Consider the following 56,093-nt stretch of genomic DNA (forward strand, 5'->3'; position numbering starts at 1 on the left):
TGGGTGTTCGCGCACGTCTTCTTCCTGACGCTGCCCTGACAGGGAGAACCCAATGGAACTGTTCGGTTTCGTCACGCCTCTGTTTGTGCTGCTGATCGCCGGCGGAACGGCTATCGGTATCGTCTTCGGCGTCATTCCCGGCCTGACGGCGACGATGGCGGTGGCCGTCTGCCTGCCGATGACCTACTCGCTTGGGCTCGAGAACGGCCTCGCCCTGCTAATCGGTCTCTATGTCGGCGGCATCTCAGGCGGGGTGGTGCCGGCGATCCTCATCGGCATACCCGGCACGCCGTCGTCGGTCGCGACCACGTTCGACGGCTTCCAGATGGCCCGTCAGGGCAAAGGCGAGCAGGCGATGCGCATCGCCATCATCGGTTCACTGATCGGCGGCCTGATCTCGCTGGCGGCGCTCTATCTGTTCACGCCGTGGCTGGCCGATTTCGCGATCCGCTTCTCCTACGTCGAAAAATTCCTGATCATCCTGTTCGCGCTGACGGTGATGGGCGCGCTGTCGAGCGACATGCTGCTGGGCATCTTCTCGGGCTTCCTGGGCATCTTTGTCAGCCTCGTCGGGGTCTATGACGTGACCGATGGCGGCAACGGCCATTTCCGGTTGATCCCGCCCGGCATGGAGGACATCCTCTACGGCGGCTTCGCGCTGCTGCCGGTGCTGATCGCGCTGTTCGGGCTGACGACGGTGCTGGAGGAGGCCGAGATCGGCATGCCGAAGGGGCCTTCGGTCAAGGAACTGGAGTCGGGCGGCAGGTCGAAGTTCTCGTGGTCGATATTTCGGGGCCAGACGATCAATCTCATCCGCTCGTCGGGCATCGGCACCTTCGTCGGCATCCTGCCGGGGATCGGCGGGTCGGCGGCGTCGATCCTCGCCTATACGGCGGCGAAGACGAGTTCGTCGCATCCCGAGACGTTCGGCAAGGGCGAACCGGCGGGCGTCATCGCTTCGGAGACGAGCAACAACGCGTTGACCGGCGGAGCGCTGGTGCCGCTGCTGTCGCTCGGGATACCGGGAGATTCGACCACTGCCCTTCTGATCGGCGCCTTCGCGCTTCAGGGCATCCAGGTCGGGCCCCTGTTCATAGGCCAGCATCCGGAAACGTGGAACTCGATGATCATCGCGATGCTGCTCGCCAACCTGGTCACGTTCGCGATGATGTACTACGCGATCCGCTGGTTCTCGCTGGCGGTGGCGATTCCGAAGGCGATCCTCTATCCGGTGATCCTGATGATGTGCGTCATCGGCGCCTATACAATCAACTACGGCATCATGTTCGACGTCTGGACGCTGCTCTTCTTCGGCGTCGCGGGCTGGATCGGCGTCAAGCTGGGGCTCGAAACCGCTCCGTTCATCATCGGTTTCATCCTCGGGCCTTCGGCCGAAATCTACTTCGTCAAGAGCCTGGAGTCGTTTGGCGACCTGACGATCTTCTTCACCAAGAGCTGGATCGCAGCCTTCCTGTGGGTCCTGATCGTGGCGTCGATTGCGGTTTCGGTCGTCATCGGCCGCCGCCAGCGCGCGGAGAAGCTCGCCGCCGGTTGAAACTTGCCTTTCGGGCCGTCCGAAGAAATAAGTCGTACATGGTTGTGGAGGAGACTTCGACTCGCGCCAGGCGCAGACGCTCGTCAGGGGCGGTGACCATGCAGACGGTCGGCCGTATGGCCGGCGTCTCGCAGGTCACGGTCTCGCGCGCGCTTTCCGAACCCTCAAAGGTCTCTGCTGAGACGCTTCGGCGCATCCACGAGGCGATCCGCGTCACCGGCTTCGTTCCGAATGCGCTCGCCGGCGCGCTCGCCTCCCAGAGGAGCATGCTGGTTTCGGCGCTGGTTCCGTCGATCTCGAACATCGTCTACGCCTCGATGATCACCTCGTTCAACGAACGCATGCGCGCGCGCGGCTACCAGATTCTGCTGTCGGAGACGGGTTTCGACCCCGGCGACGAGGAGGCGTTCATCGCCACCCACCTTTCGCGCCGGCCCGACGCGATGCTGCTCACGGGCATTCACCACTCCGCGCAGGCGCGGCGCATGCTGCTGGCGGCGGGCATTCCGGTCGTCGAGGTCTGGGACATCAGCACCACGCCGATCGACATCTGCGTCGGCTTCTCGCATGTCGAGGCGGGCCGCGCGGCGGCCGACTTCGCGATCGACGCAGGCTACCCGCGCGCGGCCTGCGTGTCGGCCGGCGACGAGCGGGCGCGCAGGCGCCAGCAGGCGTTCTCGGACCGCTTCGAGCGGAGTAGCGGCCATGCCGTCCTGAAAGCGGCTTTCGACGCGCCGGCGACTCTGGCCAACGGCCGGGCCGGGCTTTCGCGCCTGCTGCGGGAAGGCTTTTCGGACGGCGTCGTGTTCTGCAGTTCCGATCTGCTCGCGCACGGCGTCCTAATCGAGGCGCTTGCGCGAGGACTTTCCGTACCGGGCGACGTGGCGGTGATCGGCTTCGGAGACCAGGACTATGCCGCCGCGGTGGAACCTGCGCTGACCACCGTACGCGTCGACCGCGAAGCGCTCGGCGCTGCCGCCGCCGAGGCCATCCTGTCGCGCTTCCGCGGCGAGGAGCAGGCGGAGAACGTCATCGACATCGGGTTCAGGATCATTCGGCGAGCATCAGCCTGAGCACGTTTCGACGGCAACCCCGTGGACCCTGTGAAGCGATGTCAGGTTCCACAAACCAGTTGTAACGACGACTTCTCGCGCGACCACGACCTCTAGCTGGTCACGGACAATATCTGCTTCCAAGGGCCGGCAAGGTGATTCTTACGACCGACATTAGGCGCTAACCTGCCGCTCCGCTCCCCCACGGGCCATGGAACGCGCCCGGCCCGTCGATCCGTTCGAAGCCGTGCGCGCCGAAGAAATCGCGTTGCGCCTGGATCAGGTTCGAGGTGCCGCGGCCCTGGCGATAGCTGTCGAAATAGGCAAGCGCCGACGACAGCGCCGGCACCGGCGAGCCGGCTTCCGACGCCCTTGCCACGATGCGCCGGAGCGATGGATGCGCCTCCTGCATCATCGCGATGAAGGCCGGTGCCATCAAAAGATTGGTGGCCGCCCCGCCGGTGCCGAAGGCTTCCGCCATCGTGTCCAGCAATTGCGAGCGGATGATGCAGCCTGCCCGCCAGATCTTGGCGATGGTCGGCATCGGCAGGTTCCAGTTGAACTCCTTCGACGCGCCGCTCATCACCGCGAAGCCTTGCGCATAGGCTGATATCTTGCCGGCGAACAGCGCCAGTTCGAGATCGCCAAGAAGCGCGTCCCTGTCTGCGGAAATGCTGGTCACGCCGCCATTGCCATAGGCGTTTTCGGCGGCCAGGCGCTCGTCCTTGATCGACGACAGCACGCGCGCCGCCACCGCGGCCTCGATCGCGGTGGCCGGAATGCCGAGTTGCTGCGCCTCGATGACTGACCATTTGCCGGTGCCCTTCTGGCCGGCGCGGTCGAGGATGATATCGACCACCGGCTTGCCTGTCTTCGGATCGTCGGCGTCCAGCACCTTGGCGGTGATCTCGATCAGGTAGGAGTTGAGCCGACCCTTGTTCCAGCCGGCAAACACCTGTGCGATCTCCTTCGGCCCCATGCCTAACCCGTCGCGCAAGATGCCGTAGATCTCGGCGATCATCTGCATGTCGGCATATTCGATGCCGTTGTGGATGGTCTTGACGAAATGCCCGGCGCCATCGGTGCCAAGCCATGCCGCACAGGGCTCGTGCCTGAACTTGGCCGAAATGGCGGTCAGCACCTTTTCGACGCGTTTCCAGGACTGTTCCGTGCCGCCGACCATGATCGACGGTCCATGGCGCGCGCCCTCCTCGCCGCCGGACACGCCCATGCCGATGAAGGTGAGACCCGAATCGGAAAGCTCGGAGAAGCGCCGCATCGTGTCGCGAAAATTGGCGTTGCCGGCATCGATGACGATGTCGTTGGCCGATAGTACGCCGCGCAGTGCCGCGATCTGCTCGTCGACCGGCTTGCCGGCCAGCACCATGATGATGATCGGTCGCGGCGGCCGGATGGCGGCGGCGAGTTCCTCCAGGCTGTAGCAGGGCACGACCATATCCCTGAGCGTCCCGGCATTCTCGACGAAGGCGTCGGTGCGTGCCGCGGTGCGGTTGAAAACGGCTATGCGGTGCCCCTTCTCGGCGATGTTGAGCGCCAGGTTGGAGCCCATCGTGCCAAGGCCGATCAGACCGATTTCGGCTTTTTCCATCGTTTCTTCCCTGCTTTCGGATCTTTTGTTGAGGCGCGATTTGTAGCGGTGCCCATTCTTCTTGGGATGCCATTCTTGTCGAGATGCCAATCTTGTCGAAATGCCAATCTTGCCGAAATGCCAATCTTGCCGAAATGCCAATCTTGCCGAAATGCCAATCTTGCCGAAATGCCAATCTTGCCGAAATGAATGACGGGCCTTCAAGGCCGCGTCAACCGCCTCGCCGAAATGTGTTGCGCAGACTGCCGGCTGGTCCTCATCACCTGATATAGATCGGCGCCTCTATCTTCACGATCTCGAAATCCGAGACGAGAATATCGAGCCGCGCCGTCCATCGGCCCGGGACCGGGACGACGAGATCGTCGACACGCCAAGTACCATCGGCGCGCTTTGTCGCCGCGCGCTTGATCGGCTCGATCCCGGCATCGGGTTTTGACAGCACCAGCGTCACTTGCTCGGCGTCGAGCGGGCCGAAATCTCCGGTCATGATGACGATTGAGGCGGCAACTGGCCCGACATGGCCGGGTGTGATGCTGAGGTCGGCCATCGCCTTCGGCGTGTGGATATGCACCGAAGCCGGCTGCGCCGCTGCGATCGCCAGGGCACGTGGCGGCGGCGTGAAGCGCCAGCCGGCGGCAACGCCTGATATCGCCAAAACGATCAGCATCTCAATGCCGATCGAGCGAACCAGCCTCCTCTGTGCTTCCGTCTTCCCCGCTTCCGCCGGACTGGTCAGCCTCCAGCGGTTTATGGCGGCCAGAGTGAACAGAAACAATAGCAGCGCCAGCTTGACCAACAGCAGCCGACCATAGGCGGTCTCGAGCAAAGCTGCGGGCGCCTGCACCTGGATGACAGCCAGCGCGATGCCGGTGGCCGCAAGCACGGCCACGACAGGCAGGATCGCCTGGGAAAACCGACGCAGGAAAGCCGCGGCCTCGGCCGGCTTCCGCCTGATAGTGAGACCGAGCGGCGCCAGCGCCCCGGCCCAGAATGCGATGGCGGCGCCGTGCAGAAACACCATCGGTCTTGTCAGCCATTGCGGTTCGGCCGCACTTGCATGCCCGCTGGCGGCGAGGGCGGCGCCGACACCGGCCAAGCCGGCAGCGGCAAACAGTTTTGCGCCGCCGCGCGGCCCGACCAGCGACAGCAGGCCAAGCCCGAGCGCCACCAGCGCGATCAGCACCGTCCAGCCGAAGCTGGTGGCGAGCCCGGCCCGCCAGATGTCCGGCTGCGCCAGCCGAACGAACGGTGCGCCGAGCGCGTCCAGTCCCTGCAAGCCGAGCGACAACGGCGCCGCGACGAGGCCGCACAGGATCGCGGCGATGACGAAGCGCCGGCCGGAATGCCCGCCTTTTGCCCACCAGGCGATGGCAAAGGCGCCGCCGACGCCGAGAAACAGGCCGATATAGAGCAAGACCTTGCCGATCCAGATTGCCGATCTCAGGCCCCGGTCGACAGCTTCGGAGACGGCCGGCGCAGCACTCGGCGCGCCGATGGAAAACAGCACTGAGCCGCCGACCGGATGGCCATCGGCGGAAATCACCCGCCAGCTCAGCACATGGGTGCCGGATCCGAGCCCTTGCGGACTGTCGATGTTGAGGGTCTGGCCATTGAGCCGAAACGACCTCAGCCGAATCGGCGTTCCATCAGGCCGCACCAAGGTCAGCACCAGCGGTGACACCGGCTCGCTGAAGGTCAGCGACAGCTGCGCCGGGCTCTGCGCCAGCACGGCGCCGTCCGTCGGCTCGGTTGTGACCAGCGCCGCGTGGGCGAAGGCCTGATTTGGCGCGGCAATGGCGGCAAGCAGCACGATCGCAGCCAGCAGGCAGATCGCAAATCGGCCGGCTGTGCAGACCGTTCGCAGCAGGGATGCAGCACTCATGTCACGGTCACAAAAACAGCGGCGCGCTCTTTCGAACAAAGCGCGCCGCCAAAAAAAATCACTTCTTCGGCAGCAGCTTGAGGCCGGGCGCCGGATATTCCAGAGAATCCTCATCCTGGCCGGCCGCTGGAATCTCGATCCAGCGTTCGGCGGCGCCCTCGCATTCCTGCACCACCGGGAAATAGAGCATCTGGCCGGCCGGCAGATCCGCCGCCAGTGTGCCGCGGAAGACGAATTCGTCGTAGAACTCGTCCGGCAGGCTGCCGCCGCTCCAGTCGATTTGCTTGGCGCCTGATGTCACCGCCTGGCCGTGGAGCTGGTAGGATTTTTCGTATCTGCCTTGCTTGGCCTGCAACGTCCAGCCCGGCTTCGGCATCGGCTTTACCGAAATCACCCCTTCCGGGATCTGCACGCGCACGGCGGTCGTCGCCTTGCCCTCGCAGCCATGCGGCACGCGCAGGATCGCCTTGTAAGTCGAGCCGACAGGCGCCTCCTGGGTTTCGAGCGTGACATGGGCGAAAGCTGCACCCGTCCCGAAGACGAGAAACGCGCAGGCCGACAAAAGATGCTTGTTCATGATGGTCTCTCTGAGTTGCTTCTGGTTACGAATTTAAGCTTTTTGCCGGATCAATTGGCATGGTCGTGCATGCCGCCCGTCTCGCCCATGCCCTCGACAGCGAACTCGACGGTCACCGTGCCGGCCTTCTCGAAGGTCAGCGTGGCGGGAAACGTCTCGCCCTGCTTGGGCTGACGCTTGAGGCCGATAAACATCAGATGATAGCCGCCGGGCGCCAGCGCGACCTTGCCGCCGGCCGGGATTTCGAGGCCGCCGCTTACCGGCCGCATGGTCATGACGCCGTCCTTGACGCCCATTTCGTGCAGTTCGGCCTTGGCCGAAACATCCGAGGAGATCGACAACAGCCGGTCCGGCGAACTGCCGGTGTTGGTGACGGTGAAATAGCCGCCGGCCACTTTGGCGCCGGGCGGCGTGGCGCGCGACCAGGGATGCACGATCTCGAGGTCGCCAACCCTGAACTCATGCGCGAACACGGCTTGGGCGCTGATGGACAGGAGGGCAAGGAGGAACACGGTGATGCTGAGTCGCCGCAAGAACGAGTTGTTGCGGCCGAACCGCGCGCGAAAAGTGTGAGACATGATAGCTCCAGGAACTGAGAGACCCGCGCCGTCGGCCGGTCGCGAACAGTTTTGATATTGAACGAATTCGCCCGCGAAAAATTCCGCTAGGCGAACTGGGACGGATCAGGCCGTCACCGGAGGCGCGCGCGGATTCGACGGAGAGCGGTCGCGCGCAAAGTCGAGATGCCTGAACGCCGGCAGCACAAAGGCCACGGTTTCGACGGAAAAATTGCCGGACAGCGTGGCGGCGGCGGGCGGCGGCGCGTAGACAGCCGAGGCCATGCCGCAGCCGAGCATGCAGCAGGTCGGCGTGTGCTGCTGGTGCGGATCGCCGCCGGGACGCTGGGCGGCGCCCTCCTGGGTGCAGATGATGTTGCCGAAAGCGTCGCGTTGCAAAGCATCCGGTCCGATGCCGAAGGCGAATGCGCCAAGCACCGACTGGAGCACAAGCAAATAGGCCGCGGCGAATGCCGCCGGCATGCTCCATCGTCTCCGCCGGATGTTCAAACGCCTGCCTCCTCACGCAGCAACGGCAAGATATCTAGCACGCGGCCGGCAGGTGGAAAATCGCCAAAATCACCACTGCGGCAACGCGGCGCTTTAATGCAACAACCTAAAGCTCGCTACGCTTGCTGGCCTTCTGGAATCGACGTCAGCAGCGTGTGCCGCGCGGACTTCAGATGCTTGCGGCAGGCGGCGTCTACCTTGCCGAGATCGCGCGATTTGAGCGCCGCGATATAGGCCAGGTGTTCCGCGACCGCCACTTCGTTGCGCTCCCGCTCCTGCGCCTTGTTCCACTGATAGTGGTAGTGGAAGATCATGGCGATGACGTCGTAGAAATCGACGATGAAGCGATTGTGCGACGCGCGGTGGATCAGCCGGTGAAAGCGCTCGTCGAGTTCCGAGAATTCGTTGAAGCGCGTGGCGATCTCGCGCGCCAGCAGGCGATGCTCGTCCTCCAGCAGGTCGAGGTCGGCCCACACCGGGCTGTCTTCCGGCAGCGCGGCGAAGGCGGCGGCCGAGCGCAGTTCGAACATCTCGCGGATTTCGGTCAGTTCCAGCGCGAAAGCGCGGGTAAAGCCTTTCAGCACCCAATGGCTGTTGCGGCGCTTCTCGATCAGCCCGAAGCGGGAAAAGCGGATCAGGAACTCGCGCACGCTGGTGGTGCCAACGCCGATCTCGCGCGCCAGCTCGAGTTCGTTGATCTGCATGCCGGGCTCGGCACCGCCGGCAAGCAGCCGCCGCATGAAGGAGCGCTCGATGATCTGCGAGAGCGTGTCGGTTTCTTCCTCGGGAAAAAAGTCGTTCGGCCGCGGCACGCGCAAAACCGTCTTGCTGCGTTTGTTCCAGGCGATCAGCCCGGTCTCTTCCATGCGCGCAAGGATGGTGCGGATGGTCGTGCGGCTGACGCCAAGCAGGGTGCCCAGCTCGGGCTCCGACGGCAGGCTTTTCGTTTCGTCGAGCAGCCGCAAACCGCGATTGTAGGCGTCCTTATAGACGTTGTTGCTCTTCGACATCCCCTGCCCCGTTGCGCGCCGGCGCTTTCGGCGGCCGGCTTGAAGCGCGATATGCAGATGCTTCTGGCGCAGGCTCCCGGGAAGCAGAATCGCTTTTCGGAAGTCAGGCCTGGTTCCAGTGTCCGGTCCTCTACGCATTCACGAGAACGCGCGGCTTCGTCATGAAAAAACAATTGACGCAAAACTGTTTTTTCACGATAAAAGACATTAACCGTTAACAGGCGCGTGTCAATCGCTTGCCGATCCCAGGAACACCCAGGAAACTGCCCGTGAACACCGCAAACAGCATTCTTCTGTCCCCCGCCGACAATGTCGCGGTCGCCAACGGCCGCATCGAGATCGGCGCGGTGCTGCCGGGCGGCGCCGTTGCCACAGCGCTGATCGAACCCGGCCACAAGGTGTCGATCAGTCCGATTGCCGCCGGCGAGGCCGTGGTCAAATACGCCCAGGCGATCGGCCGCGCCACTGAAGCCATTGCGCCCGGCGAGCATGTCCATTCGCACAATCTGGTCTTCGAATCCGGGCGTTTGCCGGTGGTGCCGCCGAGCGAGGCCGTGCACGCCACAGAGGCCGATCGCGCCCGCACCTTCATGGGCTACCGCCGCGCCGACGGCCGTGCCGGCACGCGCAACTTCATCGGCGTTCTCGCCAGCGTCAATTGCTCGGCCACCGTTTGCCACGCCATCGCCGACGAGGCGAACCGGACGCTGCTGCCCAGATATCCGGGGATCGACGGCTTCGTTCCCATCGTTCACGGCCAGGGCTGCGGCATGAGCGCCACCGGCGACGGCATGATGGTGCTGCACCGCACGCTAGCCGGCTATGCCCGTCACCCGAATTTTGGCGGTGTGCTGATGGTCGGTCTCGGTTGCGAGGTCAACCAGCTCACCCTCTATGGCCAGAAGGGCGTCGCCGCGGGAAAGCGCCATTTCAACATCCAGGAAGCCGGCGGCTCGCGCAAATCTGTCGAGAAGGCGTTGGTCGTGCTGGCCGAGATATCAGAGGAGGTCGGCAAGCTTGAGCGTGAGCCGATCCCGGTCAGCGAGATCGTCGTCGGCCTGCAATGCGGCGGCTCCGACGGCATGTCCGGTATCACCGCCAATCCGGCGCTGGGCGCCGCCGTCGACATCCTGGCCGGCGTCGGCGGCATCGGCATCCTTTCCGAGACGACGGAAATCTACGGCGCCGAGCACCTTCTGGCCTATCGCGCGGCGACCCCGGAGATCGCCGCCAAGCTCGATGGCTATGTAAAATGGTGGGAAGACCATGTTGCCAAGCATGGCGCCTCCATCGACAACAATCCGTCGCCAGGCAACAAGCGCGGCGGCCTGACCACCATTTTGGAGAAGTCGCTTGGCGCGGTCGCCAAGGGCGGCCAAACGCCGCTCAACGGCGTCTTCGGCTATGCCGAGAAGGTCAGCGGCCACGGCTTGGTGTTCATGGACACGCCCGGCTACGACCCGGTTTCCGCCACCGGCCAGGTGGCTGGCGGCGCCAACGTCATCGTCTTCACCACCGGCCGCGGTTCCTGCTTCGGCTGCCGGCCGACACCGTCGATCAAGGTCGCCAGCAACTCGACCATGTACCATACGATGGAAGAGGACATGGACGTGAATTGCGGCGTCATCGCCTCGGGCGAAAAGACCATTGCCGGCATGGGCCGCGAGATTTTCGAGCTGATCGTCGAGACGGCTTCCGGCCGCAAGACCAAGAGCGAGGAGTTCGGCTACGGCGACAACGAGTTTGTGCCGTGGCACCTCGGCGCGACCCTCTAGACCAGCCATTAACTGACTTAAGACATGGACGGGCCGGCAAATGGCCGGTGGGAGGCTTTGCATGAAGAAACGCCGTGTCGGCAGCACCGCGCTGGAAATAACCGAGGTCAGCTTCGGCGGCGCGGCGGTCGGCGGGCTCTACCGAGCCTGCCCACGCGAGACGGCGATGCAGACGCTTCAGGTCGCCTGGGATGCCGGCTTGCGCTATTTCGATACCGCGCCCTTCTACGGCTTCGGCCTTTCGGAACGCCGCTTCGGCGATTTCCTGCGCGACAAGCCGCGGGACTCCTACGTGCTGTCGACCAAGGTCGGGCGCCTGTTGCGGCCGGTGCCGGAAGACCGGATTCCGGACCATTCCTATGTCGATCCCCTGCCCTTTGCGCCCGACTACGACTATTCCTACGACGGTATCATGCGCTCGGTCGAGTTCAGCTATGCGCGGCTTGGCCTCAATCGAATCGACGTCCTGTTCGTCCACGACATCGGCGTCTATACGCATGGCGTCGAGAAAACGAAGCTGCATTTCCGCCAGTTTATGGATGGCGGGCTGAAGGCGCTGGAAGAGCTGAAGTCACACAAGGTCATTTCCGCCTACGGCCTTGGCGTCAACGAGGTTCAGATCTGTCTCGATGTGCTGCGCCAGGCGCCGCTCGACTGCATCCTGCTCGCCAGCCGCTATTCGCTGCTCGACCGCACCGCCGAAGCCGAATTGCTGCCCCTTTGCCGGCAACGGCAGACCTCGCTGATCATCGGTGGTGTCTTCAACTCGGGCATCCTGGCGACCGGCCCGGTGCCGGGTGCGCATTTCGACTACCTGCCGGCCACCCAGGACATTCTCGACCGCGTCGGCGCCATGGAAAAAATCGCCGCCGAGGGCGGCTACCCGCTTGCTGCGGCAGCGTTCCAGTTCCCGCTGCACGAGCCTGCGGTGGCTTCCGTGCTGACGGGCACCGCCAAACCGGCCAATCTGGAACGAAATCTGCAACTGCTCGACATCCAGGTGCCCGCAACAGAATTCGCCAAATATGATCCCTACACGGTCGTTCAGAAACTCGGCTGATGCGCTGCGGCCTTCGCCGGTTGAACGGCGGACGGTGCGATCAGGAGGCGCCCCACCTTACGCCGCAAAAAAGAACGAATATTCTATCTTGACTGGCAGATGGAATTAATATTCCATACCTTTTCGGGGAGGGGTTTTGGCAATCAGGATCGGCACTCCCTTCCGGTCGAGGCATAGGCAGGACGATACGAAACACCGCTTGCGTCGACCGGACCGATGCACTATCAAAATGCGGTAAATGTTTTTTATTGATAAAGTTCCGTTTGGCCAGCGCCTATCCAAACCGAGCTTCCGCTACGTTCACCAGGCGACCTAGGGAGGAAGTCTAAATGAAATTCGTGACCAGCATTCTCAACCGCCGCGTATTCGTGGCGCTCGCCGCCGCCTCGATGCTTGCCGGCGTGATGCATTCGGCGCCGGCTTCGGCGGCGGACGTAACCATTCCGATCATCGTCAAGGACACCACCTCTTTCTACTGGCAGATCGTGCTGGCAGGCGCGCGCAAGGCCGGCAAGGACCTCGGCGTCAACGTGCCGGAACTCGGCGCCCAGGCGGAGACCGACGTCAACGGCCAGATCTCGATCCTTGAAAACGCCGTCGCCGGCAACCCGGCTGCCGTGGTCATCGCACCAACCGAGGCCAAGGCGCTCGGCAAGCCGATCGACGAGGCAGCCACCAACGTCAAGATCATCGGCATCGATTCCGGCGCCGACTCCAAGGCCTTCACCTCGTTCCTGACCACAGACAATATCCAGGGCGGCCGGGTCGCCGCTGACGGGCTGGCGGCCGCGATCGGCGAAGCCAATGGCGGCAAAATCGAGGGCGACGTCGCCCTGATCACCGCGCTTCCGGGTGCCGGCTCGCTCGAGCAGCGCGCCCAGGGCTTCAAGGAACAGCTTGCCGCCAAATATCCCGGCCTCAAGCTCATTGCCGACAAATACGCCGACGGCCAGGCCACCACCGGCCTCAACATCGCAACCGACCTGATCACCGCCAACCCGAACCTCAAGGGCATCTTCGCCTCCAACCTGATCATGGCGCAGGGCGTCGGTCAGGCGATCGCCGAGAACAGCCTTGCCGGCAAGGTCGGGCTGATCGGTTTCGACAGCGACGAGAAGCTGGTCAAGTTCCTCAATGACGGCGTCATTTCCGGCCTCGTCGTCCAGGATCCGTACCGGATGGGCTATGACGGCATCAAGACGGCGCTCGCTGCCTCGAAGGGCGAGAAGGTCGAGGCCAATGTCGATACCGGCGCCAACCTCGTCACCAAGGCTAACATGAAAGATCCGAAGATCGACGCGCTGCTCAATCCGAAGCTCGACTGAGCACCGGCATTGGCACACCGTTTCCGGGGCTTTTTGCCCCGGGAACGACCTACATGCGTGCCACTCGTGAGGCCGATCTGGGAGGCCAATCTGGGAGGCCAATTGGGAGGAACGTCATGACGTCGACGGCGCAGGAACTGCATCCCGCCCCAACGCTGGAACCGGGCAGGACGATCCTCGAACTCAAGGGACTGGAAAAACGATATCCCGGCACGCACGCGCTGAAGCCGGTTGACCTCGCCTTCAAGGCCAGCGAAATCCACGCCATTGTCGGCGAGAACGGTGCCGGCAAATCCACCCTGATCAAGCTTTTGACCGGCGTCATGCCGCGCACCTCCGGCGACGTCATCTGGGAGGGCAAGCCGGCAGCGCTGGCGACGCCGCATGAGGCGATGGCGCTCGGCATCAATGCCGTGCACCAGGAGGTCGTTCTGTGCCGCCATCTCACTGTCGCGGCCAACATGTTCCTCGGCGAGGAGGATTCCCGCTTCGGCATACTGCAGCAGCGGGCCATGGTCAGGGAAGCGCAGAAGATCATCGACGATCTCGGCTTCGATCTGCCGGCGCATGTCGTGCTGGGTGACCTGACCATAGGCCAGCAGCAGCTGATCGCTGCCGCCCGCGCCACCGTGCGCGGCACCAAGTTCCTGATCTTCGACGAACCGACTGCCTATCTCACCCGCAAGGAAGCCGACCAGCTGTTCACGCTGATCCGCCGGCTGAAGGGCGAAGGCGTCACCATCATCTACATCAGCCACCGCATGGAAGAGGTGTTCGAGCTCGCCGACCGCGTCTCGGTGCTGCGCGACGGCACGCTTGTCGGCACCAGGAACATCGCCGAGACCAACGACGCCGAGCTGGTCAAGATGATGATCAACCGCTCGATCGAGCAAGTCTATCACAAGGAGCATTTTACCCCGGGCGCGACGCTGCTCGAAGCCCGAAATCTTTCCGGCAAGGGCTTCGAAAATGTCTCGATGACGGTCCGTGCCGGCGAAATCGTCGGGCTCTACGGCCTGATCGGCGCCGGGCGCAGCGAGTTCGTCACCACGCTCTACGGCCGTCATCGCAAGTCGGCCGGCCAGATCCTCTGGGAGGGCAAGGAGGTTCAGGTCAACTCCGAGCATGACGCCATCAGGCTCGGCATGGCGCTAGCGCCGGAAAGCCGCCGCGACCAGGGCCTCTGCCTCAACCTGCCGGTCGGCCTCAATCTCAATCTGCCGATCTACAAGCGCATCTCCAGCAATCTGCTGATCTCCAGCGCACAGGAGAAGACCGAGGCGGATCGCCAGATCGCCAATCTCAGGATCAAGACGCCGACGCGTCACGCGCTCGCCTCCAGCCTGTCCGGCGGCAACCAGCAGAAGATCGTCATCGGCAAATGGCTGGCGCACGGCGCCAAGCTGTTCATCTTCGACGAGCCGACAGTGGGCGTCGATGTCGGCACCAAAGCAGAAATCTACCGCCTGTTCGGCGAACTGTTGTCAAAGGGCGCCGGCATCATCCTCATCTCGTCCTATCTGCCCGAGGTCTATGAACTGGCCGACACGCTGCATGTGTTCCGGCGCGGCAAGCTGGTGGCCACTCATGGTTTCCACACTGCCGACCATGAGGAGATCCTCACCCAGGCGCTGGCCGAGAAACAAGAAAAACCGGGAGGACAGATATGAGCACCGAGGCGATTGCCGCCGAAAGGCCGAAACGCAACTACAACGCCCTGTTCGGGCTGACGCTGCTGGCGCTGCTGGTTCTCTTGTGGGTCATCCTGTCGGTGGCGACGCCGAGCTTCGCCTCCGCCAACAACATCTCGAACCTGCTGCGGCAAGGTTCGATGATCGCCATCCTGGCGGTCGGCCAGACCTTCGTCATCATCACCGGCGGTATCGACCTTTCCGTTGGCGCCGTGGTTGGTTTCGCCACCGTCATCGTGGCGATGCTGATCAATGCCGGCGTGCCGATTTACCTCGCCATCCTGATCACCTTGCTGGTCGGCGTCGCCATCGGCCTGTTCCACGGTTTTGGCATCGTCAAGATGGGCCTGCCGCCCTTCATCATCACGCTGGCGACGCTGACCTCGCTGCGCGGCATCGGCCTTTTGATGACCAACGGCAACTCGATCTCGATCAACAACGACGCCTTCCAGACATTTTCGCGCAGTTCCTTCGCCGGTGTCCCCAATCTGTTCTGGATGGTGATCCTGGTCGGCATCCCCGCCTACATCTTCCTGCATCACAGCCGCTGGGGCCGGTATCTGTTCTCGGTCGGCTCCAACGCCGAGGCATCGCGTCTGTCCGGCGTCAACGTCCAGCGCACCATCTACATGGCCTATACGCTGTCTGGCCTCTGTGCGGCTTTTGTCGGCGTGCTGCTTGCGTCGCGCATCGGCATCGGCAATCCGACGCAGGCCGAGGGCTGGGAGTTGCAGGCGATCGCCTCGTCGGTGATCGGCGGCACCTCATTGTTCGGCGCCGTCGGCTCGGTGCACGGACCGCTGCTCGGCGCCTTCATCCTCGCCACCATCAACAACGGCGCCAATCTCTTGAACGTCAATGCCTTCTGGCAGCGCATCATCACCGGCGTGCTGATCATCGTCATCGTCTATTTCGACGGCCTGCGCCGCCGCGGCAAGTAGACCATCTTAGCAACCGCCGGCCCGGCGCTAGGGCCGGCCGGGCCGTGAACCAACTGGATAAAAAGCATGAAAGCCGTCATCTGCCGTTCGCCCGGCGAGCTTGTTGTGGAAGACCGCCCGGCGCCGAGCACACCACCGCCGGGCTGGGCGCTGGTCGCGGTCAGTCATGTCGGCATCTGCGGCACCGACTATCACATCTTCGAGGGCAAACATCCGTTCCTCGCCTATCCCCGTGTCATGGGTCACGAGGTCTCCGGCACCGTGATCGAGGCCGGCGAAGGCGTCGATCTGGCTGTGGGCGAGCCGGTGATCATCAATCCTTATCTCGCCTGCGGCAAATGCATCGCCTGCCGGCAAGGCAAGCCGAATTGCTGCGTCGGGATCGAAGTGCTCGGCGTCCACCGCGACGGCGCCATGTGCGAACGGATCCTGGTGCCGGCGCAAAATCTTTATCCGGCCAACGGCCTGTCGCTGGCCGATGCCGCCGCCGTCGAATTCCTGGCGATCGGGGCGCATGCCGTGCGGCGCTCGCTGGCTGATCCCGGCGCGCGCGCGCTGGTCATCGGCGCCGGGCCGATCGGCCTCGGCACAGCGCTGTTTGCCCGCATCGCCGGCCTCGACGTGACGCTGCTCGACATGAGTGCGGAGAGGCTGGGTTTTGCTGCAAGCGAACTCGGCTTCGCCACCCTCGACGGTTCGCGGCAGTCTGCGACCGATCTGGTGCGCGAGGCGACCAACGGCGAAGGTTTTGACGTGATTTTCGATGCCACCGGCAACACCCAGTCCGTGCAGTCGGCGTTCGCCCATGTCGCGCATGGCGGGACGCTGGTCCTGGTCAGCGTCGTCAAGGACGACATCGTCTTTTCCGATCCCGAATTCCACAAGCGTGAGATGACGCTGATCGGCAGCCGCAACGCGCTGCGCGCCGACTTCGACCATGTCGCCGCATCGATCCGCAACGGCGCGGTGCCGCTGGCAAAGCTCGTCACCCATCGCACGACGCTTCGCGACACGCCGCGCGACCTCGCCCGCTGGGCGCATGCAAAATCCGGCCTGATCAAGGCCGTCATCCAGGTCGGATGAACCGGACCTAAAGCGCCGATATCTTGAGCTCGACCCGCTCGGCCGGAAACCGCGTTTCGGCGAACTGGATCGGCTGGCCGTCCGGCGTGACGTTGACGGCGACCGTGACCAGCACGATGGCGCCGGGCTGCAGATCGAGATCGGCAAGGTCGGCAGCGTCCGCGTGGCGGGCCGACAGCACCGTCGATTGCCTGAGATAGTCACCGATGCCGAAACGCTGGAATGAGGCGGTCACCGATCCGGTTTCGGCCATGGCGGCATCGATGCCGGCGAAGCGAGCCGCATCGAACCAGCCGGTGGCACGCGAGACCGGTTGCCCATCGGCTTCGCCGCGCGTCTCGAGGCGTATGACAGTCGAACCCCTGGCAAGCCTCAGCCCTTCGGCGACGCGCCGGCTGGCCGGCTCGACCGCCGATTCGAGCAGCACGCTGCGGCGCTCCGACGCCTGCCCTTGCAAGCCCTCCGAAAAACGGGTGCGCGCTCCGATCGGATAGGACAGGCGCTTGCGCGACAGCACAAAAGTGCCGCGCCCCTGTTCGGCCCTGAGCACGCCATCCTGCACCAGTGCGGCAATGGCGCTACGCACCGTATGGCGGTTGACGCCATAGCGCTCGGCCAGTGCAACTTCCGGTGGCAACGCAGCATTCTCGGCAAAGTCGCCGACGGCGATCGAATGCAGGATCTGGTCGGCGATCTGCCGCCACAGCGCGACGCCGCTGCGCCGCTCCAAGCTGCTGGCCATCTGCTGACCGATCATCTCTTTGCCCCGATCTTTTTCGCGCTGTCATCCATCCGTCATGGACACGCTTTAGAAAATAGCTACAATTTGTATAATTGTCTACATCATTATACAAATTTGCAACGAGAAGGAACGGCGGCCATGCGAGGACAGGAAGCGCGCGATCAGCAGCTTGAGCGCAAGGCCGTCATGGCGACGCTGGCGCAATCGACCGGCGACGATATCGTCCGCCTCTGGAACGAAGCCGGCCTGCCTTCGGAAGCAGAGCTCCTGCGCGGCCCCGAAACCGGCCTGGTCACCGTGCGTGGCCGCATCGGCGGCGGCGGCGCGCCGTTCAACGTCGGCGAGGCGACGGTCACCCGCGCGACGGTGCGGCTTGCCTCGGGAGAAGTCGGCCACTGCTACGCGCTGGGCCGTGACAAGCAGAAAGCAAGACTGGCGGCGATCGCCGACGCGCTCTGGCAGAATCCCACAAGCCGCAACGAGGTCGAGAGCAAACTCATTGCGCCGCTGCAGGCCGCACTGGCCAGCCGACGTGAGCGGCGGCGCGCCGAGACGGCGGCAACGAAGGTCGATTTCTTCACCATGGTACGCGGAGAAGACTGATGGCTATCGCAACCCAGGCGATCGAGGGCGGCTTTGCCGATCCGGTGTTCGACGCTCAGACGGTGTTCCGCGCCGTGATGGACGCAATGGCGCGGCCGGGCACCCTGCAGCCTCTGCCAGTCTTTGCCCGCCCCCCCGCGCCGCTGTCGGCCACCGCGGGCGCCATCGCGCTGGCGCTGTGCGACAACGACACGCCGCTGTGGCTCGACCTCGTCTTGCAGGCCCCGGCAGCGATAAAATCCTGGCTCGGCTTCCACAGCGGCGCGCCACTGGCTCACACGCCAGCCGATGCGCATTTCGCGCTGATCGCCACGCCGGCCGAAATGATGGCGCTCGACGGCTTTTCACAAGGCACCCAGGACTATCCCGACCGCTCGACGACGCTGATCCTGCAGGTCAGCGATCTCGTCTCAGGCGCCCCGCTGCTGCTCGAAGGTCCTGGCATCGAAACTACCGCGACAATTGCGCCGGCGCAGATGCCGCCCCACTTCGTCGAACAATGGAAGCAGAACAATCAGCGTTTCCCCCGTGGTGTCGACATTATCCTCGCCACCCCGGAAGGCGTTGCCTGCCTGCCGCGCACGACGCGCATCAAGACGATGGAGGCGTGATATGTATGTCGCAGTAAAAGGCGGTGAAGCGGCCATTGCCAACGCCCACGCCCTGCTCGCCGACCGCCGCCGCGGCGACCGTTCCGTGCCGGCGCTTCGCCTGGACCAGATCGTCGAGCAGCTGGCGCTCGGCGTCGACCGGGTGATGAGCGAAGGCTCGCTCTACGATCGTGAATTGGCGGCGCTGGCCATCGTTCAGGCGCGCGGCGACATGATCGAGGCGATTTTCCTGGTTCGCGCCTATCGCACCACGCTGCCGCGCTTCGGCTACACCAGGGCGATCGACACCGGCGCGATGCTGGTCGAGCGGCGCGTGTCGGCGACCTACAAGGATCTGCCCGGCGGCCAGCTGCTCGGCCCGACCTTTGACTACACGCATAGGTTGCTCGATCCCGAGCTTGCCGCCGGCGGCGATGTCGCCGAGCCGCTGCAGCGCGCCAGCGACGCGGAAGCCATGCCGCGCGTCTCTGCCATCCTTGCCCGCGAAGGCCTGATCGAGCCTGACGGCGACATGCCGCAGGACCATGTCCCCGGCGACATCACCCGCGAGCCGCTGGAATTCCCGATGGCGCGCGACATCCGCCTGCAGGCGCTGTCACGCGGCGACGAGGGTTTTTTGCTGGCGCTCGGCTATTCCACCCAACGCGGCTATGCCCGCAACCATCCGTTCGTCGGCGAGGTTCGCATCGGCGAGGTCGAGCTGGAACTCGACGTGCCGGAGCTGCCTTTCGCCGTACCTCTCGGTTCTGCGCGTGTCACCGAGTGCCAGATGGTCAACCAGTTCAAGGGCTCGGCCAAGGCGCCGCCGCAATTCACCCGCGGCTACGGCCTCGTCTTCGGCCAGAGCGAGCGCAAGGCGATGGCCATGGCGCTCTGCGACCGCGCGCTTCGCGCAACCGAACTCGGCGAAGATGTCGTCGCCGCTGCCCAGGACGAGGAATTCGTCATCTCGCATTCCGACAATGTCCAGGCGACCGGCTTCGTCGAGCATCTGAAGCTGCCGCACTATGTCGACTTCCAGGCCGAGCTTGACCTGGTGCGCCGCATGCGCGCCGAGCACGACGCCAGCGAGAATGGCAAGATGGAAGAAAAAAGGGAGGCCGCGGAATGACCGCACAACCGACCGACATCGCCACCTACAACTTCGCCTATCTCGACGAACAGACCAAGCGGATGATCCGCCGCGCGATCCTCAAGGGCATCGCCATTCCCGGCTATCAGGTGCCGTTCGCCTCGCGCGAAATGCCGATGCCCTATGGCTGGGGCACCGGCGGCGTCCAGGTTACCGCTTCGATCATCGGCCCCGACGATGTGCTGAAGGTCATCGACCAGGGCGCCGACGATACCACCAATGCGGTTTCGATCCGCGCCTTCTTCAAGAAGGTCGCAAATGTCGCCGTCACCACCGACACGGCGAAGGCGACCATCATCCAGACCCGCCACCGCATCCCCGAGCACCCGCTGACCGCAGGCCAGGTGCTGGTCTATCAGGTGCCGATTCCCGAGCCGCTGCGCTTCCTCGAGCCGCGCGAGACGGAAACGCGCAAAATGCATGCGCTGGAGGAATACGGCCTCATGCATGTAAAACTCTACGAAGACATCGCCCGGCACGGCCGCATCGCCACCACCTATGCCTACCCGGTCAAGGTGGAGGGTCGCTATGTGATGGACCCGTCGCCGACGCCGAAGTTCGATAACCCGAAAATGCACCGTTCGCCGGCCCTGCAACTGTTCGGTGCCGGCCGCGAAAAGCGCATCTATGCGCTGCCGCCTTTCACTGACGTAGTCAGCCTCGACTTCGAGGACCATCCGTTCGAGGTGCAGACCTTCGACCAGCCCTGCGCACTGTGCGCGGCCGAAAACGTCTATCTCGACGAGGTCATCCTCGACGACCATGGCGGCCACATGTTCGTCTGCTCCGATACCGACCATTGCGAGAAGCGGCGCGAGCAAGGCCATCACGGCCACCTTGCGCCTGAAACCCCTCCTGCCCTGGAAAAAACGGAGCCGGCGCAATGACCGACGAGCCGCTGCTGCGCGTTTCCGCGCTGTCCAAGTTCTACGGTTCGCGCATAGGTTGCGAGAACGTCAGCTTCGACCTGTGGCCGGGCGAGGTGCTGGCAGTGGTCGGCGAATCCGGATCCGGCAAGACGACGCTGCTCAACTGCCTGTCGACCAGATTGCTGCCGAGCTCCGGCACCGCCAGCTACCGCATGCGCGACGGCCAGTTCCGCGAGCTTTACCGCATGAGCGAGGCCGAGCGCCGCTTCCTGATGCGCACCGACTGGGGTTTTGTCCATCAGAACCCCGCCGACGGGCTGCGCATGACGGTTTCGGCCGGCGCCAATGTCGGCGAGCGGCTGATGGCGGTCGGCGATCGCCACTATGGCAAAATCCGCGCTACCGCCGTCGACTGGCTGTCGCGCGTCGAGATCGACGAGGACCGTATCGACGACGAACCGCGCGCCTTTTCCGGCGGCATGCGCCAGCGCCTGCAGATCGCCCGCAACCTCGTCACCGGGCCGCGGCTGGTGTTCATGGACGAGCCGACCGGCGGCCTCGACGTTTCCGTGCAGGCGCGCCTGCTCGACCTGTTGCGCGGCCTGGTCACCGATCTCGGTCTCGCGGCGATCGTCGTCACCCACGACCTTGCGGTGGCGCGTCTGCTGTCGCAACGCATGATGGTGATGAAGGACGGCCGCGTCGTCGAAAGCGGCCTCACCGACCGCGTGCTTGACGATCCCCGCGCGCCCTACACCCAGCTTCTCGTTTCTTCCATTCTGCAGGTGTGATCATGGCAACCCCGCTCGTCGTCTCCGATGTCGCCAAGAGCTTCACCATGCATCTGCGTGACGGCATCAGATTGCCGGTCGTCGCCGGCGTGTCGTTCTCGATCAGGAGCGGCGAATGCGCCGTGCTCGGCGGCCCCTCCGGCGCCGGCAAGAGCTCGATCCTGAAGATGCTCTACGGCAACTATGCCGTCGATGCAGGCCAGATCATCGTCCAGCACGAGGACGGGCTCATCGATCTGGCGACGGCCAGCCCACGCACCGTGTTTGCCGTGCGCCGCCTCACGATCGGCTATGTCAGCCAGTTCCTGCGCACAGTGCCGCGCGTCTCGGCGCTGGATGTCGTCGCCGAACCGCTGGTCGAGCGCGGCGAGGACCGTGAGATTGCGCGCGACAAGGCACGCGCCTTGCTGGCGCAACTCAACCTGCCGGAAAAGCTCTGGGCACTGCCGCCGGCGACCTTTTCCGGCGGCGAGCAGCAGCGCGTCAACATCGCGCGCGGCTTCATCACCGAGCACCCGATCCTGCTGCTCGACGAGCCGACAGCCTCGCTCGACGCCAGCAACCGCGACGTGGTGATTGCGCTGATCGCGGCCAAGAAGGCGGCCGGCGTCGCCCTGCTTGGCATCTTCCACGATCACGACGTGCGCGAGGCAGTGGCCGACCGCGTCATCGACGTGACCGCTTTTGCCGCCGGGAAAATCGCCGCATGACCCGAAAACTGTCGGAAACGCCGCTGGTCCACGAAACGGCGGAAGTCGACAACTCGACGCTCGGCCGCTGGACCGAGATCGCCGAACGCTGCCGGCTTTCGGAAAGTACGCTCGGCGACTATTCCTACATGATGCAGGACTGCAGCGCCTGGTGCGCGACGATCGGCAAATTCGCCAACATCGCCGCCAGCGTGCGCATCAACGCCACCAACCATCCGACCTGGCGGCCGACGCTGCACCATTTCACCTATCGCGCCTCCGACTATTGGGACGACGCCGAGCACGAGAGCGAATTCTTTGCGCAGCGCCGCGCCAAACGGGCCACCATCGGCCACGACACCTGGCTTGGCCACGGCTCGACCATCCTGCCCGGCGTCAGCGTCGGCGACGGTGCGGCGGTCGGCGCCGGCGCCGTGGTGTCGAAGGACGTCGCGCCCTACACCATCGTCGGCGGCGTGCCGGCCAAACCGATCCGCGAACGCTTCGACCGCCGCACGGCGGAACGCTATCAGGCACTTGCCTGGTGGGATTGGGACCACGCCCGCCTGCGCGCCGCGCTCGACGATTTTCGCGCGCTTTCGGCGGAAGCATTTCTGGGAAAATACGGCAGTTGGTGAATGGTCAATAGTGGATGGCGGCAGGGAAGCCGTTCTTGTCACCATTCACCATTCACCATTCACCATTCACCATTCACTTGATCGAACTGCGGCCGCTGGCTCGCCCTTTCCAGCCTGTGGACGGTAACAAAACTGACATCAATCCGACACCGCGGTTTCACGCGGCTGCGCTAGCCAAGGCTAACAGACCTTCGAAACGCGACTGGACTGGAACTTTGCCTATGTCAGCAATCTCAGCCACGCTCGAAATCCGCGGCGTCACCCGTCGGTTTGGCAGGAACACCGCCGTCAGCAATGTCGACATCTCGATCCCTCACGGCCAGATGGTCGGCATCATCGGCCGCTCGGGCGCCGGCAAGTCGACGCTTTTGCGCATGATCAACCGCCTCATCGATCCGAGCCAGGGCTCGATTTTCTTTGACGGCGCCGAAGTCTCCAGCCTGCGCGGCTCGCTGCTCAGGCGCTGGCAGCGCGATTGCGCCATGATCTTTCAGCAATTCAACCTGGTGCCGCGTCTCGAAGTGCTGACCAATGTACTGCTCGGCCGGCTCAATCACCGCTCGACCGTTGTCAATCTGCTCGGTGTCTTCTCCCGCGAGGAACGGGCCGAGGCGATCGCAGCGCTCGAGCGTCTCGACATCGCCGGCACGGCGCTTCAGCCGGCCGGCACCTTGTCCGGCGGCCAGCAGCAGCGCGTCGCGATTGCCCGCGCCATGATGCAGCAGCCGAAAGTCATCCTCGCCGACGAGCCGATCGCCTCGCTCGACCCGCTCAACGCCAAGGTGGTGATGGATTCGCTGCAGGACATCAATCTGCGCGAGGGCCTCACCGTGGTCACCAATCTGCACACGCTGGATACCGCGCGCAACTATTGCAACCGCATCATCGGCATGGCCGCCGGCAAGGTGGTGTTCGACGGCCCGCCCGAAGAGCTCAATCGGGAGGCCTTGCGCATGGTCTATGGCGCCGACAGCAATGGCGGCGAAATCTCCGAGGCGATCACTTCGACCAGCGTCACCATCAAGCAAAAAATCGTCGCATCCGCCGGACCGCTCGAGCCCGCATTTCCCGGCTATTAGGTCCACGATCCGGCAAGTGGATACCGGTATACGAGTATACGAAAGCGGACGACGAAAGAGCGCCTGGACCGCCAGTCCGCATCAAGGCCGGGCATAACAAAGCGCCGTCAAAATTCGAACGCTGCCGGCGCGATGTCGGAACCAACAGGAGAGACGCGAAATGTTTAGAAAAATACTTTTCGGTGCCGTTTCCATCCTCGCCATGGCGGTGGGCGCGGTTCAGGCACAGGATCTGAAGGAATTCCGCGTCGGCATTTTGGGCGGCGAGAACGAAGCCGACCGCCTGCGCAACTACCAGTGCTTTGCCGACCACATCAAGCAAGTCCTCGGCGTCGAGAAAGTTTCGCTGTTCCCGGCCGCCGACTACGACGGCGTCATCCAGGGCCTGCTCGGCGGCACGCTCGACTTTGCCGAGCTCGGCGCTTCCGCCTACGCCAAGGTCTATCTCGAAAACAAGGACGCGGTTCAACCGATCCTGACGACGATCCAGACCGACGGCTCGACCGGCTACCGTGCGGTCATGGTCGCGCGTGCTGATTCCGGCATCAAGACGCTCGCCGACATGAAGGGCAAGAAACTCGGTTTCGCCGATCCCGATTCAACTTCTGGTTACCTGATCCCGGTCACGTCACTGCCCAAGGACATCGGCATGGATGTGAAGAGCTACTTCGCGTCGACCGGTTTCGGCGGCGGCCATGAACAGCTTGTCCTTGAAGTCCTGAAGGGCACCTTCGATGCCGGCACCACCTGGGCCTCCGGCGTCGGCGACTTCAACGACGGCTACAGCTCAGGCAATCTGCGCAAGATGGTCGACAAGGGCGTCCTCAAGATGGATGACCTCGTCGAACTGTGGCAGTCGCCGCTGATCCCGAACGGCCCGCTGGTATTGCGTACGTCGATCGACGCCGGCGCCAAGCAGAAGATCACCGATTTCCTGACCAAGCTCCCGGAAACCGATCCGGCTTGTTTCTCGGCAATTCAAGGCGGCGAGTACAAGGGCTATTCACCGGTCACCCCGGAATTCTACCAGCCGATCATCGACGCCCGTAAGGCGAAGATCGGCTCGTAAGGGAAACTGCCAAAACGCCGCCGGAGCCATGTGCTGCCGGCGGCGTTGCTGCATCAGGGGCCGGGGATCTATCGATGAGTGCGACCGAAATTTACCGCGCGCCCGCGCTTTCACCGGAGGGAGCCACCGTCGAGCGACACTGGCGCGACCTCGCCGCCCGCCGGCGCCTTTACACGATCGGCGGCCTGGTTTTCCTGTTTCTTGCACTCTCCGGCTCGCTCTGGTTCGCCAACGAAACCAACGCCGGAAAGTTCTTCGACCGCCTTCCCAATGTCGCCGACTTTTTCGCCGAGTTGAAGCCGCGCGACTGGTTCGACCCGGCGCGTGCGCTGTTCGACCTGCCGTCCCCCTATGACGACGGCAGCCTCAAGTTCGACTACCCGGAGGGCCGGGTCTACCTCACCCAGAGCATTTACATTCCGGAGTATTTCCACCGGATGGTCGAGACGCTGAACATTGCCCTGTTTTCGACGCTGGTGGGCGCCACATTCGGCTTCCTCCTCTGCTTCTTCGCCGCAGGCAATATCACGGCCAGCCGCTGGCTCCGTTTCGCTACCCGCCGCTTCCTTGAAATTGTCCGCGCCTTTCCGGAAATTGTCATTGCCGGCTTTTTCCTGGCGATTTTTTCTCGCTAAGGCCGATTCCTGCGATCATTGCGGTCAGCATCCATACCGTCGGCGCGCTCGGAAAATGTTCTTCGAAGTCGTCGAAAATGCCGACATGAAGCCTGAAGAAGGCTTGCGTGCCGTTGGCGCCAACGGGGTCGAGCGGGTGTGGTTCGGCATAGTGCCCCAAGTCCTGCCCAACTTCATCAGCTATTTCCTGCTCCGCTTCGAGATCAATGTGCGCGCTTCGACCATACTTGGCGCCGTCGGCGCCGGCGGCATCGGCGAATCCCTGCGTCTTTCGATCGGCCGGGGCCATGAGGCCAAGACCATCGCCATCGTCTTCCTACTGTTCTGCACGATTGTCGCCGTCGACCAGCTTTCGGCATGGCTAAGACATCGTCTTGTCGGCCGGCAGGCGTTCGCATACGGGCGCGGAGAGTAGTGCAATGAATGCCGATGCCATCAACGACGTCGCCGCTCGCCACCCGGATGCTTTCCGGCGCTCGCTGTGGAAGCGCTACGCCACCCCGATCGGCATGCTTCTTTGCATTCTCTACACCTTCTACTGCGCGTGGTTCTTCTCGGTCGCCGCCGTTCTGGAAAAGGCGAACTGGAACCTTGCCGGCGCTTATCTCGCCGACTGGGTGTCTTACGAAATCCGGCCCGACATCGAATTCAAGGACAATCATCTGACAATCGACTACTCCCGCTTCTCCAAGCTGGGATCCAATCCAGATCCCGACTGGGTGGCCAAGCAGATGGCCGTCATCGAGCGGCAGGTCGAGACAGCGCCGGCACCGGCGATCGCGACCAACAAGTCGTCGCAGGATTCGTTCATGGCGCCTGGCGCGCCAACTGCCGAGAACCCGGCCGCCCCGTCGGGCCAATCCGCTCCTGCGGTGCCTGAAACGGTGCGCGAAAACGCCGTCGTGGCGGCGACCGTCACTCTTGGCAATGGCCAGATCGCCGTCACGCCAAACCTGGTCACCGTGACGCGCGGCGCCGAAACCGTCGTCTTTGACATCGCCAAGGGCAGCTCTGTGACACCGCGCACACCGCTGCCTAACTGGATCGAGCAACGCAGGCCAGGCTCGACAGCCTATGTCTCGTTGGGATTTCTCGGCCGCGCTGAGGTGCAGAACGACGAGGTGGTCGCCTGGCGACGTTTCTTCGGCTGGGCCAATTTCGTGTTCGATACGAACTCGCCATTCTGGGGAAAGCCGTTCGGCGAGGTCGCTTCACTGATCGTTTCCGGGGCACGCATCGACCCGTCGCGGTCAAACGCGGCGCTCGCCTGGGACAACATTTTGAACAATGCCGAGTGGCAGCACGGCGACGTCTGGCTGAAACTCTTGCAGACCATCGTCATGGCTTTTGTCGGCACCGTGCTGGCCTCGATCGTCGCCTTTCCGCTCGCCTTCCTGGCTGCGCGCAACGTCACGCCGAGCCGCATAGCCAACCAGGTGACAAAGCGCTTCTTCGATTTCCTGCGCTCGGTCGACATGCTGATCTGGGCGCTGTTTTTTACGCGCGGCTTTGGTCCTGGGCCGCTGGCCGGCATGTCGGCTATCTTCTTCACCGACACCGGAACCCTGGGCAAACTTTATTCCGAGGCGCTGGAAAACATCGACGACAAGCAGCGCGAGGGCATCCGCTCGGTTGGCGCCACCCCGGCAATGGTGCAGCGCTACGGCGTGCTGCCCCAGGTTCTGCCGGTATTCCTCAGCCAATCCCTTTATTTCTGGGAATCCAACACCCGGTCAGCGACGATCATAGGCGCTGTCGGCGCCGGCGGCATCGGCCTGAAATTGTGGGAGGCCATGCGCACCAACACCAACTGGGCCAATGTTTTCTACATGGTTCTGCTGATCCTGCTTGTCGTTTTTATCTTCGACAGCATCTCCAGCTATCTCCGCCGCAAGCTGATGGGGACCGTCGCAAACAGCAATGATGAGCGGCGCGTTTCCGCCCGCCCGCCGGCAGCTCAGATCGCCTGAGAGGAAGGCTGCGTCCAGGCACCAGCCTTTTTCCAGCCGCTCTTGATGTGCTTGTAGCCGTCGCGGTAGACGGCTTCCGGGCTTTCCGAAAAATCGCGCCACACCTTGGTAGCCGCCGCCAAATCTTTCAGCGAGCGGCCGAAGGCCTCGATCGTCAGCCAGTCGTCATAGCCGCTCTTGCGGATGGCCGAAAACGTCTCTTGCCACGGAATATGGCCGCGCCCCGGCACGCCGCGATCATTCTCCGAAATATGGATATGGACGACATTTTTGCGGTTGCACGTATAGGCGCCGATCGCGTCGGTCTCTTCGATATTGGCGTGGAAAGTGTCGTACATCGCCTTGATGTGCGGCCGATCGATTGCGTCGACATGCTCCGACAGATCGTCCATTGTGTTGAGCAGATAGCATTCGAAGCGGTTGAGCGCCTCCAGCCCGATGGTGACGTTTTTCTTGCCGGCATGGTCGCCGATGGCGCGTTGCGAGGCGACGGAGCGCTTTTTCTCCGCCGCCGTCGGCCCACTACCGGAGAAGGCGCCGAGCGTCGAATGCAGCGGGCCGCTCAGCGTCTTGGCGCCAAGCGCTTGTGTGCAGTCGATCGCCCATTTCATATAGTCGATGCCGGCTTTGCGCGTTGAGGCATCGGCCGAGATCAAATTCATCGCCGGATCGCCCATCGCCGAAACGGCGGTGCGCTCCAGCCCGATGCGGTCGAGCAGCGCACCGAGCTTTTTGTAGTCGTCCGGCGTCCCGGCAAAGATCGGTATCTCGACGCCGTCGAAGCCGGTCGCCTTGATATCCCTGAGCAGCGGCTCGTGTTTCTTCGACACGGCCGTCGTCCACAAAAACATGCACATGCCGATTTTCATCGACGCCCCTTCCTCATGATTTCCGGTTATTTTCTAGAGCTTCGTCCAGGCTGCGTTCTTCTTCGACGATTTCACGCAGGCCTCGATGAATGCCATGCCTTCGACACCGTCCTGGATGGTCGGGAAGATGACATCCTTAGCCGGCTTGCCACCCTTCCGGCGCGCCGCGCGGATGGCGCGGGCCGCCTCCTGGTAGATGTTGGCGAAGCCTTCGAGATAGCCTTCCGGATGGCCTGACGGAACGCGGCTGACACGCCCGGCGACGGGCAGCGCGCCGGCGCCATTTCGAGTGATCAACTGCTTCGGCTGGCCGAACGGCGTGTACCAGAGGTAGTTCGGGTCGGCCTGCACCCATTCAAGCCCCCCTTTCGAGCCGTAGATGCGCAGCTTCAGCCCGTTCTCGTGGCCGGGCGCCACCTGGCTCGCCCACAACATGCCCTTGGCTGGGTGCGACTTGCCGACCGGCTTGAAGCGCAGCATCACATTGACATTGTCGTCGAGTTGCCGCCCCGGCACGAAGGCGTCGAGATCGGCGGAAAGCGCATCGAGCTCAAGCCCGCAGACGAAGCGTGCGAGATTGTAGGCATGCGTGCCGATGTCGCCCAGCGCCCCGCCGGCGCCGGCCTGTTTGGGATCCGAGCGCCACGCTGCCTGCTTCTGGCCGGTGGCGGCAAGGTCCTCGGTCAGCCAATCCTGCGGATATTCCGACTGCACGATGCGAATGTCACCGAGCTGCCCCTTGGCCACCATCTCGCGCGCCTGCCGCACCATCGGATAGGCGGTGTAGTTGTGGGTGAGGACAAAGACCTTGCCGGTCTTTTCGACCAGTGCCGCCAGCTTCTTCGCTTCCGCCAACGTCGTCGCCAGCGGCTTGTCGCAAATGACGTGGATGCCGGCTTCGAGAAACGCCTTCGCCGCCGGCACATGCACATTGTTGGGCGTGACGATGGCCACCGCCTCGATGCCGTCCGGCCGCTTGGCCTCGGCCTTGGCCATCTCGGCGAACGAGCCGTAGCTGCGCGCCGGATCGAGCCCAAGCTCCTCGGCCGACGCCTTGGCACGCGCCGGGTCGGATGACAGGGCACCGGCGACCAGCGCGAACTCATTGTCCATGCGCGCCGCGATCCGGTGCACGGCGCCGATGAAGGCGCCTTGCCCGCCGCCGACCATGCCGTAGCGGATCGGGCCGCCTCCCGTTTCCGACTTCGATGCGCCGACCATGATTTTTCTCCCTCGTTGTTGCTTGCCCTCCCCCTTGAGGGGAGGGTCGACGCGTAGCGTCGGGGTGGGGTCGCCGGGCGTGGAGCGCGGCATGAGCCGACCCCACCCGGCCCTTCGGGCCACCCTCCCCTCAAGGGGGAGGGGAAAAAGTGCTAGATTCCCATCATGGCGCGCAGCACCTTTTTATCGGTCGCGCCGCCGGCGAAGTCGTCGAATGCCTTTTCCGTCACCCTGATGATGTGATGCTGGATGAAGGGCGCGCCTTCGGCCGCGCCATCCTCGGGGTGCTTCAGGCAGCACTCCCATTCCAGAACCGCCCATGAATCGTAGTCATACTGCGCGAGCTTGGAGAAGATGCCGCCAAAGTCCACCTGGCCATCGCCGAGCGAGCGGAAACGCCCGGCCCGGTTCGTCCAGCTCTGATAACCGGAATAGACGCCTTGCCGGCCGGTCGGATTGAACTCGGCATCCTTGGCGTGGAAGGCCTTGATCCGCTCGTGATAGATGTCGATGAATTCGAGATAGTCGAGCTGCTGCAGCAGGAAATGCGACGGGTCGTAATTGATATTGCAGCGCTTGTGGCCGCCGACCGCGTCAAGGAACATCTCGAATGTCGCACCGTCGAAGACGTCCTCGCCCGGATGGATCTCGTAGCCAACATCGACGCCATTGTCCTCATAGACGTCGAGGATCGGCTTCCAGCGCTTTCCCAGTTCGGAAAACGCTTCCTCGATCAATCCCGCCGGCCGTTGCGGCCACGGATAAAGGTAGGGAAAAGCCAACGCTCCACAAAACGACACCGACGCCTTGAGCCCGAGGTTCTTCGAAGCCTTGGCGCCGAACTTCATCTGTTCGACCGCCCATTGCTGCCTGGCCTTCGGATTGTTGTGCACCGCAGGCGGTGCGAAGCCGTCGAACTGCGCGTCATAGGCCGGATGCACCGCCACCAACTGCCCCTGCAAATGCGTCGACAGCTCGGTGATCTCGACGCCGGCATCGCTGCAGATGCCCTTCACCTCGTCGCAATAGGCCTGGGAAGATGCCGCTTTCTCGAGGTCGAACAGCCGGCTGTCCCAGGTCGGGATCTGCACGCCCTTGTAGCCCAGCCCGGCCGCCCATCTGGTGATCGACGGCAGCGAATTGAACGGTGCGGCATCGCCCGCGAACTGCGCCAGAAACAGCCCAGGACCTTTCATTGTCGACGGCATCGGCATCCTCCCTCATTATCCACGACCAAGCATAGCGCCGATTGAAAGCAGGGCCAGCCTGTTTGGTCTTTTCTCGACAGGCGCTAGTGCGCGCCGCCATTCTGGTATTACCAAATATGCTCATTTGGTCAAGCGCTGCCGCGCACAAGCAGCGCTGCGCAAATTGCCGGGAAACGGGCAAATATGCCAGTCTAATCAAATAAATAATCATGGGCCGGGGCTGCCTTGCAGGATTTCTTGCCGTCCAGATGAAATTGCTGTAGACCTCTTTTCACGCCCAATTGGTCGAACCAGTTACGACGAATGCTGGAGCGCCTTGGGGAGGAACCATGCAACGCAATCTGGGGTGCGTCGCAGGCGAATTGTTACAGGCGAATTCTGGGAAGGACAGGCCATGCATCTTTCGACGCACAACTGGATGCGGGCGGAACCGCTGGAGACGACGCTCAAGCGCATCAAGAAATTCGGCTATGAGTCGATCGAGATTTCCGGCGAGCCCGCGCAGTACAAGATCAATGAGACACGTGCCCTCCTGAAGGAGCACGGCATTCGCTGCTGGGGGGCGGTGACGCTGATGCTGGGCGAGCGCAATCTCGCCGCCAGGGACCAGGGCCAGCGCGAGCGCTCGGTGCAGTATGTCAAGGACGTGCTGACGATGATCAGCGAACTCGACGGCGAGATCATCACGCTCGTTCCCGCCACGGTCGGCAAGGTGGTGCCGGACGGCACCGAGGAAGAAGAATGGGAATGGGTGGTCGACGCCACCAGGGAATGCTTTACCCATGCCAAGAAAGTGGGCGTCAAGATCGCGGTCGAGCCGCTCAACCGCTTCGAGACCTACCTGTTCAACCGCGGCGCCCAGGCGCTGGCGCTGGCCGATGCGGTCAGCCCCGAATGCGGTGTCTGCCTTGACGCCTATCACCTCCATATGGAGGAGTTCAACGTCTACGATGCCATCCGGCAGGTCGGAAACCGCCTGTTCGATTTCCACGTCGCTGACAACAACCGCTTCGCCGCCGGTCTCGGACAGATCGACTGGCCGAAGATCGTCGGCACCCTGAATGAAGTCGGTTACGACGGCGCGTTGACCAACGAGTTCGTCGCCCCTGTCGACCGCACGCCGGCTGCTCCCTATCCCGACATGGTCGAACGCAACCCGGTCGACATCTCGCCGGAGCAGCTCAAATTCATCCAGGACCACGGTTCCAGCGTGCTCACGGAAAAATTCTACACCGACCAGATGCGCATCACCGCCGAAACGCTGCTGCCGCTGATCAAGTAATCGATCTCTGGAAACGAGCCTTTCCGACGGCGGCCCCTAACGGCGGCGGCCCCTAACGGCGGCAAGGCAGAGGATGAACATGCGCATCAAGACGGTCCAAGCCTGGTGGGTCCGCATACCGATCGAAGCCGCGCGGCAGCACCGCAGCGACTTCGGTCAGGTGACGACGTTCGACGCCGCAATCCTGCGTATCGAGACCGCCGATGGGCTGGTCGGCTGGGGCGAAGGCAAGAATGCCGCCGGCAGCACGGGCAGCTATGGCGCTCTCGTCCACATGCTGAACCACGAGGTCGGCCCGCAGCTGATCGGCTGCGATCCGGCCGACATCGGGGTGATCTGGGAGATGCTCTACAATGGCGTGCGCCACGACAGCGCCGCGCAAAACGGCCACGCCATGCCGCAATTGGCGCGGCGCGGCATCAGCATCGCCGCGATCAGCGCCGTCGATATCGCATTGTGGGATATTCTGGGCAAGTCGTTGGGGCTTCCGGTCTGGCGGCTGCTCGGCGGCCGCAAGCTTGACCGCATGCCGGCCTATGCTTCCGGCGGCTGGGCCTCCACCGAGGCAATCGGCGAGCAGTTGAAATCCTATATCGCCAAGGGCGGCTTCAAGGCGCTGAAGATGCGGATCGGCGCGATGGACGGCGCTCCGCACAATTCCGCCGCCCGCGTCCGCGCCGCAAGACAGGCGCTCGGCCCCGACGTCGACCTGATGGTCGATGCGCACGGCACCTATACGGTGGCGGAAGCCAAACGCTTCATCCATCTCGCCGGCGATCTCGATCTGGCCTGGTTCGAGGAGCCGGTCATCGCCGACGACAAGCCTGGGATGGCCGAAGTGCGGGCGTCCGGCTTCATCCCAATCGCCACCGGCGAAAGCGAAGCGACGCGCTATGCGTTCCGCGACCTCGCCACGCTCAAGGCTGCCGACATCTTCCAGCCTGACCCGGCCTTCTGCGGCGGCATCAGCGAGGCAATGAAGATCGGCACCATCGCCAGCGCCTTCAATCTGCGCTTCGCGCCGCATCTGTGGGCCGGCGCGCCTTGCTTCTTTGCCGGGCTGCATGTCTGCGCTGCTTCGCCGGCCAGCTTTACCGTCGAATATTCGCTCGGCGCCAATCCGATGATCCACGATCTGATCGAGGAGACTGTCGAAGCAAAGGACGGCATGATAGCGATCCCCGAGAAGCCTGGACTGGGATTCACCCTTTCGGAACGTTTCCTGGAGGCGCACGCGCTACGCGGCTGATCATGAAAGAAAAGAACCTTCTCGCGGAACTCGCCGCCTATCTGTTCTCGCACTCCGACAAGGCGACCGGCCGAACGCCGTCGGAGCGAGAACTGGCGGAGCATTTCGCCGTCAGCCGCGGCCAGATCCGGGAGGCGCTGGCCATCCTTGAAGCCATGCGCATCGTCGAGCGCCGAGCCAAGTCCGGCATCTACATCGACACCAAGCAGGCCAGTGTCGAAGCGATGGCGCTTTTTGCCAAGGCCGGCCTGCCGCTCGATCCGATCCAGATCTACGAGACCGTCGAGTTGCGCAAGATCCACGAGATCAAGGCTGCCGAGCTTGCCTGCTCGCGCGCCACCGAGGAAAATTTCGAGCGGCTGCGCGAAATCCTGAAGGCTTCGGAAGACCGCATTGCGGCGGGCGAGGGTCTCGCCAAGGAGGACCGCGAATTCCACCTCGAGATCGTGCGGGCAACCAAGAACAGCGTTTTTCACAATATATGCAGCCTCTATTACTTGATGGGCGAGCAACGCCTGCCGATCTACTTCAACGATCCCGAACGCAACGTGCGTTCGCATGCCGAGCACATCCAGATCTACGAGGCGCTGCTGCGCCGCGACGGCAACCTCGCCCAGGCGCTGATGAGCGCCCATCTGCAAGGCGCGGAAAGCTACTGGAAAGGCCTGATCGAGGGCGGTGGGGCAGAACCTCACGGTCCAGCGCTCGAGGCGGTCTGATATGCCTAAAATCCTGACGACACACACGCTGCACCCGCGCGCCTCCGCCATGCTTTCTGGCGCCGGCGAACTCGTTGTCGCCTCCGCCCTCGATGCCGACACGCTAGCGACTGAGGCGAGGGACGCCGATATCATCATCGTTCGCGCGCCGCTGCCGGCAGCGCTTTTCGAAGGGGCGACGAAGCTCCGGGCGGCAATCCGCCACGGCGCCGGGCTCGACATGGTTCCCATGGAAGCCGCCACGGCGGCTGGCGTGCTGGTGGCAAACGTGCCGGCGGTCAATGCGCGCTCGGTCGCCGAATACGTGATGTTCGCGGCGCTGGCACTGCTGCGGCGGTTCCGCGTGGTCGACCGCGACTTGCGGGCGAAGGGCTGGCTGGCCGGCCGCGACCACACCATTCTCGCCAGCGAGCTCGCCGGCAAGACGATCGGCATTGTCGGCCTCGGCGCCATCGGACAGGCAGTCGGCCATATCGCGGCGCATGGTTTCGAGCTGAACGTGGTAGCGACGACGCGCAGCATGAGGCCGGCGCCGGACAGGGTCGGGTTCCTGTCGATCGATGCGCTGGTCGAACAGAGCGACATCATCGTTCTGTGCTGCCCGCTGACAGCGGAGACGCGCGGCCTGATCAACCGCGAGCGCATCGGTCGAATGAAGCCGCACGCGCTGCTGATCAATATTTCGCGCGGGCCGGTGATCGACGACGAGGCGCTGATCGAAGCCCTGCAGAAGGACCGTATCGGCGGTGCCGCGCTCGATGTCTTTGCGACGCAGCCGCTGCCTTCAGATCACCCCTATTTCGGCTTCGACAATGTCATTGTCACGCCGCACATGGCCGGCATTACCGAGCAGTCGATGATGCGCATGGGCGTCGGTTCGGCTGATGAAACCTTGCTGGTGCTGGCCAACAAATTGCCGATCAATCTGCGCAATCCCGAAGTCGTCGAGCATTACCGGCGGCGGTTCCCGGCCGACGCGTAACGCTACCGCCGTATCGCCCAATTTCTGCACGACGCTGCACCCCATGCTCGTTTTTCGCCGCACCCCGCTGCTCGTTTCGATCTGCGTCCTGCCCTCGGTCGCCGCAGCCGACAGCAATTACGTCTATTGCGACAACGGCCTGCGGTGCGTGATGGCGCCCTGTCCGTCGAACAGCGCGCTCGACCTTGCCACGGGCAAGATCATCCAGGGCGTGTCGATCGACATCGAGGAACTGCCGCCGCAGGACAAGGCACCTGATCTTTCGGACAAGCTCTACGCCGGCAAGGTCGTCGTTGTTGGCTCCATCGAGAACCGAACCCAGACCCTCAACGGCAAGCAATACACTCTGCCATGGCTGGTCGCGACCGGTATCGAACGCGCGTCCAGGGACAGCGAAAGGGGCCACTGTTCGTCGCATTGAGGTTCACATCTTCAACGGCCAAGCAGTGCCTCGACTTCCGCCGCGATGCGCAGCAGACGGTGGTCGTCGCCGTGGCGCGCCACCAGCATCAGCCCGGCCGGGCGCGCCATTCCCGGCATCGGCAGCGAGATCGCGCAGAGGTCGAACTGGTTGGCGACCTGCGTGTTGCGTAGCAGAAGGCCTTCCGTGCGCTCACACAGAGCTTCGTCGCTGGTCATCGACACGATGGTCGGCGCGGTGACCGGCGTGGTCGGCAGGGCCAACACATCGACAGACGCCAGCCGCTGGTCCATGGCGGCGACAAGCGCCGTGCGGCGGCGGATTGCCCTTATATAGGCCGTGGCCGGAACGGCGGCGGCGCGCGACAACGGCTCGCTCACCCGCGGATCGACCGGCGTCGTCGGACCTGTCGCCAGCCAATCTGCATGGACCGCGGCGCCCTCCATTGCCGCGATCGAGGCCCGCCTGGTTACAGCGCGCAAATCGGCAAGGAGGTCATCGATGGACAGATCGGCGAGGCGTGCACCGGCGAGTTCCAGCTTGCGAGCACATCGCTCGAACGCCGCCGCGATATCTTCTTCGGTATCTTCGAAGAGCACGCCGTAGGGAAAGCCGATGCGCAGCCCGGCAAGCGGAAGCGGAACAAGAGTCGCGAACTCTTCGCCCGCCATTACCGCGTCGGCTGCCGCACATTCGGCGACGGTGCGCGCAAGCGGGCCGATAGAGTCGAGCGTGTCGGACAGCGGGAAAACGCCATCGCGGGACACGCGCCGCGCCGTCGGCTTGAAGCCGACGACACCGTTCAGCGCCGCCGGAATACGCACCGAGCCGCCGGTGTCGGAGCCGATCGATATCTCGCTTGTGCCTTCGGCAACGGAAACACCGGCGCCGGAGGAAGAGCCGCCCGCGATCCGGCCGGTGTCGGTCGCATTGCCGGGCGTGCCGTAATGCGGGTTGACGCCGATCGCGGTGAAGGCGAATTCGGTCATGTTGGTCTTGCCGAAGATCACCGCGCCCGCTTGCCGCAGCCGCCGCACGATGACGGCATCCCGCAGCGCCGGCGCTGCGGTGCTGAGCAACAACGAACCGGCCGTGGTCGGCTCGCCGGCGACATCGAACAGGTCCTTGATCGACAGAATTGTTCCGTCGAGCGGCCCGAGCGTCACGCCGGCTCTGCGCCTGGCATCGGCGGCGTCGGCTGCTGCTCGTGCGGCTTCCGGATAGAGTTTTACGAATACGCTTTCATTGTCGGCGCGGACGGTGAGACGCGAAAGGACGGCTTCGAGGCGGTCGCGGGCTGATTGCATGGCACAGTCTACTTTTTTATTGTTGCCCGAACAGCCCAGCACACTGACGTCGATGGCTTCTAGCGATAGCCAGTCGCATCCGCTGGTTTGCCGGCGTCCTGAACCTCGGGAACGTAGCGCCACGCGTCAGGCCGCGAGCCGTCGAGATCGGTAAAGCCGTAGACCTGCGCCAGCCCGCCACTCGACAGCGACTGTCCGTTCCAGCGCGAACGGTCCGGGTCCGCCGCAAGCGCCGCCACTGCGCGCCCGATAAAGCGCGGGGTCTCGGAAATGACGAAATGCGGCACTTTTGCTGTCGCATCACGCCAGTTGTCCTCGGTCACCCCGAAAGCTTCCAACATCATTTCCGAACGCAGCCAGCCGGGTGTCAGCGAAATCGAGGTGGCGCCGTGCGCGGCGAGGTCCTTGGCATAGGCCCAGGCCATACGGGTCACCGACACTTTGGCGAGGTCATAGAACGGTGAGAGCCGATAATGCTCGGCATTATACTCCGCGGTGCCGTCGGTGACTTCGACCAGCAGGCCGCCCGGGCGCTCGATCAGAAGCTGCAGCGCGTAATGCGCGGTGATCAGATGCGTGTCGATGCCCAGCCGCAACATGCGCAAACCATTGGTGAGATCATGTTCCCAGACCGGCTTGTTCCATTCGAACAGTTTCTCGCCGCCCCAAATGTCGTTGACCAGCACATCGAGGCGGCCCTGCTCGGCACGTATCCGGTCGACCAGCTTGCGCACGTCTTCGGCAACCAGATGGTCGACTTGCACAGCGATGCCATGGCCGCCTTGCGCTGAAACAAGCTCCGCCGTTTCTTCGATCGTTTCCGGTCGGGCGTATTCGGACTGATGCGCGCGTGTCGTCCGCCCGGTGACGTAGACCGTCGCGCCCACGGCACCCAGTTCGACAGCAATACCTCTCCCCGCACCGCGCGTGGCGCCAGCGACCAAAGCGACTTTTCCCTGAAGCGTCATTGAACCTCCCCAGACTCTAACCAACCAATGCTCTGACCAACCAATGCTGGCCTTCTTCAATGTTAAGGTATATAAATGATCATTCGGTTATAAATGGATGTCAAGATGCCTCGGCAAAAAACGCAATCCGACGAGGACGTGCTGGAAGCGGCGCACCGGCTGATCCACAGGCATGGCCCGGAGGCACTCACATTTGAACGGCTGTCCCAAACTTGCGGGCTCTCCGGCTCGACCCTGGTGCAGCGTTTCAAGAACAAGGCCACGCTCAGGCAAAGAACCTTGCTGCAGGCATGGGACAGGCTGGACGCGAAGACGACAAAGCTCGCAGACGCGACGCCGAGAACCCCTGCTGGCGCGATCGAGTTGCTGGTGGCGCTGTCGCGTGACTATGGCGGCATCGAATCCTATGCCGAGGGCCTGCTCGTCCTGCGCGAAGATCTGCGCGATCCGGTGCTTCGCGCGCGGGGGGCGTCGTGGAAGGCATCCCTGTGCAACATCCTCGACTCTTGCTTTGCCTCTGTCGTCGACACGCCGTTGGACATCGGCCTGCTGATGGCATCGCACTGGCAAGGCTCGCTGCTTTGGTGGAGCTTCGACCCGAAGGCCGAAGTTGCATCCTACGTCGAAGACAGTCTGGGCCGTTTTGTCACCGCAATCGTCACGGCCCGAAAACCATAACCGATATTCGGGCCAGTTCTTGGAGGCGTCCTAGGTGGGACGCACCTACGGATGGCTTAGGTTGCGCTCCTCGGGCCGAGCAGGAACGCCGCCAAGGCCGCCAGCAACGTCGCGATCCCGCAATAGGCGAACGCGCTGGCAACGCCGGCATTGTCGACCAGCAGGCCGCCGAAAACGGCGCCCAGTGCGATCGCCACCTGGAACGTGGCGACCATCAGCCCGCCAGCGCTTTCAACCTGGTCGGGAGCGGCTCGCACCAGCCAGGTCTGCAGCCCGACCGGCACCGCGCCAAAGGCAAAACCCCAGGCGGCCACCGCGATCGCCGCCACCGCGGGCGAGGCGCCGACGGTCAGCAGCAGAAGTGCTGCGACTGCAATCAGCAGCGGCGCCAGGCCCACCGCGGTCTTGAGGCTGCGTTCGGCCATGAAGCCGCCGGCAAAATTGCCGAAGAAGCCACCGATGCCGTAGGCGAGCAGCACAAGCGAGATCGTCTCGATGTCCAGCGCGGGCACCTTCTCGAGAAACGGGCGGACATAGGTGAAGCCGGCAAAATGTCCCGAGGCGACCAGCAGGACCACCAGAAGCGCAACCCTGATCATCGGCCGCTTTATTACCTCCAGCAAGGTCCGAAAGCTTGCCACGCCCGCCGGCGGCAGCTTCGGAAGGGTGGCGATCTGCACGAGCAGCGCCAGGGCGCCGACAACAGCCGCGATCATGAACGCCGTTCGCCATCCCCAGATGTCGCCGACATAGGCACCGACCGGGGCCGCACAGACGGTCGCCACCGAAACGCCGGTGAGGATGATCGACATGGCGCGCGGCATCAGCCGCATCGGGACAAGCCGCATCGCCATGGCCGCCGACATCGACCAGAAGCCGCCGAGGCTGATCCCGAGCATGATGCGGGCGATCAGAAGGACGGGAAGCGAGGACGCAAACGCCGCCAACAGGTTCGACAGGATCAGCAGCACGGTCAGTCCCCACATGACGAGCCTGCGGTCCAGCCGTTTGGTGACGATGGCCATGGTCGGAGCGGCTATCGCGCCGACAACGGCGGTTGCCGTCACCGCCTGGCCGGCAGTGCCTTCGGTCACACCGAGATCCTGCGCCAGCGGCGTCAGCAGGCTGGCAGGCAGGAATTCCGCGGTCACCAGCCCAAACACACCGAGCGCGAGGGATACGACCGCCCCCCACGCCGGCTCGGCTCGTTCATCGGTTTCCGCCGGATCGAGAACGGCTGACATGACGCCTGTCGCGGGTTCGGTCATGATGGGATCTCCGATCTGGTTGCGGCGCAACATTTGGCTGCAGTGCAACATAGGGAGTGACCGCCTGGAGTTTCCATGCTAGAAACACCATCATGCTTGACCATTCGTCCAAAGTTCCGGTCACCGGCGATCCGCTGACAGACATATTGCGCGGGTTACGGCTCGACGGCGTCGAATATGGCCGTTGTGAAATGCAGGAGCCCTGGGGCCTCCAGTTTCCGGCCCAGACGGCGGCGCGGTTTCACTTCATCGGCCGCACAGGATGCTGGTTGCTGCAGCCGTCCGGCGAATGGGTCGAGCTCAAGGCGGGCGACGCGGTGCTACTGCCGCGCGGCGCCGCACACGTCCTGGCGAGCGAGCCGGGCACCGAGGCTTCGCCGATCCAGGGTTACGAGGTCGGAGAGGTCTGCAAGGGCGTTTACTGCCTGTCCAACGAAGGCTGTCGGCCGGGGACGCTGCTGTTTTTCGGCAGCATGTATTTCAATCTCGACGGTTTGCACCCATTGCTCGGCATGATGCCGGACGTCATGCGCGCGCACGAGTTGGAAGCCTATGAACCGGCCATCCCGCATTTATTGGAGGCCATGGCACGCGAGGTGACGATGGAGCGTGTCGGCTCCGGCGGCATTCTGGCACGGCTGGCCGATGTGCTGGCCGCCACCGTCATCCGCTCATGGGTCGAGCGCGGCTGCGGCGACTCGTCCGGATGGATTGCGGCGGTGAGGGATCGCGAGATCGGCCGCGTGCTGGCCGCGATCCACCTCGAACCGGACCGCGACTGGACGGTGGAAACGCTGGCCAGGATGATGGGCGCCTCGCGATCAGGCTTCGCCGAACGCTTCGCGACAATCGTCGGCGAAACGCCGGCCAAATATGTCACCCAGGTCAGAATGCACCAGGCACGGCAATGGCTGGTCCGCGACCGGTTGAAGATTTCCGTCGTCGCCGCACGCCTGGGTTATGAATCCGACGCGTCGTTCAGTCGGGCGTTCAAGCGCGTCATCGGATCGGCTCCCAGCCATTTCCGGGCCGAGGAACAGGCTGAGACCGGCTAAACCTGGCCACAGGCTTCAAGCCGCCTGGCATCCTCCCGCCCAACAGACGCGCATTTTGGCGCGACGCGGCTTAGCCTGCGTGACGAAGGCTTATCCCGGTACCCTTGTCGAACAGCACCACCTTGTCCGGATCCCAGGCAAAGCGCACCGGCTGCTCGATCTCGACATCGGTTCTGGCTGGCACCGTGGCCCGCAACATGGCGTCGCCGACCCGCAGCGTCAGGATCTTTTCGACGCCATGGTTCTCGACATCGTGGACGCGCGCTTCCACCGGCGCCCCGCTCTCGAGATATAGATCCTCGGGACGAATACCGAAGACGAGCGGGCGACCGTCGGTCTCGCCGCTCGTCCTGGCCCCCCCTGCAAAAGGCAGTTCGAAATTCAGCGGTGCCATCACCGCGCGGCCGTTGACGAGCTTGCCGTCGATGAGGTTCATCGGCGGCGAGCCGACGAAGCTCGCCACATAGGTGTCGCGCGGATTGTTATAGATCTCATAGGGCGTGCCGGTCTGGACGATGCGGCCATGGTTGAGCACGCCAACCTTGTCGCCCATCGACATCGCCTCGATTTGATCGTGCGTGACGAACAGGAAGGTCTGGCCAAGGTTCATTTGGATGTTCTTGAGTTCGGTGCGCAGCGCCTCGCGCAACTTGGCATCGAGCGCCGACAGCGGCTCATCCATCAGGAATACGCGCGGCTTCCTGACGATGGCGCGACCAATCGAGACGCGCTGCATCTCACCGCCGGAGAGGCGATCCGTCTTGCGGTCGAGCAGATGCTCGATACGCAACGTCTTGGCAACGCGATCGACGCGCGTCTTGATCTCATCGGGCTCGATGCGGCGGATTTTGGGCTTCAGCGGGAATTCGAGATTCTCGCGCACCGTGTAGCGCGGGTAAAGCGAGTATTGCTGCAGCACCAGCGCCACGTCGCGCTCGGCCGCGCCCCAGTCAGCGACATCAGCGCCGTCGATGAATATCTGCCCCTCGTCTGGCTTTTCCAGGCCGGCAACCATGCGCAGCGTCGTCGTCTTGCCGGCGCCGGTCTCGCCGAGCAGCACGAAGAACTCGCCATCGGCAATATCGAGATTGAGCCCGGTCAATGCGGTGTGATTGCCGAATGCCTTCGAGATGTTCTTGAGCTGGATATGGGCCATCAGAGTCTCACCCCCAGCGAATTGCCGCTTGTCGTGTCGAAGAAATGCGCCTGCGCCGGGTCGAGCCTGGCGAAGACCTGGACCCCCGGCTTGCCGACGAAACCGGAACGGGTCCGGGCGCGCAGCATCTGTGCCCCGACCTTGAGGTCGACGATGTCGTAGGAGCCAAGCGGTTCGATGATGTGCGCCTCGACCGGCAGATAACCGTCCGCCGGGTCGCGCGAGACCATCACGCCTTCAGGGCGGATGCCGAGCGCGAGGCGGTCCTGCCCGACGTTCGCGGCGTCGAGCTGGCCGACCAGTTCGGCCGGGAAAACGAAACCTTCGGCGGCCCCGTCGACGGTGACCCTGGCGCCCGAGCCGTTCATCGTCACCGCTGCGTTGGCAACGTTCATCACCGGCGAGCCAACGAATTGCGCGACGAACAGATTGGCCGGGTGCTTATACACTTCCGATGGGCTGCCCACCTGTTGCAGAACGCCCTCATGCATGATGACGATGCGGTCTGCAAGGCTCATCGCCTCGATCTGGTCGTGGGTGACGTAGATGGTGGTCGAGCCCTGCTTGATGTGCAGCCGCTTGATCTCCGCGCGCATCTCCTCGCGCAGCTTCGCGTCGAGCGCGCCGATCGGCTCGTCCATCAGCATCGCCTTCGGCCGCCGCACCAGCGCCCGGCCGATTGCCACCCGCTGCATGTCGCCGCCCGACAACGCCGACGGCTTCTTGCCGAGCAGATCGTTGATCTGCAGCACTTTGGCGACCGAGCGCACCTCGCCGTCGATCTCCGCCTTGCTCTTGCGCATGGCGCGCAACGGAAAAGCGATGTTCTCGTAGACGCTCATATGCGGATAGAGCGAGAACGACTGGAAAACCATGGCGATGTCGCGGTCGGCAGCCTTGAGATGCTGGACCGGCTTGCCGTCGATGAGGACATCGCCGCCGTCGATCGTCTCCAGCCCGGCGATTGCCCGAAGCGTCGTCGTCTTGCCGCAGCCCGACTGGCCGAGCAGCACGATGAACTCGTTGTCGTCGATCTTGAGGTTGAGGTCCTTGATGACCTGGACGGCGCCGAAGAATTTCTGGACGCCACGAAGCTCGATCTGGGTCATGCGTGACCTTCTTTTTCCGGTGCGCCGGTCGCCTTCGGCTCCTGCCTTGGACCGACCCAGCCGGTGATCATGAACGTCAGCAGCCCGACGATGATGATCGTCAGCCCGTAGCGGTGCAGGAAGTGGTTCCACGGCTGGCAGAGCGCGATGATGCCGAGCACCATCACGATCTCGGCCGTGCGCTGGATTGTAGCATGGCGGATCATTTGCGGATCGCTCCGAAGGACATGCCGCGCAGGAGGTGCTTGCGCAACAGGAAGGTGAAGATGGCGACCGGCAGCAGGAACAGGAAGGTGCCGGCGGCGATGACCGTCCAGTCGGGCAGGCCGGAACCGACCTGGCTGGGAATGAACGGCGGCGCCGTCTGGGCACGCCGGTTGGTCATGATCAGCGCGAAGGCATATTCGTTCCACGCGGTGATGAAGCAGAATACGGCGGTGGCGGCGATGCCGGTGGCCGCCTCCGGCAGCACGATCTTGAAGAAGGCCTCCATGCGCGTATAACCGTCGACGAGCGCCGCCTCCTCGTACTCCTTCGGAATTTCGTCCATGAACCCCTTCATCAGCCAGACCGAGAAGCTGAGGTTGAAGGCGGTGTAGAGGATGATCAGGCCCCAATGCGTGTCGTTGAGGCCGACGACCCGGTACATCAGGAACATCGGGATCGCCACCACTACCGGTGGCAGCATGCGCGTCGACAGGATGAAGAAGAGCAGGTCCTGTTCCCCCTTTATCTTGAAGCGCGAGAACCCGTAAGCCGTGAAGGTGCCCATGCCGACGGCGAGGATCGTCGAGGTGATGGCGACGATCAGCGAATTCATGAAGCGGCTCGGATAGCCGGACCACTGCACCTCGCCCCTGCCAGAGCGCACCACCTTCTCGCCGCCGTCAAACACCAGCCGCTCCCACCACGGGGCGGCGGCGTATTGTTCCGGCGTCGGCGCTGTGCGCAGTTGCGAGCGCTTGGTGAACAGCTTGACGAAGGGCGATATCTCCGGCTGGAAGACCACCGTCGGCGGGATGGTGGTGGCGAGGTTGCGCGGCTTGAACGCCGTCGAGGCTATCCAGTAGATCGGCGCCAGGAAGATGATCGTGACGATCAGCACGCCGACGATGGCGAGCTTGTTGAGCGAACGCTCGGCAGAGGTGGTGACAGCGGCCATGTTAGCGCTCCTTCACCTTGTTCAGGTATTTGACGTAGATGTTGGTGATCGCCAGGATCATGATCAGCACGATGTAGGCGAGCGCGCAGGAGCGCCCGGTCTGCCATTCCTGGAACGCCATCTTGTAGAGCCGGATCGAGATCACCTCGGTGGTTGGCTGACTGGTCAGGATGTAGGCGAGATCGAATGTCTTGAACGCCTCCATGGTGCGAAAGATGATCGCGATCATCAGGATCGGCGCGACCAGGGGCAGCGTAATGCGAAAGAAGGTATAGAACGACCCGGCGCGGTCGATCGCGGCCGCCTCGTAGAGGTGCTTCGGCACTGCAGACAGGCCGGCAAGCGACAGCAGCATGACGAAGGGCGACCACATCCAGATGTCGGTGATGGCAACCGCGTAGAGCGCCATGTCGGGGTTGGACAGCCACTCGAAGGAGCCGAGGCCGAGCGTATAGTTGATGATGCCGAAGGACGGATCGTAGAGCAGTTTCCAGAACAGGCCGACGACAGCCATCGACAGCATCATTGGCAACAGCAGCAGTGTCGTCAGCAGGCCCTTCAACGGGATATCGCGGTTGAGCAGCAACGCCACGCCGAAGCCGACGATGACCTGGCCGACCACGGAGACGATGACATATTTGGCGGTGATGGCGAAATTCGACCAGATGAACGGGTCGTTGAGCAGCTCGCGGTAATTCTGCAGTCCGACGAAATTGGCCGCCGCGGGGCTCGACGCGCGAAAGTCGGTGAACGAATAGCCAAGCGAATAGAGCAGTGGAAAGATGTTGAAGACGATCAGGAAAACGATCGTCGGAATGATGAAGAGATTGCGGATCGTAAGGTCGCTCATGCCGCGGGCGGCGGAGCGCGAGTTGGGATCCAGCGTGGTCATGACTGCAGTGGCCAAGGCCCGTTCCTTCCTTGTCCGGAAAAGAAAACGGAAGGGGCGGCTCCCGCCCCCTCCGAGCGTTAGTGCCGTTTACTTCACGCGGTTGTATTTCTTGAACGTCGCGTTCCAATCCGCGGCGAGCGCATCGAGCACTTCCTTGGCCGTGCCCTGATTGCCGGTGATGTAGGGATAGACGCGTTGGTTCATCTGGATGAGCAGCTCGGCATATTCCGGCGTCGCCCAGAAGTCCTTCACCTTGAACATGGTTTCGTAGAAGGCCTTGTTGTATGGCGTGGCGTTCTGGAATTCAGGCGACTCGAGCACTTTGGCACTTGCCGTGTAACCGCCGAGTTCCGCCCATTTCTTCTGCGTCTCGTCCTTGATGAACCATTCCAGGAACTTCATCGCCTCTTCCTGATTCTGCGAATAGGAGACGACGGAGATGCCCTGGCCGCCGAGCGCGGCGAACTGATCGCCGTTCGGTCCAGGAGGGTTGGCGAAGAAGCCGGTGGCCTTGGCATTCGGGTTGGAGGCTTCGTTGATGAGCGCCGGGAAGAAAGCGAAGTAGTTCATGCTCATCGCCGCCAGGTTCTCGGTGATCGCCTGGTTGTCCTCGATGAAGAAGCTCTTGGCCCAACCAGGAGGGGTGAAGGAATAGAGCTCCTTGTAGGCCTCGAGCGCCTTGACGTTCTGCTCGGAGTTGATGATCCCGTCGACCTTGTAAGTGGCATAGTCGCCAAGCTCGCCGCCGAAGGAGAAGATGGCGTTCTCGACGCCCATCACCAGAGCGTCGTAGGAGTTATCGGTATAGATGGCGACGCCGTAGCGCTTCTCGTCGGGACGGTGGAAGAATTCGGCGATGTCGCGCAGCTGCTTCCAGTCCTTCGGCACGCCGAGATCGTAGCCGTACTTGGCTTTGAAGGCCTCCATCTCCTTCGGATCTTCGAACCAGTCCTTGCGATAGGACCAACCGACCGCGTCGCCCTCGGCCGGAATCGACCAGTATTTGCCGGAGTTGGATGGATATTCGGCGTAGTATTTTACCGTCGCCGGCGCCATCACTTCCTTCAGATTGTGCTTGTTGAAGAAGTCAGTGAGGTCGACATAGTGACCGGCCTCGGAGGCGGCGCCGATCCACTGGGAATCGCCGACGACCATGTCGTAGGCGCTGCCCTTGGCGTTGAATTCGGTGAACGCCTTGGTCTGGAAATCCCCCCACGGCGTCGTCTCGACCGTGACCTTCACGCCGCTCTCGGCCTCGTAAAGGTTGACGAGTTCCTGCAAATAGTTCGCCGGATCCCACTCAGCCCAGAAGATGGTGAGTTCCTTATCCTGCGCGTAGACAGACGTTCCGCAGGCGAGCACTAAGCCGATACCAGCAAGCATGCTGGTCATTGTCTTGCGCATGATGATTTCCTCCCTTGTGCGCATTCTACCGTATCATCCGAGCCGGCGGCGAGGCCGGCCCTGGTAGTTCCTTCCGTGATGGCGCCGTTCCGGTTTTCGAGCCTCCTCGCCCAACCGGAAATGGATCGCAGCCCTCACTTTCGACCCGCTATATTGTCCTGATCTGGTATTACCAATTTCGGACGCACGTCAAGCTCTTTCTTGGACGATGGCAGGGCCTCAGACAAGCAGATTCCAGCAACATCTGTCTGTTTTTCTTAAATTTTCCTACTCGTTGATACGCAAGACCCTTGTTCGCGCTACGAAACGCCGACTATTGTCAGTAGTAGGCATCCCCATCTGGTCGAACCAGATCGATACTATTCCGCAGCTGTCGCCGGCGCAGGTCTGTTTCCTCCAGCCATAGATTCCATCACTGCAGCCCGCACCAGCGCGCCGGCTGCCCATTGCGCTACCGACATCATCTTGCGGCTGTCCAGTCCCCATATATCCTTCAGCACGATCAGCACTTCGACGCCGAAGATCAGCGACAGGGCCTGTGCCAGGCGGTTGAATTCGCGTGGCGGCAGCCGGTGCTTGAGCGGTGCGATCGCGTCCTTGAGCAGATCGATGCGATGGCCGCGCGTGAAGGCCGGCTCGCCGTCCAGTGTGCCGGCCTGCCGCCGCGCCCACTGGTCGAGCGACAGCTTCAGCGCCGCCTTGAACGTCGCCTCGAAGGCTTCGATGCGTGGCATGGCCGTGTCGAACAGTTCGACGACGCGGCGCTCGGGATCGGCCGAGGCCGACTTCCAGGTGAGGATCGGCCCCAGCCCTTCGTCGACCACCGCATGCACCAGCGCCGCCTGGCTTGGAAAGTACCGATAGGCGGTGGCGCGGGAGACTTCCGCCGCTTCGGCGACCTCGCTGACCGAGGGCGTGGCGCCCGCCTGCATCAGCCTTGTCGCCGTCTCCAGCATCAACCGCCTTGTGCGGGCGCGCGGCCCGCGCGCCGCTGCAGAACCGGCATCGTCGGGCACTGTCACTGGTTGACGTGAGACATTCATATCAATATGATACGCACGTCTCAAAAAATTGCAATGGCCTTTCGCGCTGCCGAACGGCCGGGGCAAAAGAGCGGCCGGCAACTACGCCGAGTGCGCCTTGAACCGGGGAAACGCAATGAAGCGCGTCTATGTGGTGGGCACCGCCGACACCAAGGGTGAGGAACTCGCCTTTCTGGCTGATGCGGTCGCCGCCACCGGTGCTGCTGTCACCCGCGTCGACGTCGGAACGCGCAACGCGACCGTGCCGGTCGATGTCTCGGCCGAAGAGGTCGCCGGCCACCATCCCGGTGGCAGCACTGCCGTGCTGGGCGTCGACGACCGCGGCACCGCGGTCGCGGCAATGGCCATCGCCTTCACCCGGTTTGTCCAGTCGCGCACCGATATATCAGGCATGATCGGCATCGGCGGCGGTGGCGGCACTTCGATCATCACATCCGGCATGCGCGCGCTGCCGCTCGGCCTGCCCAAGATCATGGTCTCGACGCTCGCCTCGGGCGACACCGCGCCTTATGTCGATGTCTCCGACATCGTCATGATGCCGTCGGTGACCGACATGGCCGGCTTGAACCGGCTGTCTCGCGTCGTGTTGCACAACGCCGCCCACGCGATAGCAGGCATGGCTGCAAAACCGGCGCCGCCGCCCGACGGCAAACCATCGATCGGGCTCACCATGTTCGGCGTGACCACGCCGTGCGTGACTTCGATCGCCGAGCAGCTTCGTTCGAGCTATGACTGCATGGTCTTCCACGCCACCGGCACCGGCGGCCGCACCATGGAGAAGCTGGCCGACAGCGGCTTGCTGTCCGGCGTCATCGACATCACGACGACAGAAGTCTGCGACCTCCTGTTTGGCGGCGTGCTGCCGGCAACCGAAGACCGTTTCGGCGCGATCGCCCGCACGAAACTGCCCTATGTCGGCTCGGTCGGCGCGCTCGACATGGTGAATTTCTGGGCGCCGTCGACCATACCGGAACGCTTTAGCGGGCGGCTGTTTTACGAGCACAATCCGAACGTGACGCTGATGCGCACGACGCCTGACGAAAGCCGCAGGATCGGCGAATGGATTGGCGCCAGACTGAGCCTCTGCGAGGGACCCGTCCGGTTCCTCATCCCCGAAAAGGGTGTCTCGGCGCTCGACGTCGAAGGCGGCGCTTTCTTCGACCCTGAAGCCGATGCAGCACTCTTCGAGGCCATCGAGCGCGCGATCATGCCGGATAACACACGTCGCGTCATCCGCTTGCCGCTGCACATCAACGATCCCGAATTCGCCAAGGCTGCGGTTGCGGCTTTTCTCGACATCGCCAGACAGTGAGAGACGAAGCCATGCCCGCCATACCGCGCAAGAAGATCCTGGAAAAGTTCCGCAAGATGATTGCCGGCGGCGTGCCGATCGTCGGCGGCGGCGCCGGCACCGGGCTGTCGGCCAAGGCCGAGGAGGCCGGCGGCATCGACCTGATCATCATCTACAATTCCGGCCGCTACCGCATGGCCGGGCGCGGCTCGGCTGCCGGCCTGCTCGCCTATGGCAACGCCAACGAGATCGTCAAGGAAATGGCCTACGAGGTGCTGCCGGTGGTGAAGAAGACGCCCGTGCTGGCCGGCGTCAACGGCACCGATCCCTTCGTCATCATGCCGCTGCTGCTGACCGAGCTGAAGACGATGGGTTTTTCCGGCGTGCAGAACTTTCCGACCATCGGCCTGTTCGACGGCCAGATGCGGCAGAGTTTTGAGGAAACCGGCATGGGCTTCGGGCTCGAGGTCGACATGATCGCCGCGGCACACGAACTCGATCTGCTGACCACGCCCTATGTGTTCAACCCCGATGAGGCGCGCGCCATGACCAAGGCCGGCGCCGACATCGTCGTCGCTCATATGGGGGTGACCACCGGCGGCTCGATCGGTGCGACGTCGGCCAAATCGCTCGACGACTGCGTGACCGAGATCGACGCCATCGCTGAAGCGGCGCGTGCCGTGCGCAAGGATGTCATCCTGCTTTGCCATGGCGGGCCGATCTCGATGCCGGACGATGCCCGCTACATCCTCGAACGCTGCAACGGCCTGCACGGCTTTTACGGGGCAAGCTCGATGGAGCGGCTGCCGGCGGAAGCGGCGATCGCCAGGCAGACTGCCGATTTCAAGGCGGTCTCGCTGGAGCAGCGGACCCAAAACTCGGAACCGGTTTTGGGAAAATCCGATGCGCAATCAAAAAAAAGCGGTGCCAAGACGACCGCGAAGAAAAAGAAGGGATGAGACGATGACCGACAAGAGCAAGGTGTTTGTCTACCCGAAGGATGTCAGCGCCTTCGGCTTCGACTGGGGCAAGCTGTCGTTGACGGTGGCTCCCGAAGTGAACGGCGCCACGCGCTTTTCCGGTGGCGTCGTCGACCTTCCGTCCGGCAAGGGCCACACGCGCCACAATCATCCGGGTGCGGAAGAGATCATCTTCGTCATATCAGGCAATGGCGAGCAGATGGTCGAGGACGAGGACGGCAATCCGGTCGTCGAGAAGGTTGGCCCCGGCTGCACCATCTATGTGCCGGAAAGCCGCTTCCACTCGACACTGAACACCGGCGATGCGCCGATGCAGCTTTTCGTCGTCTATTCGCCGGCCGGGCCGGAGTTGGCGCTGCGCGACCTGCCGGATTTCAGGCTGCTGCCACCGGGCGAGAAGTGATCTCTGCACACCCGCCTCCTTGTTTGCGGCAGGGCTAATCGCATTTGTAGTTGCCCCCTCATCCGGCCGCTTCGCGGCCACCTTCTCCCCGAGGGGAGAAGAGGTAGACGCCGTCGCTGGCGATCTCCTCTCCCCGAAGGGAGAGGTCGGATTGTCCCGAATTGCCCTTTGCAATTCGGTTGGCAATCCGGGTGAGGGGGCAGCGCCTTCATTGCAGTGCTGTCAAACCCCGCCCCGGTTCCAGCCCCGGCCCCGATCGCCGAACATGACGTAGCCGCTATCGGTGACCGCCAGCGTGTCCTCGAGCTTGATGAAGCCGCGCGTCGGGTGCAGCATCGTCGTCTCGATCGAGAGCACCATGTTTTTCTCCAGCGGTTTTTCGGCATAGGTGCCTTCATAGGTCACCGGATGGTTGGTCATCAGGAACGGCGCCTCATGGGTGATCAGCCCCATGCCGTGGGCGAAGAAATCGGTGTAGGGCGCGACCTTTGACGCTTTCAGCACGCCTTCTGCGTGAGAAATCATGTCACCACCCAGCGTGCCGGCACTGACCTTGGAAAAGGCCGCCTGCTGCACCGCCTCGACTTCGGCCAACAGATCCTCGAGTTCGGCATCCGGCTCGCCCAAAATGCCCATGCGGCAGAGGTCGCCGATATAGCCGTGGTAATTGCCGCCGGAATCGATCGACATCACCTCGCCCTTCTTCCAGGCCTGCGGCGAGCCGGCCCGGTTGTGGCTGGCGCCCAGCGTCAATAGGCAATATTCGAAATGGGCGCCGCGATTGGTCTCCTCGCGCCGCAGCTGCTCGATAATCTCGGTCTTGGTCGTGCCTTCGCGCGCCCAGGCAATCGTTGCCAGCATGGAATCGGTGATCAGTTCAGAGGCGATGCGCAGCTTCTCCAACTCCGCATCGGTCTTGATCGCCCGCATCCGCTCCAGCATGTCGGTCGCGTCGATCAACTTGGCATCCGGCAGCGCCTTGCGGATCAGCGTGTAGGCATCCGACGGCAGGAAAGCCGGCTCGATGCCGATGCGGGCGTTGCCCTTGCCGATTTTCGTCAGGTGCTCAACCGCGAGATTGGCGGCGTCGAGCGTGCCCCAGCAGGCGGCGTGCAAGGTCGGCGTCCAGAACGGGTTGTTCTGGTGCTCGGCGCCCTCCATGCGGTTGCCGATATAGGCGGCGTGGTCCGGTCCGCCCTTCTCGTAGACGACAACAGGCAGATAGCGGCTGTGGCCGATCGCGTCCATGGCGGCGAAGAAGATGAACTTGTAGCCGCCAAGCAAATATTGCGTGTTGTGCTTGGAGGTGGCGAGCAGCACATCGATGCCGGCTTCCTCCATCAGCCGGTCGACCCTGGCATGATCGAACGGGATGGTGCTGACGGCATTTTTACCCGGGGCGACGTTCATCTTTCTCTCTCTCCCTGAATTCCCTGACCGCACGATCAGATCGCGGCAGTTCTCAGTCTGGTCTTACCGAGATAAGTCTGGTCCTACCAGATAAGGTCGGCTTGAACCGCTTCCCTGTAACTGGTCCAGCGGACGAAATTTTCAAAGCCATGTGAGGATGCGCCAAATCCGTCTCTGGCGAAACCCTCGGCAAGGCTCATAATCACCCTTGCAAGGATGCCGTCCGGTGTCCGAGGGTAGTGGCCACCCGGCCGAGTGGCTGAGAGGGGACGGAGTTCGATCATGTCAGAGGTCACAATTTCCAGACGCAGCGTGCTTGCCGGTTCGGCACTGCTGCTGGCTTCGACGGCGCTGCCGACGATCGGCTGGGCACAGACGCCGAAGAAAGGCGGGCGGCTGGTCGTCGCCGCCGATTCCGAGCCGCGCAACCTCAACCCGGCGATCGTCGCGTCCAACGGCGTCTTCTTCATTTCGAGCAAGATCGTGGAACCACTGGCCGAGGCGTCCTTTGACGGCAAGGACGGGCTCGACCCGCGCCTGGCGACAAGCTGGGAGGGCGCCGCCGACGGCTTGTCGGTAACGTTCAAATTGCGCGAGGGCGTCAAATGGCATGACGGCAAACCCTTCACCTCCGCCGACGTCGCGTTCTCGGCGCTGCAGATCTGGAAGCCGCTGCAGAATCTCGGCCGCACCGTGTTCAAGGATCTGGAGGCGGTCGACACGCCGGACGAACTGACGGCGGTTTTCAAATTCGCCAAACCGACACCATTCCAGCTGATCCGCAACGCCTTGCCGGCGCTGACCAGCGTGGTACCGAAGCACATCTACGAGACGGGAAAGATCGAGGAGAACCCGGCCAACAACGCCCCGGTCGGCACCGGCCCGTTCAAATTCGCCGAACACAAGCCAGGCGAATATTACCGGCTGGAGAAGAATGGCGTCTATTGGGGCAAGGACCAGCCTTACCTCGACGAGATCATCTATCAGGTGCTGCCCGACCGCACCTCGGCGGCAAGTGCGCTCGAGGCCGAAGAGATCCAACTCGCCGCCTTTTCCGCCGTGCCGCTGGCCGATCTCGACCGCATCTCCAAAGTGTCTGGCCTCAAGGTGATCACCAAGGGTTATGAGGCGCTGACCTACCAGCTCGTCGTCGAGATCAATCATCGCCGCAAGGAGCTGGCCGACCTGAAGGTGCGCCAGGCGATCGCCCACGCCATCGACAAGGATTTCGTCGTCAAGACGGTGTTCCTCGGCTATGCCGCCACCGCCACCGGCCCGGTGCCGAAAAACGATCCGCAGTTCTATACGGCCGATGTGCCGACTTATGCCTTCGACGTGGCCAAGGCCAACGCCCTGCTCGACGAAGCCGGCTACAGCAAGGGTGACGACGGCAAGCGCTTTTCGCTGAAGCTGCTGCCGGCGCCCTATTTCAACGAGACCAGGCAGTTCGGCGACTATCTGCGCCAGGCGCTCGCCGCCATCGGCATCGACGCCCAGCTGGTCAACAACGACTCGGCCGCGCATATCAAGGCCGTCTACACCGACCACGCCTTCGACCTTGCGGTCGGACCGCCGGTGTTCCGCGGCGATCCGGCGATCTCGACCACCATCCTGGTGCAGAGCGGCATCCCGGACGGGGTGCCGTTCTCCAACCAGGGCGGCTACAAGAACGACGAACTCGACGCCCTCATCGCCAAGGCGTCGGAGACGCTCGACCCCGCCGCGCGCACGGAACTTTACAAGGAGTTTCAGAAAAAGGTCGCAGCCGACCTGCCGCTGATCAATGTCGCCGAATGGAGCTTCATCAGCGTTGTCAGGGACACGGTGGGGAATGTCGCCAACAACCCGCGCTGGGCGGTATCGAACTGGGCGGACACCTATTTGGAATCGTGACACACTCGCGCGGATGAAAATTCGCAGCGAAGTCTGTGTGGAAACTTGGTCAAATGCCGAGTTCCTTCACACCCCCCTCTGTCCTGCCGGACATCTCCCCCGCAAGGGGGGAGATTGGCTGGCCGCAACGTCGGCTCGTTTGCCTGCTGCGTTGAAGATTGGCGAAATCGCCGATGACATCCGATCTCCCCCCTTGCGGGGGAGATGTCCGGCAGGACAGAGGGGGGTGCCTGGGCGGGGCATTTCTCACGATCGGCACATCGCCAAGCAGCCGGCGCCGTCATGACCCGCGCGCTTCTCCTCCTTCGTCGTCGCCTCGTCGGCAGCGTCTTCGTGCTGCTGATTGTCGTGATCGGCACTTTCCTTTTGCTGGAAGCCGCCCCCGGCGACGCGGTCGACGCCTATATCGCCTCGACCGGCGGTGACGCCGGCATGATCGAATTGCTGCGTCATCGCTGGGGCCTCGACCAGACGGCGCTGACGCGGCTGGCCAACTACCTCTGGGCGCTGCTGCATCTCGACCTCGGCCAGTCGGTGACCTTTTCGCGGCCAATCCGCGACGTCATCCTCGAACGCCTGCCCAACACGCTGCTGTTGATGGGCAGCGCCACCGCGCTCTCCTTCGGGCTCGGCTCGGCGCTCGGCATCTATGCCGGCGCCAAGCCCGGCGGCTTTCGCGACCGCTTGCTGTCGATCGGCTCGCTGGCGCTCTATGCCGTTCCCGGCTTCTGGCTCGGGCTGGTGCTGATCATCGTCTTTGCCGTCGACCTGCGCTGGTTCCCGATCGGCGGCATCGAGAGCATCGCGTCGGGCAAGACCGGCCTTGACCGCGCGGCCGATATCGCGCGCCATCTCGTCCTGCCGGTGTCGGCACTCGGCTTCATCTATCTGGCACTCTATCTGCGCATGATGCGCGCCGGCATGGCCGAGGTCTGGCGGCAGGATTTCGTCCTCGCCGCCCGGGCCAAAGGGCTCTCCCGCCGCCGCATCGTGCTCGCCCACGTCGCCCGCAACGCGCTGTTGCCGCTGGTCACCATGCTCGGCCTGCAATCGGCGCAGATGCTCGGCGGCAGCGTCGTCATCGAAAGCGTCTTTTCCGTTCCCGGGCTCGGCCGGCTGGCGCAGGAAGCGGTGGCAGCGCGCGACACGCCGCTGCTGCTCGGCATCATCCTGGTCAGCGCCGTTCTGGTCATCGTCATCAATCTTCTCGTCGACATCGCCTACGCCTTCCTCGATCCGCGCGTCGGCTCTAGCGAGGCCAGCGCGTGAGCCCGCTTCGCCGCTTTCTTCGCACGCCGGAAGCGGTCGCCGGCGCGATCATCCTGGTAGCGTTGTTCGCCATGGCGCTGACAGCGCCTTTGTTCTTTCCCGGCGATCCGCAGGCCATTGCCGGGCCGGCATTGCTGCCGCCCTTTCAGGACTGGTCGCTGCTGCTCGGCACCGACCGGCTCGGCCGCGACGTGCTGGCCGCGCTTCTCCACGGCGCCCGTACCTCGCTGGCGGTCGGGCTGGCGGCTGCGGCCGCAGCCCTTGCCGTCGGCGCAATAGTCGGCACGCTGGCCGGCTTTGCCGGCGGCCTCGTCGACGAGGTGCTGATGCGCATCACCGACGCCTTCCAGACCGTGCCGAGCTTCCTGCTGGCGCTGGCTTTCGTCAGCGTCGTGGGGCCGTCGCTCGGCGTCGTCGTTGCGGCGATCGCGCTCGGCGCCTGGACGGGGCCGGCGCGCGTTGCGCGCGCCGAAGTGCTGTCGATCCGCGAGCGCGATTTTGTCGCCGGCGCCCGCGTCATCGGCATGCATCCGCTGGAGATCGCGTTGCGCGAAGTGCTGCCCAACGCATTGCCGCCGGTGCTGGCGCTGTCGTCGGTGATCGTCGCCGCAGCGATCCTCACCGAAGCGGCCCTCTCGTTTCTCGGCCTCGGCGACCCAAACCGCGTGACCTGGGGCGGCATGATCGCCGAGGGTCGCGCCGTGCTGCGCACCGCGCCCTTTCTGTCGATCATTCCGGGCGTGGCACTCGTGCTGACCGTGCTCGGCATCTATCTCGCCGGTGAAGGCGTCGTCGAGACGACGGCGGTGAGAAGGAGCCTGTCGTGACAGCGCTGCTTTCGATCCGCGATCTGACAGTGACCTATCGCCGCGACGGCAGCGACGTGGCGGCGCTGAACCATGTCAGCCTCGATGTCACCGCCGGCGAGCGCTTCGCCATCATTGGCGAGAGCGGCTCAGGCAAGAGCACGCTGGCGCTGGCCATTGCCGGGCTGCTGCCAGGATCTTCCAAGGTTGGAGGCTCGATCGAGTGGAAGTTACCGAACCTTCGATCGCCTCATTCCTTCGCGCCCCCCTCTGTCCTGCCGGACATCTCCCCCACAAGGGGGAAGATCGGCAGTTCCGTCGCCGGCACTCCCCCTGCAGCCTTGGAGATTGGCGAAAGCGGAAATGGCAGCGCAATCTCCCCCCAAGTGGGGGAGATGTCCGGCAGGACAGAGGGGGGCGCGACGGATCGCCATCCTGCCAGTCTTCCCGACCACACCCCCCTCGGTGGCCGCGATATCGGCTTCGTCTTCCAGGACCCGTCGGCCAGCCTCGATCCGGTAATGACGGTTGGCGAGCAGATCGCGGAAGTCGCGCACACGCATCTCGGCCTGACTTGGTCGCAATCCTATGCC

General features: G+C 63.5%; 54 protein-coding genes and 1 pseudogene (2 of these 55 cut by a window edge). 34 read left to right on the plus strand and 21 right to left on the minus strand.

Annotated elements, in window-relative coordinates; all coding sequences use genetic code 11:
- From AC0L18_RS16530 to AC0L18_RS16540, 3 genes are all read left to right on the plus strand, one after another.
- Positions 1-39: the final stretch of a tripartite tricarboxylate transporter TctB family protein gene (locus AC0L18_RS16530; RefSeq protein WP_473493313.1), read on the plus strand. The gene continues 381 nt to the left of window position 1, outside the view; only the last 39 of its 420 coding nucleotides appear in the window; the start codon falls outside the window, past its left edge; its stop codon occupies positions 37-39.
- A gap of 13 nt (positions 40-52) precedes the next feature.
- Complete coding sequence (locus AC0L18_RS16535) at positions 53-1,555, plus strand: tripartite tricarboxylate transporter permease (RefSeq protein ID WP_473493314.1); 1,503 nt, start codon at positions 53-55, stop codon at positions 1,553-1,555.
- Between the two features lie 98 nt (positions 1,556-1,653).
- Positions 1,654-2,628: a LacI family DNA-binding transcriptional regulator gene (locus tag AC0L18_RS16540; RefSeq protein ID WP_473493315.1), complete on the plus strand. Its 975-nt coding sequence runs from the start codon at positions 1,654-1,656 to the stop codon at positions 2,626-2,628.
- A 160-nt stretch (positions 2,629-2,788) separates the two neighbouring features.
- Here AC0L18_RS16540 and gndA read toward each other — a convergent pair whose 3' ends face one another.
- The 6 genes from gndA to AC0L18_RS16570 form a co-directional block, all read right to left on the minus strand.
- The gene (gndA, locus tag AC0L18_RS16545; protein ID WP_473493316.1) at positions 2,789-4,216 is read right to left on the minus strand and encodes an NADP-dependent phosphogluconate dehydrogenase; all 1,428 of its coding nucleotides are present in this window, start codon (positions 4,214-4,216) and stop codon (positions 2,789-2,791) included.
- Positions 4,217-4,475: 259 nt separating this feature from the next.
- The gene (locus AC0L18_RS16550) at positions 4,476-6,098 is read right to left on the minus strand and encodes a copper resistance CopC/CopD family protein (protein WP_473493317.1); all 1,623 of its coding nucleotides are present in this window, start codon (positions 6,096-6,098) and stop codon (positions 4,476-4,478) included.
- Between the two features lie 58 nt (positions 6,099-6,156).
- On the minus strand, positions 6,157-6,675 hold the full coding sequence (locus AC0L18_RS16555; protein WP_473493318.1) for a YcnI family copper-binding membrane protein: 519 nt from the start codon (positions 6,673-6,675) through the stop codon (positions 6,157-6,159).
- A 50-nt stretch (positions 6,676-6,725) separates the two neighbouring features.
- On the minus strand, positions 6,726-7,253 hold the full coding sequence (locus tag AC0L18_RS16560; RefSeq protein ID WP_473493319.1) for a copper chaperone PCu(A)C: 528 nt from the start codon (positions 7,251-7,253) through the stop codon (positions 6,726-6,728).
- A gap of 105 nt (positions 7,254-7,358) precedes the next feature.
- Positions 7,359-7,715, minus strand: coding sequence for a DUF2946 family protein (locus tag AC0L18_RS16565; protein WP_473493320.1), 357 nt, complete (start codon positions 7,713-7,715; stop codon positions 7,359-7,361).
- A 143-nt stretch (positions 7,716-7,858) separates the two neighbouring features.
- Positions 7,859-8,752 (minus strand): GntR family transcriptional regulator, encoded by an 894-nt coding sequence (locus tag AC0L18_RS16570; protein WP_473493321.1) that lies wholly within the window; start codon positions 8,750-8,752, stop codon positions 7,859-7,861.
- Between the two features lie 269 nt (positions 8,753-9,021).
- On the opposite strand from AC0L18_RS16570, the gene AC0L18_RS16575 reads away from it, so the two are divergent.
- The 6 genes from AC0L18_RS16575 to AC0L18_RS16600 all read left to right on the plus strand — a co-directional run bounded on the left by AC0L18_RS16575 (position 9,022) and on the right by AC0L18_RS16600 (position 16,627).
- Complete coding sequence (locus AC0L18_RS16575) at positions 9,022-10,527, plus strand: UxaA family hydrolase (RefSeq protein ID WP_473493322.1); 1,506 nt, start codon at positions 9,022-9,024, stop codon at positions 10,525-10,527.
- Between the two features lie 61 nt (positions 10,528-10,588).
- Complete coding sequence (locus AC0L18_RS16580) at positions 10,589-11,587, plus strand: aldo/keto reductase (protein WP_473493323.1); 999 nt, start codon at positions 10,589-10,591, stop codon at positions 11,585-11,587.
- A 329-nt stretch (positions 11,588-11,916) separates the two neighbouring features.
- Positions 11,917-12,912: an ABC transporter substrate-binding protein gene (locus AC0L18_RS16585; RefSeq protein WP_023797365.1), complete on the plus strand. Its 996-nt coding sequence runs from the start codon at positions 11,917-11,919 to the stop codon at positions 12,910-12,912.
- Positions 12,913-13,028: 116 nt separating this feature from the next.
- Positions 13,029-14,582 (plus strand): sugar ABC transporter ATP-binding protein, encoded by a 1,554-nt coding sequence (locus AC0L18_RS16590; protein ID WP_473493324.1) that lies wholly within the window; start codon positions 13,029-13,031, stop codon positions 14,580-14,582.
- On the plus strand, positions 14,579-15,544 hold the full coding sequence (locus AC0L18_RS16595) for an ABC transporter permease (protein WP_473493325.1): 966 nt from the start codon (positions 14,579-14,581) through the stop codon (positions 15,542-15,544). Before AC0L18_RS16590 ends, AC0L18_RS16595 begins: the two co-directional genes overlap by 4 nt.
- Positions 15,545-15,610: 66 nt before the next feature.
- Complete coding sequence (locus AC0L18_RS16600; RefSeq protein WP_473493326.1) at positions 15,611-16,627, plus strand: zinc-binding alcohol dehydrogenase family protein; 1,017 nt, start codon at positions 15,611-15,613, stop codon at positions 16,625-16,627.
- Positions 16,628-16,634: 7 nt separating this feature from the next.
- Here AC0L18_RS16600 and phnF read toward each other — a convergent pair whose 3' ends face one another.
- A complete protein-coding gene (gene phnF / locus AC0L18_RS16605; RefSeq protein ID WP_473493327.1) occupies positions 16,635-17,384 on the minus strand; it encodes a phosphonate metabolism transcriptional regulator PhnF in 750 nt (249 codons plus the stop codon).
- Positions 17,385-17,507: 123 nt separating this feature from the next.
- On the opposite strand from phnF, the gene phnG reads away from it, so the two are divergent.
- From phnG to phnE (AC0L18_RS16660), 11 genes and pseudogenes are all read left to right on the plus strand, one after another.
- A complete protein-coding gene (phnG, locus tag AC0L18_RS16610) occupies positions 17,508-17,972 on the plus strand; it encodes a phosphonate C-P lyase system protein PhnG (RefSeq protein ID WP_473493328.1) in 465 nt (154 codons plus the stop codon).
- The gene (gene phnH, locus AC0L18_RS16615) at positions 17,972-18,583 is read left to right on the plus strand and encodes a phosphonate C-P lyase system protein PhnH (RefSeq protein ID WP_473493329.1); all 612 of its coding nucleotides are present in this window, start codon (positions 17,972-17,974) and stop codon (positions 18,581-18,583) included. Before phnG ends, phnH begins: the two co-directional genes overlap by 1 nt.
- A 1-nt stretch (position 18,584) precedes the next feature.
- Positions 18,585-19,694, plus strand: coding sequence for a carbon-phosphorus lyase complex subunit (locus tag AC0L18_RS16620; protein WP_473493330.1), 1,110 nt, complete (start codon positions 18,585-18,587; stop codon positions 19,692-19,694).
- Positions 19,691-20,602: an alpha-D-ribose 1-methylphosphonate 5-phosphate C-P-lyase PhnJ gene (locus AC0L18_RS16625; RefSeq protein ID WP_473493331.1), complete on the plus strand. Its 912-nt coding sequence runs from the start codon at positions 19,691-19,693 to the stop codon at positions 20,600-20,602. The genes AC0L18_RS16620 and AC0L18_RS16625 overlap by 4 nt, the downstream gene beginning before the upstream one ends.
- Positions 20,599-21,375, plus strand: coding sequence for a phosphonate C-P lyase system protein PhnK (gene phnK / locus AC0L18_RS16630; protein ID WP_091595419.1), 777 nt, complete (start codon positions 20,599-20,601; stop codon positions 21,373-21,375). The genes AC0L18_RS16625 and phnK overlap by 4 nt, the downstream gene beginning before the upstream one ends.
- A gap of 2 nt (positions 21,376-21,377) precedes the next feature.
- A complete protein-coding gene (phnL, locus tag AC0L18_RS16635) occupies positions 21,378-22,085 on the plus strand; it encodes a phosphonate C-P lyase system protein PhnL (RefSeq protein WP_473493332.1) in 708 nt (235 codons plus the stop codon).
- Positions 22,082-22,702: a DapH/DapD/GlmU-related protein gene (locus AC0L18_RS16640; RefSeq protein WP_473493333.1), complete on the plus strand. Its 621-nt coding sequence runs from the start codon at positions 22,082-22,084 to the stop codon at positions 22,700-22,702. Before phnL ends, AC0L18_RS16640 begins: the two co-directional genes overlap by 4 nt.
- 221 nt (positions 22,703-22,923) lie before the next feature.
- Complete coding sequence (phnC, locus tag AC0L18_RS16645; protein ID WP_473493334.1) at positions 22,924-23,781, plus strand: phosphonate ABC transporter ATP-binding protein; 858 nt, start codon at positions 22,924-22,926, stop codon at positions 23,779-23,781.
- A 160-nt stretch (positions 23,782-23,941) separates the two neighbouring features.
- Entirely contained in the window at positions 23,942-24,850 is a 909-nt protein-coding gene (gene phnD / locus AC0L18_RS16650) for a phosphonate ABC transporter substrate-binding protein (protein ID WP_473493335.1), read from the plus strand.
- Between the two features lie 74 nt (positions 24,851-24,924).
- A pseudogene (gene phnE, locus AC0L18_RS16655) lies at positions 24,925-25,900 on the plus strand (phosphonate ABC transporter, permease protein PhnE).
- A 4-nt stretch (positions 25,901-25,904) separates the two neighbouring features.
- The gene (phnE, locus tag AC0L18_RS16660; protein ID WP_473493336.1) at positions 25,905-27,455 is read left to right on the plus strand and encodes a phosphonate ABC transporter, permease protein PhnE; all 1,551 of its coding nucleotides are present in this window, start codon (positions 25,905-25,907) and stop codon (positions 27,453-27,455) included.
- On the opposite strand, the gene AC0L18_RS16665 is transcribed toward phnE (AC0L18_RS16660), so the two are convergent.
- The 3 genes from AC0L18_RS16665 to AC0L18_RS16675 all read right to left on the minus strand — a co-directional run bounded on the left by AC0L18_RS16665 (position 27,443) and on the right by AC0L18_RS16675 (position 30,753).
- Positions 27,443-28,324 (minus strand): sugar phosphate isomerase/epimerase family protein, encoded by an 882-nt coding sequence (locus AC0L18_RS16665; protein WP_473493337.1) that lies wholly within the window; start codon positions 28,322-28,324, stop codon positions 27,443-27,445. The genes phnE (AC0L18_RS16660) and AC0L18_RS16665 overlap by 13 nt on opposite strands.
- Positions 28,325-28,357: 33 nt before the next feature.
- On the minus strand, positions 28,358-29,545 hold the full coding sequence (locus AC0L18_RS16670) for a Gfo/Idh/MocA family protein (RefSeq protein ID WP_473493338.1): 1,188 nt from the start codon (positions 29,543-29,545) through the stop codon (positions 28,358-28,360).
- A 152-nt stretch (positions 29,546-29,697) separates the two neighbouring features.
- Positions 29,698-30,753 (minus strand): sugar phosphate isomerase/epimerase family protein, encoded by a 1,056-nt coding sequence (locus AC0L18_RS16675; RefSeq protein WP_287121486.1) that lies wholly within the window; start codon positions 30,751-30,753, stop codon positions 29,698-29,700.
- Positions 30,754-31,147: 394 nt separating this feature from the next.
- On the opposite strand from AC0L18_RS16675, the gene AC0L18_RS16680 reads away from it, so the two are divergent.
- From AC0L18_RS16680 to AC0L18_RS16700, 5 genes are all read left to right on the plus strand, one after another.
- Positions 31,148-32,035, plus strand: a complete 888-nt coding sequence (locus tag AC0L18_RS16680; RefSeq protein WP_473493339.1) for a sugar phosphate isomerase/epimerase family protein — start codon at positions 31,148-31,150, stop codon at positions 32,033-32,035.
- Between the two features lie 79 nt (positions 32,036-32,114).
- Positions 32,115-33,284: a mandelate racemase/muconate lactonizing enzyme family protein gene (locus AC0L18_RS16685; RefSeq protein ID WP_473493340.1), complete on the plus strand. Its 1,170-nt coding sequence runs from the start codon at positions 32,115-32,117 to the stop codon at positions 33,282-33,284.
- A 2-nt stretch (positions 33,285-33,286) separates the two neighbouring features.
- The gene (locus AC0L18_RS16690) at positions 33,287-34,003 is read left to right on the plus strand and encodes a FadR/GntR family transcriptional regulator (protein ID WP_473493341.1); all 717 of its coding nucleotides are present in this window, start codon (positions 33,287-33,289) and stop codon (positions 34,001-34,003) included.
- A gap of 1 nt (position 34,004) precedes the next feature.
- On the plus strand, positions 34,005-34,985 hold the full coding sequence (locus AC0L18_RS16695; RefSeq protein ID WP_473493342.1) for a hydroxyacid dehydrogenase: 981 nt from the start codon (positions 34,005-34,007) through the stop codon (positions 34,983-34,985).
- A gap of 43 nt (positions 34,986-35,028) precedes the next feature.
- Complete coding sequence (locus AC0L18_RS16700) at positions 35,029-35,406, plus strand: hypothetical protein (protein ID WP_473493343.1); 378 nt, start codon at positions 35,029-35,031, stop codon at positions 35,404-35,406.
- 11 nt (positions 35,407-35,417) lie between these two features.
- Here the strand turns inward: AC0L18_RS16700 and AC0L18_RS16705 are convergent, their stop codons facing one another.
- Together AC0L18_RS16705 and AC0L18_RS16710 are read right to left on the minus strand one after the other, a co-directional pair.
- Positions 35,418-36,713 (minus strand): amidase, encoded by a 1,296-nt coding sequence (locus tag AC0L18_RS16705; protein WP_473493344.1) that lies wholly within the window; start codon positions 36,711-36,713, stop codon positions 35,418-35,420.
- A 59-nt stretch (positions 36,714-36,772) separates the two neighbouring features.
- Positions 36,773-37,681: an SDR family oxidoreductase gene (locus AC0L18_RS16710; protein ID WP_473493345.1), complete on the minus strand. Its 909-nt coding sequence runs from the start codon at positions 37,679-37,681 to the stop codon at positions 36,773-36,775.
- Positions 37,682-37,786: 105 nt separating this feature from the next.
- Between AC0L18_RS16710 and AC0L18_RS16715 the strand changes: the two genes are divergently transcribed.
- Positions 37,787-38,359 carry a TetR/AcrR family transcriptional regulator gene (locus AC0L18_RS16715; RefSeq protein ID WP_473493346.1) on the plus strand — a complete coding sequence of 191 codons (573 nt, stop codon included), beginning with the start codon at positions 37,787-37,789 and terminating at the stop codon, positions 38,357-38,359.
- A gap of 56 nt (positions 38,360-38,415) precedes the next feature.
- Here AC0L18_RS16715 and AC0L18_RS16720 read toward each other — a convergent pair whose 3' ends face one another.
- Entirely contained in the window at positions 38,416-39,627 is a 1,212-nt protein-coding gene (locus AC0L18_RS16720; protein WP_473493347.1) for an MFS transporter, read from the minus strand.
- A 92-nt stretch (positions 39,628-39,719) separates the two neighbouring features.
- Here AC0L18_RS16720 and AC0L18_RS16725 point away from each other — a divergent pair, with 92 nt between their 5' ends.
- On the plus strand, positions 39,720-40,682 hold the full coding sequence (locus AC0L18_RS16725; protein WP_473493348.1) for an AraC family transcriptional regulator: 963 nt from the start codon (positions 39,720-39,722) through the stop codon (positions 40,680-40,682).
- Between the two features lie 70 nt (positions 40,683-40,752).
- Here AC0L18_RS16725 and AC0L18_RS16730 read toward each other — a convergent pair whose 3' ends face one another.
- From AC0L18_RS16730 to AC0L18_RS16760, 7 genes are all read right to left on the minus strand, one after another.
- Positions 40,753-41,838, minus strand: coding sequence for an ABC transporter ATP-binding protein (locus tag AC0L18_RS16730; RefSeq protein WP_473493349.1), 1,086 nt, complete (start codon positions 41,836-41,838; stop codon positions 40,753-40,755).
- Positions 41,838-42,947, minus strand: coding sequence for an ABC transporter ATP-binding protein (locus tag AC0L18_RS16735; protein WP_287121493.1), 1,110 nt, complete (start codon positions 42,945-42,947; stop codon positions 41,838-41,840). The genes AC0L18_RS16730 and AC0L18_RS16735 overlap by 1 nt, the downstream gene beginning before the upstream one ends.
- Positions 42,944-43,153: a hypothetical protein gene (locus AC0L18_RS16740; protein ID WP_473493350.1), complete on the minus strand. Its 210-nt coding sequence runs from the start codon at positions 43,151-43,153 to the stop codon at positions 42,944-42,946. The genes AC0L18_RS16735 and AC0L18_RS16740 overlap by 4 nt, the downstream gene beginning before the upstream one ends.
- On the minus strand, positions 43,150-44,109 hold the full coding sequence (locus AC0L18_RS16745) for a carbohydrate ABC transporter permease (protein WP_473493351.1): 960 nt from the start codon (positions 44,107-44,109) through the stop codon (positions 43,150-43,152). The genes AC0L18_RS16740 and AC0L18_RS16745 overlap by 4 nt, the downstream gene beginning before the upstream one ends.
- Before the next feature lies 1 nt (position 44,110).
- Positions 44,111-45,016, minus strand: coding sequence for a carbohydrate ABC transporter permease (locus AC0L18_RS16750; protein WP_027153143.1), 906 nt, complete (start codon positions 45,014-45,016; stop codon positions 44,111-44,113).
- Positions 45,017-45,088: 72 nt separating this feature from the next.
- Entirely contained in the window at positions 45,089-46,405 is a 1,317-nt protein-coding gene (locus tag AC0L18_RS16755) for an extracellular solute-binding protein (RefSeq protein ID WP_091595650.1), read from the minus strand.
- Between the two features lie 359 nt (positions 46,406-46,764).
- Positions 46,765-47,448 (minus strand): TetR/AcrR family transcriptional regulator, encoded by a 684-nt coding sequence (locus tag AC0L18_RS16760; RefSeq protein ID WP_473493352.1) that lies wholly within the window; start codon positions 47,446-47,448, stop codon positions 46,765-46,767.
- A gap of 115 nt (positions 47,449-47,563) precedes the next feature.
- Between AC0L18_RS16760 and AC0L18_RS16765 the strand changes: the two genes are divergently transcribed.
- From AC0L18_RS16765 to AC0L18_RS16775, 3 genes are read left to right on the plus strand one after another with little or no spacing between them, the layout of a single operon-like run.
- Entirely contained in the window at positions 47,564-48,760 is a 1,197-nt protein-coding gene (locus AC0L18_RS16765) for a Tm-1-like ATP-binding domain-containing protein (RefSeq protein ID WP_473493353.1), read from the plus strand.
- Positions 48,761-48,771: 11 nt separating this feature from the next.
- Positions 48,772-49,698: a phosphoenolpyruvate hydrolase family protein gene (locus tag AC0L18_RS16770; RefSeq protein WP_473493354.1), complete on the plus strand. Its 927-nt coding sequence runs from the start codon at positions 48,772-48,774 to the stop codon at positions 49,696-49,698.
- A gap of 4 nt (positions 49,699-49,702) precedes the next feature.
- A complete protein-coding gene (locus AC0L18_RS16775) occupies positions 49,703-50,122 on the plus strand; it encodes a cupin domain-containing protein (protein ID WP_473493355.1) in 420 nt (139 codons plus the stop codon).
- Between the two features lie 222 nt (positions 50,123-50,344).
- Here AC0L18_RS16775 and AC0L18_RS16780 read toward each other — a convergent pair whose 3' ends face one another.
- A complete protein-coding gene (locus AC0L18_RS16780) occupies positions 50,345-51,532 on the minus strand; it encodes a M24 family metallopeptidase (protein ID WP_473493356.1) in 1,188 nt (395 codons plus the stop codon).
- A 282-nt stretch (positions 51,533-51,814) separates the two neighbouring features.
- Between AC0L18_RS16780 and AC0L18_RS16785 the strand changes: the two genes are divergently transcribed.
- The 4 genes from AC0L18_RS16785 to AC0L18_RS16800 all read left to right on the plus strand — a co-directional run.
- Positions 51,815-53,425, plus strand: a complete 1,611-nt coding sequence (locus AC0L18_RS16785; protein ID WP_473493357.1) for an ABC transporter substrate-binding protein — start codon at positions 51,815-51,817, stop codon at positions 53,423-53,425.
- A gap of 282 nt (positions 53,426-53,707) precedes the next feature.
- On the plus strand, positions 53,708-54,694 hold the full coding sequence (locus AC0L18_RS16790) for an ABC transporter permease (RefSeq protein ID WP_473493358.1): 987 nt from the start codon (positions 53,708-53,710) through the stop codon (positions 54,692-54,694).
- A complete protein-coding gene (locus AC0L18_RS16795; protein ID WP_473493359.1) occupies positions 54,691-55,521 on the plus strand; it encodes an ABC transporter permease in 831 nt (276 codons plus the stop codon). The genes AC0L18_RS16790 and AC0L18_RS16795 overlap by 4 nt, the downstream gene beginning before the upstream one ends.
- On the plus strand, positions 55,518-56,093 hold the 5' portion of the coding sequence (locus AC0L18_RS16800; protein ID WP_473493360.1) for an ABC transporter ATP-binding protein. It continues 435 nt past the right edge of the window; 576 of the gene's 1,011 nt are visible here — the first part of the coding sequence; the start codon lies at positions 55,518-55,520; the stop codon falls past the right edge of the window. The genes AC0L18_RS16795 and AC0L18_RS16800 overlap by 4 nt, the downstream gene beginning before the upstream one ends.

It is taken from the genome of Mesorhizobium sp. WSM4819 (assembly GCF_055811215.1).

Coding starts and splice junctions, on each gene's coding strand:
- AC0L18_RS16785 (WP_473493357.1), top strand. CDS start 51,815: ATGTCAGAGGTCACAATTTCCAGACGCAGCGTGCTTGCCGGTTCGGCA.
- AC0L18_RS16790 (WP_473493358.1), top strand. CDS start 53,708: ATGACCCGCGCGCTTCTCCTCCTTCGTCGTCGCCTCGTCGGCAGCGTC.
- AC0L18_RS16555 (WP_473493318.1), bottom strand. CDS start 6,675: ATGAACAAGCATCTTTTGTCGGCCTGCGCGTTTCTCGTCTTCGGGACG.
- AC0L18_RS16620 (WP_473493330.1), top strand. CDS start 18,585: ATGTATGTCGCAGTAAAAGGCGGTGAAGCGGCCATTGCCAACGCCCAC.
- AC0L18_RS16640 (WP_473493333.1), top strand. CDS start 22,082: ATGACCCGAAAACTGTCGGAAACGCCGCTGGTCCACGAAACGGCGGAA.
- AC0L18_RS16540 (WP_473493315.1), top strand. CDS start 1,654: ATGCAGACGGTCGGCCGTATGGCCGGCGTCTCGCAGGTCACGGTCTCG.
- AC0L18_RS16670 (WP_473493338.1), bottom strand. CDS start 29,545: ATGGTCGGCGCATCGAAGTCGGAAACGGGAGGCGGCCCGATCCGCTAC.
- AC0L18_RS16705 (WP_473493344.1), bottom strand. CDS start 36,713: ATGCAATCAGCCCGCGACCGCCTCGAAGCCGTCCTTTCGCGTCTCACC.
- AC0L18_RS16685 (WP_473493340.1), top strand. CDS start 32,115: ATGCGCATCAAGACGGTCCAAGCCTGGTGGGTCCGCATACCGATCGAA.
- AC0L18_RS16700 (WP_473493343.1), top strand. CDS start 35,029: ATGCTCGTTTTTCGCCGCACCCCGCTGCTCGTTTCGATCTGCGTCCTG.
- AC0L18_RS16690 (WP_473493341.1), top strand. CDS start 33,287: ATGAAAGAAAAGAACCTTCTCGCGGAACTCGCCGCCTATCTGTTCTCG.
- AC0L18_RS16550 (WP_473493317.1), bottom strand. CDS start 6,098: ATGAGTGCTGCATCCCTGCTGCGAACGGTCTGCACAGCCGGCCGATTT.
- AC0L18_RS16720 (WP_473493347.1), bottom strand. CDS start 39,627: ATGACCGAACCCGCGACAGGCGTCATGTCAGCCGTTCTCGATCCGGCG.
- AC0L18_RS16770 (WP_473493354.1), top strand. CDS start 48,772: ATGCCCGCCATACCGCGCAAGAAGATCCTGGAAAAGTTCCGCAAGATG.
- AC0L18_RS16675 (WP_287121486.1), bottom strand. CDS start 30,753: ATGCCGTCGACAATGAAAGGTCCTGGGCTGTTTCTGGCGCAGTTCGCG.
- phnC (WP_473493334.1), top strand. CDS start 22,924: ATGTCAGCAATCTCAGCCACGCTCGAAATCCGCGGCGTCACCCGTCGG.
- AC0L18_RS16665 (WP_473493337.1), bottom strand. CDS start 28,324: ATGAAAATCGGCATGTGCATGTTTTTGTGGACGACGGCCGTGTCGAAG.
- phnE (WP_473493336.1), top strand. CDS start 25,905: ATGAATGCCGATGCCATCAACGACGTCGCCGCTCGCCACCCGGATGCT.
- phnG (WP_473493328.1), top strand. CDS start 17,508: ATGCGAGGACAGGAAGCGCGCGATCAGCAGCTTGAGCGCAAGGCCGTC.
- AC0L18_RS16725 (WP_473493348.1), top strand. CDS start 39,720: ATGCTTGACCATTCGTCCAAAGTTCCGGTCACCGGCGATCCGCTGACA.
- AC0L18_RS16775 (WP_473493355.1), top strand. CDS start 49,703: ATGACCGACAAGAGCAAGGTGTTTGTCTACCCGAAGGATGTCAGCGCC.
- AC0L18_RS16765 (WP_473493353.1), top strand. CDS start 47,564: ATGAAGCGCGTCTATGTGGTGGGCACCGCCGACACCAAGGGTGAGGAA.
- AC0L18_RS16600 (WP_473493326.1), top strand. CDS start 15,611: ATGAAAGCCGTCATCTGCCGTTCGCCCGGCGAGCTTGTTGTGGAAGAC.
- AC0L18_RS16760 (WP_473493352.1), bottom strand. CDS start 47,448: ATGAATGTCTCACGTCAACCAGTGACAGTGCCCGACGATGCCGGTTCT.
- AC0L18_RS16585 (WP_023797365.1), top strand. CDS start 11,917: ATGAAATTCGTGACCAGCATTCTCAACCGCCGCGTATTCGTGGCGCTC.
- phnD (WP_473493335.1), top strand. CDS start 23,942: ATGTTTAGAAAAATACTTTTCGGTGCCGTTTCCATCCTCGCCATGGCG.
- gndA (WP_473493316.1), bottom strand. CDS start 4,216: ATGGAAAAAGCCGAAATCGGTCTGATCGGCCTTGGCACGATGGGCTCC.
- AC0L18_RS16730 (WP_473493349.1), bottom strand. CDS start 41,838: ATGGCCCATATCCAGCTCAAGAACATCTCGAAGGCATTCGGCAATCAC.
- AC0L18_RS16735 (WP_287121493.1), bottom strand. CDS start 42,947: ATGACCCAGATCGAGCTTCGTGGCGTCCAGAAATTCTTCGGCGCCGTC.
- phnH (WP_473493329.1), top strand. CDS start 17,972: ATGGCTATCGCAACCCAGGCGATCGAGGGCGGCTTTGCCGATCCGGTG.
- AC0L18_RS16560 (WP_473493319.1), bottom strand. CDS start 7,253: ATGTCTCACACTTTTCGCGCGCGGTTCGGCCGCAACAACTCGTTCTTG.
- phnL (WP_473493332.1), top strand. CDS start 21,378: ATGGCAACCCCGCTCGTCGTCTCCGATGTCGCCAAGAGCTTCACCATG.
- AC0L18_RS16680 (WP_473493339.1), top strand. CDS start 31,148: ATGCATCTTTCGACGCACAACTGGATGCGGGCGGAACCGCTGGAGACG.
- AC0L18_RS16565 (WP_473493320.1), bottom strand. CDS start 7,715: ATGCCGGCGGCATTCGCCGCGGCCTATTTGCTTGTGCTCCAGTCGGTG.
- AC0L18_RS16740 (WP_473493350.1), bottom strand. CDS start 43,153: ATGATCCGCCATGCTACAATCCAGCGCACGGCCGAGATCGTGATGGTG.
- AC0L18_RS16590 (WP_473493324.1), top strand. CDS start 13,029: ATGACGTCGACGGCGCAGGAACTGCATCCCGCCCCAACGCTGGAACCG.
- AC0L18_RS16780 (WP_473493356.1), bottom strand. CDS start 51,532: ATGAACGTCGCCCCGGGTAAAAATGCCGTCAGCACCATCCCGTTCGAT.
- AC0L18_RS16625 (WP_473493331.1), top strand. CDS start 19,691: ATGACCGCACAACCGACCGACATCGCCACCTACAACTTCGCCTATCTC.
- AC0L18_RS16570 (WP_473493321.1), bottom strand. CDS start 8,752: ATGTCGAAGAGCAACAACGTCTATAAGGACGCCTACAATCGCGGTTTG.
- phnF (WP_473493327.1), bottom strand. CDS start 17,384: ATGATCGGTCAGCAGATGGCCAGCAGCTTGGAGCGGCGCAGCGGCGTC.
- phnK (WP_091595419.1), top strand. CDS start 20,599: ATGACCGACGAGCCGCTGCTGCGCGTTTCCGCGCTGTCCAAGTTCTAC.
- AC0L18_RS16745 (WP_473493351.1), bottom strand. CDS start 44,109: ATGGCCGCTGTCACCACCTCTGCCGAGCGTTCGCTCAACAAGCTCGCC.
- AC0L18_RS16715 (WP_473493346.1), top strand. CDS start 37,787: ATGCCTCGGCAAAAAACGCAATCCGACGAGGACGTGCTGGAAGCGGCG.
- AC0L18_RS16535 (WP_473493314.1), top strand. CDS start 53: ATGGAACTGTTCGGTTTCGTCACGCCTCTGTTTGTGCTGCTGATCGCC.
- AC0L18_RS16580 (WP_473493323.1), top strand. CDS start 10,589: ATGAAGAAACGCCGTGTCGGCAGCACCGCGCTGGAAATAACCGAGGTC.
- AC0L18_RS16755 (WP_091595650.1), bottom strand. CDS start 46,405: ATGCGCAAGACAATGACCAGCATGCTTGCTGGTATCGGCTTAGTGCTC.
- AC0L18_RS16710 (WP_473493345.1), bottom strand. CDS start 37,681: ATGACGCTTCAGGGAAAAGTCGCTTTGGTCGCTGGCGCCACGCGCGGT.
- AC0L18_RS16695 (WP_473493342.1), top strand. CDS start 34,005: ATGCCTAAAATCCTGACGACACACACGCTGCACCCGCGCGCCTCCGCC.
- AC0L18_RS16595 (WP_473493325.1), top strand. CDS start 14,579: ATGAGCACCGAGGCGATTGCCGCCGAAAGGCCGAAACGCAACTACAAC.